The sequence below is a fragment of the Agromyces sp. NBRC 114283 genome, assembly GCF_030268405.1.
Classification (GTDB): Bacteria; Actinomycetota; Actinomycetes; order Actinomycetales; family Microbacteriaceae; genus Agromyces; species Agromyces mediolanus.
On sequence record NZ_BSQP01000001.1, the window covers coordinates 1,950,834 to 2,005,929 of the forward strand.

The following is a 55,096-nucleotide window of genomic DNA, read 5'->3' on the forward strand; positions in this document are numbered from 1 at the left end:
GCCGTCGCCGAGGGCTCCGTTCGATCGGCTTCGCCTCCGCGGCGCTCGGATGAGCCCGCCGGTTCCCTGAGCTCGTCGAAGGGAGTGTTGGTTCCCTGAGCTCGTCGAAGGGGTGTTGGTTCCCTGAGCTCGTCGAAGGGGTGTTGGTTCCCTGAGCTCGTCGAAGGGGTGTCCCCCTTCGACGGGCTCAGGGGACCAGGCCGCCCCCTTCGATGGGCTCAGGGGGCCATGCCGCCCCCTTCGACGGGCTCAGGGGGCCACCCAGCGGGCCGTCGGGTGTTGCGGCGGGCTGCGATCGATGCGAGCCTGGCCGCTCGTCCGTGAACGGCACACCGAGGAGCGCAGATGAGCGTCACCGACCAGTCCGCAGGCATCCCCGCCTCGCGTCGAGCGGGCCTGCGACTCGCTCCGGCGGTCGTCGCGGTGGCGCTCGCGCTCGCCTCGGGCATCGCCACCGCCGCGATGCTGCCCGAGCTCGCCATCCGCGTCCTGAGCTTCGCGACCATGCTCGCGGCGCTCGTGTCCGGCATCGCCGCAGTGCGCCGCGGTCCGGCGTGGGTGCGGGCGGTCAGCGCGATCGTGGGGGTCATCGCGCTCATGCTCGGGTCGACGTTCTTCGGGCTGACGTACTCGTAGGACGGCGACCGCGCTTCGACGGGCTCAGGGAACCATCCCTTCGACGGGCTCAGGGAACCATCCCTTCGACAGGCTCAGGGAACCGGGGTCGGTCGGGCTCAGGGTGCCACGAGCGGTCGAGCGCAAGCCCCCGTGGCCGACGACGGGCGACTGTTAGCCTGGGCAGGAGCCCGAGGAGGGATCTCCATCACCATGCCGGACGCCCAGACGCCCACCACCACCCGCGGTGTTCGCGCCGCCTACGAGATGATCGTCGTGTCGAACCGGCTGCCGGTCGACTACGTCGAATCCGCCGACGGCACGCCGGGCTGGCGCAGCTCGCCGGGCGGGCTCGTCACGGCCCTCGAGCCGGTGATGCGCGCCGAGGACGGCGCCTGGATCGGCTGGGCCGGCGTCGCCGACCGGGAGTTCGAGCCCTTCGCCCACGACGGCATCGAGATCATCCCCGTTCCGCTCACCGCCGACGAGCTTGAGGACTACTACGAGGGCTTCTCCAACGACACCCTCTGGCCCCTCTATCACGACGTCATCGCCCCGCCCTCGTTCCACCGCGAGTGGTGGGACGCCTACGTCCGCGTCAACCGCCGCTTCGCCGACGCCGCGATCGAGGCGGCCGCCGAGGGCGCCGTCGTCTGGGTGCACGACTACCAGTTGCAGCTCGTGCCGAAGATGCTCCGCGAGGCACGTCCCGACCTCGTGATCGGCTTCTTCAACCACATTCCGTTCCCCGCATACGGCATCTACTCGCAGCTGCCCTGGCGGCGCCAGGTCATCGAGGGACTCCTCGGCGCCGATGTCGTCGGCTTCCAGCGAGCGGCGGATGCCGGCAACTTCACCCGCGCAGTGCGCCGACTCTTCGGCTACGCGACGCGCGGATCGATCATCGAGGTGCCCGAGGAGGACGGCGAGCTGCGTCGCGTCGTCGCGCGGCACTTCCCGATCTCGATCGACGCCGCGGGCTTCGAGGAGATCGCGCGCCGGCCCGAGGTGCAGGAGCGCGCCGCCGAGATCCGCCGCAACCTCGGCGACCCCGAGACGATCATGCTCGGCGTCGACCGGCTCGACTACACGAAGGGCATCCGGCACCGGATGAAGGCCTTCGGCGAGCTGCTGCGCGACGGCCGGCTCTCGGTCGAGGACGCCACCCTCGTGCAGGTGGCGAGCCCCTCCCGCGAACGCGTCGAGACGTACCGCCAGTTGCGCGACGAGATCGAGCTCATGGTCGGCCGGCTGAACGGCGACCACGGCGAGCTCGGCCATCCCGCCATCTCCTACCTCCACCACGGCTACCCCCGCGAAGAGATGGTGGCCCTCTACCTCGCGGCCGACGTCATGCTCGTCACCGCGCTCCGCGACGGCATGAACCTCGTCGCCAAGGAGTACGTGGCCTGCCGCTTCGACGACGACGGCGTCCTGCTGCTCAGCGAGTTCACCGGCGCGTCCGACGAGCTCCGTCAGGCGGTGCTCGTGAACCCGCACGACATCGAGGGCCTGAAGGACGCGATGATCGCCGCCGTCGAGATGCCGAAGGGGGAGCGCGCCCGCCGCATGCGGGCGCTGCGGCGCCGGGTGCAGTCGAACGACGTCGCGAACTGGTCGGCGACGTTCCTCGAGGCGCTCACCGGCGCCGGCAAGATCCCCGCCGGCGTCTCCGATTCCCTCTCGGCCGCCGTCTCGCGGCTCGCCGGCACCGAGCGCCTGCTCGTCGCGCTCGACTTCGACGGCACACTCGCGCCGCTCGTCGACCGCCCGGAGGATGCTCGGGCGAGCGCTCGGGCCCGCGCGGCCGTCGAACGGCTGATCGCGAGCGACGACACCCGGGTCGCGTTCGTGTCCGGCCGCTCGCTCGAGAGTCTGCGCGAGGTGGCCGATCCGCCGGAGGGCGTGCTGCTGAGCGGTTCGCACGGCGTCGAGCTGCAACTCGACGACGGGGGCGTGACCATCGAGCTGCGCGACGTCGAGCACGCCAGGCTCGCGCGGCTCACCGAGCTGCTGGAAGATGCCGCGTCGGAGGCCGACGGCGCCTGGGTCGAGCACAAGCCGGCCGGGCTCGCGCTGCACACGCGGCGCCTGCCGGTCACGGTCGGGGCCGCGTTGCAGCACTCCGCGCGTGAGCGTATCGAGGACGAGCTGCCCGGCATCACGGTGCGCAGCGGCAAGGCCGTCATCGAGTTCGCCGTGCGCTCGAGCGACAAGGGCGAGTCGCTCACCCGGGTACGCCAGTACCTCGGCTCGACGGCGGTGCTCTACGTCGGCGACGACGTCACCGACGAGGACGCCTTCGCGGTGCTCGACGTCGACGACGTGGGCGTAAAGGTCGGGCAGGGCAAGTCGCTCGCCGGCCATCGCGTGCGCGGCACGGAGGACGTCGCGCTGCTGCTGGAGACCCTTGCGGATGCCCGGGAGGCGGCGCGCGAACACACCTCGCGGTAGCCATAGACTCGATGCATGTCGGAGTTCGATCCCAAACCGCGTAGCCGCACCGTCACCGACGGCATCGAAGCCATGACCAGCCGGGGCATGCTCCGGGCCGTGGGCATGGGGGATGCCGATTGGGACAAGCCCCAGATCGGCATCGCGAGCTCCTGGAACGAGATCACGCCCTGCAACCTCTCGCTGAGCCGCCTCGCGCAGGCCGCGAAGGAGGGCGTGCACTCCGGCGGCGGCTACCCGCTGCAGTTCGGCACGGTCTCGGTCTCCGACGGCATCTCCATGGGCCACGAGGGCATGCACTTCTCGCTCGTCTCGCGCGAGGTCATCGCCGACTCGGTCGAGGTCGTCATGGAGGCCGAGCGCCTCGACGGCTCCGTGCTGCTCGCCGGCTGCGACAAGTCGATCCCGGGCATGCTGATGGCCGCCGCCCGGCTCGACCTCTCCTCGGTCTTCCTCTACGCGGGCTCGATCGCGCCCGGCTGGGTGCGCCTGTCCGACGGCACCGAGAAGGACATCACGATCATCGACTCCTTCGAGGCGGTCGGCGCGGTCAAGGCCGGCACGATGAGCGCCGCCGACGCGAAGCGCATCGAGTGCGCCTTCGCTCCGGGCGAGGGTGCCTGCGGCGGCATGTACACCGCGAACACGATGGCCTCGGTCGCCGAGGCGCTCGGCCTCTCGCTGCCGGGCTCGGCGTCGCCGGCCTCGGCCGACCGCCGCCGCGACTACTACGCGCACCGCTCCGGCGAGGCCGTCGTCAACCTGCTGAAGCGCGGCATCACCGCGCGGCAGATCCTCACCAAGAAGGCGTTCGAGAACGCGATCGCCGTGGGCATGGCCCTCGGCGGCTCGACGAACATCGTGCTGCACCTCCTCGCGATCGCGCGTGAGGCCGAGGTCGACCTCACGCTCGAGGACTTCAACCGCATCGGCTCGAAGGTGCCGCACATCGGCGACCTCAAGCCCTTCGGCAAGTACGTCATGAACGACGTCGACCGCCGCGGCGGCGTCCCGGTGCTGATGAAGGCCCTGCTCGACGCCGGGCTGCTGCACGGCGACGTGCTCACCGTCACGGGCAAGACCATGGCCGAGAACCTCGCCGAGATGGACCTCCCGCCGCTCGACGGCGAGGTGCTGCACGCGCTCGACGACCCGATCCACGAGACCGGCGGCCTCACGATCCTGCACGGCAGCCTCGCCCCCGAGGGCGCGGTCGTGAAGACGGCGGGCTTCGACGCGGCCGTCTTCGAGGGCCCCGCGCGCGTGTTCGAGCGCGAGCGCGGCGCCATGGACGCCCTCACCAACGGCGAGATCAAGCACGGCGACGTGGTCGTCATCCGCTACGAGGGCCCCAAGGGCGGCCCCGGCATGCGCGAGATGCTCGCCATCACGGCGGCCATCAAGGGCGCCGGGCTCGGCAAAGATGTACTACTCTTGACGGACGGTCGATTCTCAGGCGGCACAACCGGCCTGTGCATCGGCCATCTGGCACCCGAAGCAGTCGACGCAGGTCCGATTGCCTTGGTGCGCGATGGTGATCTGATTCGGGTCGATATCGCGGCCCGGTCCATCGACCTACTGGTCGACGAGGCCGAGCTGGCCGCCCGCCGTGAAGGCTGGGCGCCGCTTCCTCCGCGCTACACCCGAGGCGTTCTCGCGAAGTACTCCAAGCTCGTGCGCTCCGCTGCCGAAGGCGCGACCACTGGCTGAGTGCTGCGCTCATTCGCACACCCGTTCACCCAGATAGGAATCGCATGCCCACGGAATCCCACCCCGTGCCGTCGCCTGCCCCAGCATCGCCAGGTGCGTCCGAGATCATCACGGGCGCCGAGGCGGTCGTCCGCTCGCTGGAGAATCTCGGCATCACCGACGTGTTCGGTCTGCCCGGCGGCGCCATCCTCCCCGTCTACGACCCCCTGTTCGAGAGCCGCAAGCTCCGGCACATCCTCGTCCGGCACGAGCAGGGCGCCGGCCACGCCGCCCAGGGCTACGCCTCCTCGTCCGGCAAGCTCGGCGTCGCGATCGCGACCTCGGGCCCCGGCGCGACGAACCTCGTGACGGCGATCGCCGACGCCCACATGGACTCGGTGCCGCTGCTCGCGATCACCGGCCAGGTCTTCTCCAACCTGATGGGTACCGACGCGTTCCAGGAGGCCGACATCGTCGGCATCACCATGCCGATCACGAAGCACTCCTTCCTCGTGAAGCGAGCCGAAGAGATCCCGGCGACGATCGCGGCGGCGTACCACATCGCCACGACCGGCCGCCCGGGCCCCGTGCTCGTCGACATCACGAAGGACGCGCAGCAGAACACCTTCGCGTTCCGCTGGCCGCCGAAGGTCGATCTGCCGGGCTACCGGCCGATCACCAAGGCGCACGGCAAGCAGGTGCTCGCCGCGGCCCAGCTCATCGCCGAGGCCGAGCGCCCGGTGCTCTACGTCGGCGGCGGCGTCATCCGCTCCGGTGCCTCCGCCGAGCTCCTCGAGCTCGCCGAGGCGACGAAGACGCCCGTGGTGACCACGCTGATGGCCCGCGGCGCCTTCCCCGACTCGCACCCGCAGCACCTCGGCATGCCGGGCATGCACGGCACGGTGCCCGCGGTGCTCGCGCTGCAGGAGTCCGACCTCGTCGTCTCCCTCGGCGCGCGCTTCGACGATCGGGTCACCGGCAAGGCCGCACTCTTCGCCCCGAACGCGAAGGTCGTGCATGTCGACATCGACCCGGCCGAGATCTCGAAGATCCGCACGGCCGACGTGCCGATCGTGGGCGACCTGAAGGAGGTGCTCGTCGACCTGCTCGCGGCCTACCGCGACGTGGCCGCTCGCGGCACCGCCGACACCGCCGAGTGGTGGGCGACGCTCGAGGGGCTCCGCAACGAGTACCCGCTCGGCTTCGCGCCGACCTCCGATGGGCTGCTCTCGCCGCAGTACGTCATCAAGCGCATCGGCGAGCTCACCGGCCCCGAGGCGGTCTACGCGGCGGGCGTCGGCCAGCACCAGATGTGGGCGGCGCAGTTCATCAAGTACGAGCGCCCCAACGCCTGGCTGAACTCGGGCGGCGCGGGCACGATGGGCTACGCGGTGCCTGCGGCGATGGGGGCGAAGGTCGCCCAGCCCGACCGCCACGTGTGGGCGATCGACGGCGACGGCTGCTTCCAGATGACGAATCAGGAGCTCGCCACGTGCACCCTGAACGACATCCCGATCAAGGTCGCCATCATCAACAACTCCTCGCTGGGCATGGTGCGCCAGTGGCAGACGCTGTTCTACGACGGCCGCTACTCGAACACCGACCTGAACACCGGGCACGACTCGGTGCGGGTGCCCGACTTCGTGAAGCTCGCCGAGGCGTACGGCGCCCTCGGCATCCGCGTCACGAAGGAAGAAGAGGTCGACGAGGCGATCAAGCTCGCGCTCGAGACGAACGACCGCCCGGTCGTCATCGACTTCGTCGTCTCCGCCGACGCCATGGTGTGGCCGATGGTGCCGCAGGGCGTCTCGAACAGCTACATCCAGTACGCCCGCGATCACTCGCCGGCCTTCAGCGAGGAGGACTGACCATGTCGACCCACGTGCTCTCCCTCCTCGTCGAGGACAAGCCGGGTCTGCTGACCCGCGTGGCGGGCCTGTTCGCCCGTCGCGGCTTCAACATCGAGTCCCTCGCGGTCGGTCACTCCGAGATCGACGGGCTGTCCCGCATCACCGTCGTGGTGGACGTCGAGGAGCTGCCGCTCGAGCAGGTCACGAAGCAGCTGAACAAGCTGATCAACGTGATCAAGATCGTCGAGCTCGATCCCGCGCAGTCGGTGCAGCGCGAGCACCTGCTGATCAAGGTGCGCGTCGACAACACGACCCGCTCGCAGGTGCTCGAGGCGGTGAACCTCTTCCGCGCCCGCGTGGTCGACGTGTCGACCGATGCGCTCGTGATCGAGGTCACCGGCGACTCGGGCAAGACCCAGGCGCTGCTCAAGGTGCTCGAGCCCTACGGCATCAAGGAGATCGCCCAGTCGGGTCTCCTCGCGATCGGCCGCGGCGGCAAGTCCATCACCGAACGCGTCTTCAAGAACTAAGCACTCGGCTCCCCGAGCTCGTCGAGGGGAGCGTCGACCCCGTGGTCCCTCCGACAGGCTCAGGGGACCGGATCAAAGGAAAAGGAACAGCAATGGCTGAGATGTACTACGACCAGGACGCCGATCTCTCGATCGTCCAGGGCAAGAAGGTCGCCGTCATCGGCTACGGCTCGCAGGGGCACGCGCACGCGCAGAACCTCCGCGACTCGGGCGTCGAGGTCGTCATCGGCCTGAAGGACGGCTCGAAGTCGATCGCCAAGGCGCAGGAGGCGGGCTTCGAGGTGAAGAACGTCGCCGACGCCGCCGCGTGGGCCGACGTCATCGTCATCCTCGCGCCGGACCAGTACCAGCGTCACATCTACGCCGAGTCGGTGAAGGACAACCTGAAGGAGGGCGACGCGCTCGTCTTCGGCCACGGCTTCAACATCCGCTTCGGCTACATCGAGGCGCCCGAGGGCGTCGACGTCATCCTCGTCGCCCCGAAGGCCCCGGGCCACACCGTGCGCCGCGAGTTCGTCGCCGGCCGCGGCATCCCGGACATCATCGCGGTCGAGCAGGACGCGACCGGCACCGCCTGGGACCTCGCGAAGTCGTACGCGAAGGCGATCGGCGGCACCCGCGCCGGCGTCATCAAGACGACCTTCACCGAGGAGACCGAGACCGACCTGTTCGGCGAGCAGGCCGTGCTCTGCGGCGGCACCTCGCAGCTCGTGCAGTACGGCTTCGAGACCCTCGTCGAGGCCGGTTACCAGCCGGAGATCGCCTACTTCGAGGTGCTCCACGAGCTGAAGCTGATCGTCGACCTCATGTGGGAGGGCGGCATCGCCAAGCAGCGCTGGTCGGTCTCCGACACGGCCGAGTACGGCGACTACGTCTCGGGCCCGCGCGTCATCGACCCTTCGGTGAAGGAGCGCATGAAGGAGGTCCTCGGCGACATTCAGAGCGGCGCCTTCGCGACCCGCTTCATCGCCGACCAGGACAACGGCCAGAAGGAGTTCCTGGAGCTCCGCGCCAAGGGCGAGCAGCACCCGATCGAGACCACCGGGCGCGAGCTGCGCAAGCTCTTCGCCTGGAACTCCTCGGACGACGACGACTACGTCGACGGCGAGGTCGCGCGCTGATCAGGCGCTGAGCCTCGGGGGAGCGCCGCTCCCACCGCCACGAACGGCCCGTCCCGGTTCTCCGGGGCGGGCCGTTCCGGCGTGGTCGGGAGCGCCTGCGGGCAGGGTGCGGGGGAGCGATGGAACCGGTGGAACGGCTCCATCTCGAAACATCGGATGTTCCGTGACAGGATGGACGGCGATCGCGGATCGGAAGGACGAGATGACCCCGGATTGGTTCACCGAGGCCCGCTTCGGCCTCTTCGTGCACTTCGGCGCCTACAGCGTCGCGGCCCGGCACGAGTGGGTGCAGAACTACGAGCGGCTGAGCGACGAGGAGTACCGGGAGTACGTCGAGTTCTTCGACCCCGACCGCTTCGACGCGCGCGAGCTCGCGCGCTCGGCGAAGGCGGCGGGCGCCGGCTACGTCGTGCTCACGACGAAGCACCACGACGGCTTCGCGCTCTGGGACTCCAAGCTCAGCGACTTCACCTCGATGCGCAGCTGCGGTCGCGACCTCGTGCGCGAGACGGTCGACGCGCTCCGCGAGGAGGGGCTCCGGGTCGGGCTCTACCACTCGCTGATCGACTGGCACCATCCGGACTTCACGGTCGACTGGAACCATCCGCTCCGCGACGACCCCGCGGGCGCCGCGCTGAACGAGGGCCGCGACATGGCCCGGTACCGGGCGTTCCTGCACGGCCAGGTGGAGGAGCTCCTCACCGGCTACGGGCCGATCGACTCCCTCTTCTTCGACTTCACCTACCCCGAGACGAAGCAGGGCTGGGCGGGCAAGCGCGCCGAGGACTGGGATGCCGAGCGGCTGCTCGCCCGCTGCCGCGAACTGCAGCCGCAGATGCTCGTGAACGACCGGCTCGGCATCGAGGGCGACTTCGTGACGCCCGAGCAGTACCAGCCGACGAGTCCGATCCTGCGCGACGGCGAGCCGGTGCGCTGGGAGGCCTGCCAGACGACGAACGGCTCGTGGGGCTATCACCGCGACAACGACGACTACAAGAGCGCGCCGCTGCTGCTGCGCATGCTCGTCGACTCGGTCTCGATGGACGGCAACATGCTGCTGAACATCGGACCGGACGGCCGGGGCGCGATCCCCCCGCGCGACCGCGAGATCCTCGAGGGGATCGGCGAGTGGATGGCCCTGCACGACCGTGCGGTCGTGGGCGCCGGGCACGCCGGCCTCGTCCCGCCCCGCGAGGGCGTGTACACGCGGCGCGGCGACCGCCTCTACCTGCACCTGTTCACCTGGCCGCTCGGCTTCGTGCACCTGCCGGGGCTCGCCGGGCGGGTGCGGCACGCGCGGCTGCTCCACGACGGCTCCTGGCTGCGGCGGAGCGTCACGGACCCGGACCAGGAGGCGCTGCTCACGCAGCCGGCGGGGCAGGCCGACGGCACGCTGACGATCTCGCTGCCGGTGCGGCGGCCCGACGTCGCGATCCCGGTGATCGAGCTCGTGCTCGACGAGACGGACGGAGCGAGGCAGGCGGACTGAGCGAGGCATCCGATGTTTCCGCATTCAAACATCGGATGAAAGTTGGCAAACCGCCGATTCGAATGCCATGATTGTGCTCGCACCACCGGTGAACCGGAGCTTTGAGCGAGGAAACACCGGATGAATACTGTTCACTGCCTAGGAGGCGACATTCAATGAAGAAGATCCACGTCGGCGCGGTCGCGGCCGCCGCCGCCGCGGCCCTCGTCATGACGGGCTGCAGCACCGGCGGGGGCGACGCGTCGTCCGACACCGTCGTCATCGACATGTGGGCCGGCAGCCAGTCCGACACGGACGCGCTGAACGCCCAGCTCGAGATCGCGCGCAAGCAGAACCCCGACCTCAAGATCGAACTGCGCACGGCACCGTGGGGCGACTTCTTCACGAAGCTCACCACGAACATGGCCTCGGGCAACATGGCCTGCGTGACCGGGATGAACTCGGGCATGCTGTCGAGCTACACGGACGGCTTCCTCGAGCTGAGCGACGCCGACCTGAAGACCGCCGGCATCGACCTGGCCGACTTCTCGGCCGGCGCCGACGAGATCCTCAGCAACAAGGGCACCATGTACGGCGTCCCCTTCGACATCGCGACGATGCTCGTCTACTACAACGCCGACCTGCTCGACGCCGCGGGCGTCGCGCACCCCGAGGCCGGCTGGAGCTTCGACGACTTCGAGGCCACCGCCAAGGCGGCGACCAAGGACGGCAAGTACGGCTTCGCCGTGGGCATGGGCGACTTCCAGTGGCAGGCGCTGCCGATCGCGAAGGCCGGCACGCAGCCCGTCGAGCAGGACGGCACCCTCGCCCTCACCGACCCCGCCTTCGTCGACGCAGCGAGCTGGTACTCGGGCCTCGTCACCGAGCAGAAGGTCGCGGCGCCCGTCGCGAGCGCCTCGGACACCGGCTGGGGCGAGAACCAGTACACCGGCCAGAACGCCGCGATGGCGGTCGACGGCACCTGGAACGCGGTCAGCTACCTGAACAACGACGCCGGCTTCACCGCGGGCATGACGACGCTCCCCAGCGGTGAGAACGGCTCGCTCGGCCTCATCCTCGGTTCGGGCTTCGGCATCGCGAAGAGCTGCAAGAACCCGGACGCCGCGCTCAAGGTGCTCGGCTCCATGCTGAGCCCCGAGGCGCAGGACTACATCGCCTCGTCCGGTCGGAGCTACCCGGCGCGCACCGCCTCACAGCCGCTCTACTTCGAGTCGATCGACGAGCAGTTCCGCCCGCAGGTCGAGGAGGTCTTCACCAAGGCCTTCGAGCAGGTGCAGGGCCAGTACGTCAGCGACAACTGGTCGAAGGTCGGCACCTACATCCAGCCGCAGCTCGTGAGCGTCTACAACGGTCAGGAGACCATGGAGAACGTGCTCGAGAGCGCGCAGCAGCAGTTCGGCGAATAACAGGAACCCCCACGAGATGTCGACCACCACGTACACGCCTCGCAGGGGGACGCTCGTCAGGACCGAGTCCCGTCAGGCGCTGGGCTTCGTCAGCCCGGCCCTGGCGGGCCTCGCCCTGTTCACGATCGTCCCCGTCGTCCTGTCCATCGTGATGGGCTTCTTCAACTGGCCCACCTTCGGTGACAAGGAGTTCGTGGGGTTCGACAACTACGTGCGGCTGTTCACGCAGAGCCCGGACTTCTGGCCCGCGCTGCGCAACACCTTCGTGTTCGCACTGCTCTACGTGCCGATCAGCGTCATCCTCTCGCTGCTGCTCGCGCTCTCGCTCAGCTCCCGCATCCGCGGCCGCGGCGCGCTGCGGGTGCTGTTCTTCATCCCCGTCGTGACCCCGATGGTCGCGAATGTGCTCGTCTGGAAGATGCTGCTGCAGCCGCAGGGCCTCTTCAACGGGCTCGCGCAGAGCTGGTTCGGGGTGCAGCTGCCGAACTTCCTCGCCGACCCGCAGTGGGCGATGATCATGGTCGTCGTGATGAGCGTCTGGCAGGGCCTCGGCTACAACATGCTGATCTTCTCGGCGGCGCTCGAGCAGCTGCCCGAGTCGGTCGTCGAGGCGGCCCGCATCGACGGGGCGAAGGGCTTCCGGATGATCTGGAGCGTCATGCTGCCGATGATCTCGCCCTCGATCTTCTTCGCGAGCATCATGACGATGATCACCTCGCTGCAGGTCTTCGCCCAGCCGCAGCTGCTCACCGGCGGCGGCCCCGGCAACGCGACCCAGCCGCTCGTGCAGTTCATCTACAACCAGGGCTTCAAGTTCCAGGAGCTCGGCCTGGCCGCGGCCGCCGCGTGGATCCTCTTCGCCATCATCATCGTCCTGACCGCGCTGCAGTTCCGCGCGCAGAAGAAGTGGGTGCACTATGAGCACTGAGCTGATCTCCCCGGTGACCGCGATCGCCGACGCGGAGCACGACGCCGCCCCCGTCGAGCCCGCCGAGCGCCGCGGGCGCGCCCCGCTCACCACCGGCGGACGCATCCGCCTCGTCTTCGCCCACCTCGGCGTCTACCTCGCCGCCCTGATCTTCGTCTCGCCGCTCGTCTACGCCTTCTTCTCAGCGCTGAAGCCGAACTCGGAGATGTTCTCCATGCCGCCGACGCTCGTCGGCTCCGAGCTGCGCTGGTCGAACTTCGCCGACGTCTTCGCGTACGGCCCGTTCCTCACCTACATCGGCAACTCCTTCTTCGTCGCGATCGCGGGCACCCTCGTCGTGCTCACCGTCTCGACGATGGCGGGCTACGCCTTCGGCCGGCTGCGCTGGAAGGGCCGCGACCTCGTCTTCGTGCTCTTCCTCGGCACCCTGATGGTGCCGCAGGAGGTGCTCGTCATCCCGATGTTCCAGGTCATGCAGTGGCTCGGCTGGGTCGACAGCTACCCGGCCCTGATCTTCCCGTTCGCGTTCACCGCGTTCGGGACCTTCCTCATGCGGCAGTTCTTCCGCGGCATCCCCTTCGAGCTCGAGGAGGCCGCCCGCGTCGACGGCGCCGGCCCCATCCGCTCGTTCCTGCAGATCATCCTGCCGCTCGCGAAGTCCGCGGTCGCCGTGCTCGCGGTCTTCACCTTCCTGTCCTTCTGGAACAGCTACCTCTGGCCGCTCATCGTCACGGTCGACTACGCCTCGCACGGCACGCTGCCGATCGGTCTCGCCTCGTTCTCGGGGCTGCAGGGCACCCGCTGGGACCTGCAGATGGCCGCGGCGATCATCTCGATGGTGCCGACCACCGTGCTCGTCATCGCCCTCCAGAAGCACCTGGTCAAGGGCATCGCGATGGCGGGGCTCGGCGGCCGCTGAGCCGCCGTCCCGGCCTTCAGCCTCCGCACCGCCTCCGCCGACCGACCCTCAGACGCAGACGGGACACCCCATGCCTCGCACTCCGCTCGCCGCCGGCATCGACATCGGCGGCACGAAGATCTCCGCGGTCATCACCGACGACGACGGTCGTCGCCTCGCATTCGATCACGTGCCGGCGCCCGCCGCGTCGGGCGGGCCGGCGATGGCGGATGCCGCAACGGCCCTCGTGCGCCGGCTCGAAGCCGAGGCCGGCGTCGCCGTCGGGATCGCCGGGGTCGGCGCCGCGGGCGTCATCGACCAGCGCAGCGGCACCGTCGTCGCCGCGTCCGCGACCTTCGCCGAGTGGGCCGGCTTCCCGCTGGGCGCCGCCCTGGCCGATCGGCTCGGCGTGCCCGTCGCGGTCGACAACGACGTGAACGCCTTCCTCGTGGGGGAGCTGCGCTGGGGTGCGGCCCGCGGCCAGGCCGACGTGCTCGGCATCATGCTCGGCACCGGGGTCGGCGGGGCGATCGCGCTCGACGGCCGGCTGTTCGCCGGGCACCGCGGCGCGGCCGGCGAGATCGGGCACACGCCGGGCTACGGCGAACTCGTCTGCACGTGCGGCCGCGTCGGGCACCTCGAGACCCTCGCCTCCGGCCGCTCGATCGAGGCGCGCTACGCGGAGCGCACGGGCGCCGCGGCGCCGATCGTCCGGGGGAGCGAGATCGCGGACCGCGCGCGTGCGGGCGAGCCGGAGGCCCTCGCCGTCTTCGACGCCGCCGGGCGCGCGGTCGGCCTCGCCGCCTCCTCGGCCGCCAGCATGTTCGACCTCTCCTTCGTCGTCATCGGCGGCGGGGTGCGTGCCGCCTGGGACGTGCTCGAGCCCGCCGTCCGCGCCGGCATCGACGGCAACCCGCCGGTCTCCGGCTTCCCGCTCGAGGTGCGCCCCGCCGAACTCGGCGCCGACGGCGTCGTGCTCGGCGCCGCCGCCCTCGCCTACTCCGACGCGCCGCACACGATGCCCGCCGGCGCATCCATCCCGACCGCCCTCGCCGCCCACTGAGAGGACCGACCATGCTGAACTTCGAGACCCGCACCGGCCCCGACTTCGGGGCGCTCGCGCCCACCTACCCCGCGAACGCGGTGCCCGAGTGGTACCGCGACGCCAAGCTCGGCTTCTTCGTGCACTGGGGCCTCTACTCGGTGCCCGCCTGGGGCACCGCCCACGGGCCGGGCGGCGTGCCGACCGAGGACGCCTATGCGCACCACCAGTACGCCGAGTGGTACGGCAACACCGTGCGCATCGCCGGCAGCCCCACGTGGCAGCGCCACCAGGACGTCTACGGCACCGGCACGAGCTACGAGGACCTCGCCGATCTCTGGGACGCGAGCGCCTTCGACCCGAACGCCTTCGTCGGCTCGCTCGTCGACGCGGGAGCCCGCTACGTCGTGCCGACGACGAAGCACCACGAGGGCTTCTGCCTCTGGGACACGGCGACGACGCCGTTCAACTCCGCCCGGCGCGGTCCGAAGCGCGACCTCATCGCCGAGTTCCACGACGCCACGCGCGCAGCCGGCGCCCGCTTCGGCGTGTACTTCTCGGGCGCGCTCGACTGGCACGTGAGCGACTTCCCGCCGATCGAGTCCGACACCGACCTCTTCCGGTACCGCCGCAACGACGAGCGCTTCGCCCGGTACGCCGCCGCGCAGCTCGAGGAGCTCGTCGAGCGCTTCGGCCCCGACGTGCTCTGGAACGACATCGAGTGGCCCGACGGCGGCAAGGGGCGCGAGGACTACGGCGTCGCCGCGCTGCTCGCGCGCTATTTCGCCCGGGTGCCCGACGGCGTCGTGAACGACCGCTGGGGCGTGCCGTACCACGGCTTCCTCACCCGCGAGTACACGCACGTCGAGCACGCGCTGCCGACGCCGTGGGAGTCCACCCGCGGGCTCGGCTTCTCCTTCGGTTACAACCAGGCCGAGGGGCCGGAGCACTCGCTCTCCGGCGAGGCGCTCGTGCGGCTGCTCGTCGACGTCGTCGCGAAGAACGGCAACCTGCTGATCAACGTCGGCCCGCGCGCGGACGGCTCGATCCCGGAGCTCCAGGCCGCGGCGATGGCCGAGATGGGCGCGTGGCTCCGGCGGAACGGCGAGGCCGTCTACGGCACGCGGCCCTGGCTGCGCGCCGCCTCAGAGCACGGTGCACCGCTGCGCTACACGAGCGGCCCGAGCGGTGCCTTCGTGCACGCGCTCGACCCCGCGGTGGGGGAGCTCGCCCTGCCGGCCGAGCTGGCCGCCGCGGCCGCCGGGGCGCACTGGCTGGGCGACGGCGGCGCCGTCGAGTCCACCGTGCGCGACGGCCGCACCTGGGTCACGGTTCCCGAGGCGCTGCGCGGTGCGCCGATCGCGGTGCTCGCGGTGCCGGCCTGAGTCAGAGCGCCGCGGAGCGCAGCCACTGCTCGACGCCGGAGACGTGCACCGTCGTCAGCGCCTGGGCGAGCTCCGCGTCGCCGGCCTCGATCGCCTCGAGGATCGCGTGATGCTCGTGTAGGGTACGGTCGACCGCGTTCTCCTGCGTGATGCCGCGCCAGATCCGCGCGCGGATCGTGTGGCTCGACAGCGAGTCGATGAGGCTCGCCAGGTAGCCGTTGCCGCCCGCCTGGGCGATGCCCGAGTGGAAGTGGAGATCGTGCTCGACGAGCTGCTCGACGTTCGCCTGCCGGTCGACGGCGTCGACGGCCTCGCGGAGCCCCTGGATCGCGTCGGCGTCGGCGTTACGCGCGGCGAGGGCCGAGGCGGCCGGTTCGAGGATGCGGCGCACCGCGAGGATCTCGAGCACCGACTGGTCGTCGTGCAGGTCGACGACGAAGGACATCGCCTCGAGGAGCAGCGAGGGCTCGAGGCTCGTGACATAGGTGCCGTCGCCGCGCCGCACGTCGAGCACCCGGATGACCTCGAGCGCCTTGACCGCCTCGCGCAGCGAGGAGCGGGAGAGGCCGAGCTGCTCGCTGAGCTCCTTCTCGGGCGGGAGGCGATCACCGGGGGCCAGCTGGCCCCCGGTGATCATCTCCTTGATACGGAGGATCGCTTCATCGGTGACGGCCATGGGGCGATGTTAGCGTGCGCCGGCGGGTCGGAGCCGCAGGGCCTGCATGCCGCCGTCGACCGCGAGGGCGACGCCCGTCGTGGAGCCCGCGCGCGGGCTCAGCAGGTACGCCACGGCATCCGCGACCTCGGCCGCGGAGACGAGCCGGCCGTGCGGCTGGCGGGCCTCGAGCGCGGCGCGCTCGGCGGCCGGGTCGTCGGCGGAGTCCAGCAGACGACCGACCCACGGGGTGTCGGCGGTACCGGGGTTCACGGCGTTCACGCGGATGCCTTCGCGGAGGTGGTCCGCGGCCATGGCGAGCGTGAGCGAGAGTACGGCGCCCTTGCTCGCGCTGTAGAGCGCGCGCTGGGGGAGCCCGGCGGTGGCGGCGATGGACGAGGTGTTCACGATCGCGGCGGCGGGGGAGCGACGGAGGTGCGGCAGGGCGGCGCGGCTCGTGCGGGCGATGCCGACGACGTTCACGTCGAGCACGCGGTGCCACTCGGCGTCTTCGTTCGCGGCGACGTCGCCCTGGGCGCCGATGCCGGCATTGTTCACGAGCAGGTCGAGCCGACCGAAGTGCTCGGCGACCTCGGCGACGCCCGCGCGCACACTGTCGTCGTCGGCGACGTCGACGGCGACCGCGAGATCGGCGTGCTCGGCGCCATCGGGGCGCAGATCGAACACGGCGACCTTGGCGCCGTCGGCGCGCAGGCGCTCGGCGATGGCCGCGCCGATGCCGCTGGCGCCGCCGGTGACGACGGCGACGAGCCCCTCGAGCGGAGCGGTCGATGAGACGACGGATGCAGGAGTCATCGTGCGGCCTCCACATAGTGCTGGCGCTGACGGCCGAGGCCGTCGATCTCGAGCTCGACGACGTCGCCGGCGCCGAGGTAGGGGAAACGGCCGGAGAGCGCGACGCCCTCCGGGGTGCCGGTGAGGATGAGGTCGCCGGGCTCGAGCACGAGGAACTGGCTGAGCTCGTGCACGATCCGGTCGATGCCGAAGATGAGGTCGGCGGTGCGCGAGTCCTGTCGCGGTTCGCCGTTCACCCAGCTGCGCAGCCGCACGTCGTCGGCGTCGATCTCGTCGCCAGTCACGAGCCACGGGCCGGTGGGGCAGAAGCCCGGGCCGCTCTTGCCCTTCGACCACTGGCCGCCGGACACGGCGAGCTGCCAGTCGCGCTCGGACAGGTCGTTGGCGAGCACGAAGCCGGCGATGTGCGCCCGCGCGTCGGCGGGGGAGTCGAGGTACGAGGTGCGCCGGCCGATCACGATGCCGAGCTCGACCTCCCAGTCGGTCTTCGTGCTGCCGCGCGGGATGTGCACCTCGTCGTCCGGTCCGATGACCGTGTTCGGCGCCTTCATGAAGAGCACGAGGTGCTCAGGCGGCAGCGAGCCGGACTCCGCCGCGTGCGCCGCGTAGTTCATGCCGACGCAGTACACAGCGGACGGCCGGGCGATCGGCGCGCCGACCCGCAGGGCGGCAGCGTCGGCGAGCTCGGGGAGTTCGCCCGCGGCCACGGCGGCCCGCGCGCGCTCCACGCCGTCCGCGGCGAGGAAGGCCCCGTCGAGCTCGGCGGTCAGCGGGCGCAGGTCGAGGTGGCGCCCCTCGTCGACGACGACGGGGATCTCGGCTCCTGGGGCTCCGAGGCGGGCGAATCTCATCGGGATCCTTTCGACGGAAGGTCAGCTCTCTCGACCGCGAAATCCGGGCCGGTTCCGGCATTCTCGCACAATTCGCTCCGCTTGACGCGCCAAACATCGGATGTCTATGCTCGGAGCGCCAGAAAGGACGCCATGACCACGATCGCCGACGTCGTCACCCGCGACATCCGCTTCCCGACCTCTCGCACGCTCGACGGGTCCGACGCCATGAACCCCGACCCCGACTACTCGGCCGCGTACCTCGCGATCCGCACCGACGCCGGCGACGGGCTCGAGGGCCACGCCTTCGTGTTCACGATCGGGCGCGGCAACGACGTGCAGGTCGCGGCGATCGACACCCTCCGGGAGCACCTCGTCGGCCGCGACGTCGACGCGCTCCTCGGGGACATGGGGGCCGCCTCGCGGCTGCTCATGACCGACTCGCAGCTGCGCTGGCTCGGGCCCGAGAAGGGCGTCATGCACATGGCGATCGGCGCGGTCGTCAACGCGCTCTGGGACCTGCGGGCCAAGCGCGCGGGCGAGCCGCTCTGGCTGCACCTCGCCCGGCTCTCGCCCGAGGAACTCGTCTCCCTCGTCGACTTCCGCTACCTCAGCGACGCGCTCACGCCCGCCGAGGCGCTCGCGATCCTCCGCGCCGCCGAGCCCGGCCGCGAGGAGCGCATCGCGACGCTGCTCAAGCTCGGCTACCCGGCGTACACGACGAGCCCTGGGTGGCTCGGCTACTCCGACGAGAAGCTCGAGCGGCTCTGCCGCGAGGCCGTCGCGGACGGCTTCCCGCAGATCAAGCTCAAGGTCGGCGCGAGCCTCGAGGACGACCGCCGCCGCATGGCGATCGCCCGTCGCACCGTCGGTCCCGGCTACCCGATCGCGATCGACGCGAACCAGCGCTGGGACGTCGCCGACGCGATCGCCTGGGTCTCCGCCCTCGCCGAGTTCGACCCGGCCTGGGTCGAGGAGCCGACGAGCCCCGACGACGTGCTCGGGCACGCCGCCATCGCCCGCGGGATCGCCCCCGTGCGGGTCGCGACCGGCGAGCACGTGCAGAACCGCATCGTGTTCAAGCAGCTCCTCCAGGCCGGCGGGATGGACGTCATGCAGATCGACGCGGCCCGGGTCGGCGGCGTCAACGAGAACATCGCGAACCTCCTGCTCGCCGCGAAGTTCGGCGTACCGGTCTGCCCGCACGCCGGCGGCGTCGGGCTCTGCGAGGCGGTGCAGCACCTGTCGATGTTCGACTTCGTCGCGGTGTCGGGCACGATGGAGGGGCGCATGATCGAGTACGTCGACCACCTCCACGAGCACTTCGTCACCCCCGTCGTCATCGAGCGGGGGCGCTACCTCGCGCCCACGGCCGCCGGTGCGGGCACCGAGATGCTCGCCGCCTCGATCGAGACCCACACCTGGCGCGGCGCGCACGCCGAGGCCACCGCATGAGCCTCGCCCCCGCGCTCGCCGCCTGCATGGGCCGGCTCGGCTACGGCGCCGCCTCGATCGGCAACCTCTATCGCGAGGTGAGCGACGAGGCGGCCGAGGCCGCGCTCGAAGCGGCGTGGGCCGGGGGCATCCGGTACTTCGACACGGCCCCGCACTACGGGCTCGGACTCTCGGAGCGGCGCCTCGGCGCCTTCCTGCAGCGGATGCCTCGGGCGGAGTACGTCGTCTCGACGAAGGTCGGCCGGCTGCTCGATCCGAACCCCGACTTCGCCGGCGGCGACGACCGGGCGAACGAGTTCGCCGTGCCCGACCGCACCGTGCGCCGATTCGACCCGAGTGAGGCGGGCGTCCGCCGGAGCATCGAGGACTCCCTCGAGCGCCTCGGCCTCGACCGCATCGACGTCGCCTACCTGCACGACCCCGACGTCTACGACCTCGACCGCGGACTCGCCGAGGGGCTGCCCGCGCTGCAGCGGCTCCGCGAGGAGGGGATCGTCGGGGCGATCGGCATCGGCACGAACGACGCCGCTGCCGCGACCCGGGCGGTGCGCGAGGGCGAGCTCGACGTCGTCATGATCGCCGGTCGCTACACGCTCCTCGAGCAGCCCGCGCTCGCCGAGCTGCTGCCGGCCTGCGCGGAGCGCGGCGTCGCGGTCGTCGCCGCCGCGGCCTACAACTCCGGCCTCCTCGCCACCGACGAGCCCTCGGCCGCCGCGCACTATGACTACGCGCCGCCGTCCGCGGCGATCCTCGAGCGGGCGCAGCGGCTCGCCGCGGCCTGCCGGGCCGCGGGCGTGCGGCTCCCGGTCGCCGCACTGCACTTCCCGCTGCAGCATCCGGCCGTGCAGGCCGTCGTCGTCGGCTCCGCGCGCGCCGCCGAGGTGCAGGAGAACCTCGCTCGATTCGACACCCCTGTGCCTGAGGGGTTCTGGGCCGAGCTGCGGGAGGCCGGACTCATCCCGTGACCGTCATCGACGCCCACCTGCACCTCTGGGACCTCGACGCCGTCGAGATCCCGTGGCTCACGCCGTCCCTCGGCCCGCTGCACCGCAGCTTCGGCGCCGAGGAGGCCGCGGCGGAGCTGCGCGGGGCGGGCGTCGACGCGGCGGTGCTCGTGCAGGCGGCGGACTCGCTCGCCGAGACCCGGTGGATGCTCCGCACCGCCGACGCGCACCCGTGGATCGCCGGCGTCGTCGGCTGGGTGCCGCTCGACGACGAGGCCGCCGCGCGGACCGCGCTCGACGGGGAGCTCGCGGGGGAGAGCCGGCTGCGCGGCATCCGCCACCTCGTGCACGACGACCCGCGCGACGAGTTCTTCGCGCTGCCCGCCGTGCGCGCCTCCCTGATCGAGCTCGCCCGCCGCGGGCTCGTGCTCGACGTGCCCGACGCGTGGCCGCGCCACCTCGGCACGGCGACCGCCGCCGCCCGCGCGACCTCCGAGCTGACCGTCGTCATCGACCACCTCGGCAAACCGCCGCTCGGGCGGGCGGGCCTCGACGCCTGGCGCACCGCCCTCGCGGAGGCCGCCGCGCTGCCGAACACCGTCGCGAAGTTCTCCGGCCTGCACCTGCCGGGCACGGTGCTCGACGTGGCGCTCGCCTCCGGGCTGCTGGAGCTCGCGCTCGAGCTCTTCGGCGCCGACCGCGTCATGTACGGCGGCGACTGGCCGATGTCGGTGCCGCACGGCGGCTACGCCCCCACGTACGCCGCGATGCGCGCGGCCGTCGACCGGTTGAGCCCCGACGAGGCGGCCGCCGTTCTGGGCGGCACGGCCGCCCGGGTGTACGGTCTGGGCGACGTCGCGTCCCTGCGCACCGCGAGCTGAACGCGACCCACGAGAGGATCCCCATGCTGCACGGCATCCACCCGCTGCTCACCGGCGAGCTGCTCGCCGCCCTCGACCGGCTCGGCCACGGCGACGAGCTCGTCGTCGCCGACGCGAACTTCCCCGCGTACTCCGTGGGGGCGCCCGTCGTCGAGGCGGCGGGCATCGCCTCGCCTGAGCTGGTCGCGGCGATCCGCACCGTACTGCCGGTGGACGCCTACGAGGGGCCGGCGGTGCTGCTGATGACCTCCGAGGACCCGGAGCCGCCCGCCGTGCAGCGCGAACTTGTGACGGCCGCCGCTGCGGCGCCCGGCCGGGTCGACTCGCTCGAGCGCTTCGCGTTCTACGAGCGCGCCGCGCGGGCCCGCCTCGTCGTGCGCAGCGGGGAGCTGCGCGCGTACGGCAACCTCATCCTGCGCAAGGGCGTCGTGCGGGCGTCAGCGCCGAATGCGCCGGCCGACTAGGCGAGATCCCTGCTAGTTCGCCGCCGGCGTCTCGGCCGGCTCCTCCTCGGCGGGCGTCTCGGCCGGCGCGTCGCTCGCCGGGGCATCCGTGCCGGCCTTGACGGCCTCGACCTCGGCCTCGGTGTAGCCGCAGTAGTTCACGGCCTCGCTCTCCCAGCGCTTGGTGAGCCGGTCCTTGCCCGCGGCGTGCGCCTCGGCGACCGTGCCCTCGTAGATCTGGTTGTCCTGCGACTCCTTGTTCACGTCGGGCACGTCGGCGCAGACGTGGAACACCGAGCCGGACTTCGTCCAGTAGACGAGGTCCTCGCCCGTGAGCTGGGCGACGATGTTCGACTCCTCGGTGTACTGCTCGACCGACGGGGGGTTGTAGTCGACGCCGAGCGCGACGGCGCCGCCGCCGATGACGATCGCGATGATGCCCGCGATCGCCTTCTGCTTGCCGTCCATGTCCTTGTTCGTGAAGATCAGCACGATCAGCGGCAGGAAGGCGATGACCGCGATGATCGCGCCGAGCTGGTTCTGCACGAAGAAGCGCACCGTGTCCTGCTTCGACGCCGGGTCGAGGCGGTTCGCCTTCTTCCACAGCACCGAGCCGGTGATGGCGAGGGCGCCGATGACGACGGTCAGCCCGATCAGCAGCCAGAGGTTGACCGGGGTCTGCCGGAGCACCCAGAAGATCGCGACGGCCTCGCCCGCGATCGCGAGCAGCCACAGCACGCCCGCGATGATGCGGAAGCGGGTGGCCTGCTGCTTCGCCTCGGGCGTCGGCGTCCAGCCGGGGGCCGGCTCGGTGGCGTCGCCGGACCCGCCCGCGGCGCTCGTGCGTCCGGAGGCGCCCTTCGACGCCGCCGTCTCGACGCGGACGACCTTCTTCTTCCGCTGCTCAGCCACGCGATTTCCCTCCAGGCGCTCGGATGTCGCGATGAGCCTATTGGACGAGCGGGGCGTGCGAGTAGCCCCCGTGGCACGCGCCGCATTGCCGGTCGAATCGGCATCCCGGCCGTTCGGTACCCTGGCCCGATGAGCCAGGAGCCCCGTCGCCCGCTTCCCGTCGAGATCGCCGTGCAGGATGCGGGCGGCGCCAGGATCGCCCTCGACGGCGGCGCCGCCCGCGTCGAGCTGTGCCTCGCACTCGGCCTCGGCGGGCTGACCCCGTCAGCCGGACTCATCGAGGCGAGCGCCGAGCTCGCCGCCGAGCGGGGGGTCGCCGGCTTCACGCACGCGCTCATCCGCCCGCGCGGCGGCGGCTTCGTCTACGACGCCGAGGAGCGCCGCGAGATCGTGCGCGACATCCGCCTGGCCGTGCGGCTCGGCGCCGACGGCGTGGTCGTCGGTGCGCTCGACGAGACGGGCCGGCTCGATCTCGACGCGATCGCCGAGTTCCGGGATGCCGCGGGCGACGCCGACGTCACCGTCCACCGCGCGGTGGACGCCGCCGCCGACCAGCTCGCCGCCGTCGCCGCGCTCGCGGAGCTCGGCGTGCGCCGTGTGCTGACCTCGGGCGGCGGCGCCGACTGCCGCGCCGGCCTGCCGACGCTCGAGCGGATGGTCGGTGCCGTCGAGGGGCGGCTCGAGATCATGGCGGGTGGCGGCGTGCGGATCGACGACATCCCGGCGCTCGCCGCCGCCGGGGTGGACGCCGTGCACCTCTCGGCCCGCGGCCGCGCCCTCCGCGGCGGGGCGAGCGGCCCCGGAGGCGGCGTCGACGGATTCGACGAGACCGATGCGGCGCTCGTCGGCGCCGCGGTGGCGGCGGCCGGCTGGGCTGCGACGGACGCCACCGCCTAGGCTGGGAGCCATGGCCCACCCCGATTCCGACGACGAGGCCCTCAGCTGGGCGGGTGACGACGACGCGACGCTCGCCCCGGGCTGGAAGCGCGTCGGCACGCCGACGCCGGCGAGCGGCGAGCGCGCATCGGATGCTCCCTCAGCCGCCGCGCCGGACGCCCCCGCGGGCGACGCCGCGACGGCCGTCGACCAGGCGTCCGACGACCGGCCCGACGAGGCGGACCGCACCGGGCAGACCGGCTCGGTCGAGCTCGTCGTGCTCGGCATCCTCGGCGGGGTCTACCTGCTCTACGCCGTGGGCTGGCTGATCGTCGCGACGACCCCGGCCCCCGAGCTCGCCGACCCGGTGGCGACCTTCATGTACGGCCTCGGCCGCTGGTTCGCGGTGCTCGCGCCGGCGCTCTGGTTCGGCGTCACGATGTGGCTCTGCGCCGAGCGGCATCGCGCCCGGCTGCTCTGGCTCGTCGCCGGGGCCATCCTGCTCGTCCCGATCCCGTTCCTGCTGCGAGGCTGACATGACCGACGCATCCGCTCCCGCCGAGCAGCCGGAGACCTCGACCGCGCCCCGCACCGACGTCGCGGGCGCCGACGCAGCCGAGGCGTCCGCCCGTCCGGCCACGCCGCTCTGGCTCGCCGTCGTCATCGCCGCCGTGACGGGCCTCTTCTACGCCTACGACGTGTGGGAGGCGGTCGGCAACCTCGTCGGCCTGAACCTCTACGCCGACAGCCTCGGCGTCGGGCTCACCGCCTACGGCGTCGTCGTGCTGATCATCGGCGTCGTGCTGCCGTTCCTGGTCTACGCGATCGCCTTCTGGCTCGGCCGGCGACGTGGACCGCTCGGCCAGCTCGCCCTGTTCGTCGTCGGCTACGCGCTCGTGCAGGTGCTGAGCGCCGACGTCGCCGTGCTGTTCGGGCTCAACGGCCTCGACCTGGGCTGAGACCGGCCGCCGGCCGCCGGCCTGGCGTCACAGAACGAGACGCTTCGTCACACTCCAGTAGCATTGGCGCAAGGCGCCCCCACGGCGTGTGGCGCATGCACCCCCACCGCAACCCGCGCTTCGCTGCGCGCATGCCCCGAAGGAACCGTTCGTGTCAAAGCCGGTCGTGCTGATCGCCGAAGAACTCTCGCCCGCCACCGTCGACGCCCTCGGGCCCGACTTCGACGTCCGCAACGTCGACGGCACCGACCGGGCGGCGCTGCTGTCCGCGCTCGCCGACGCCGATGCGATCCTCATCCGCTCGGCCACCCAGGTCGACGCCGAGGCGATCGCCGCGGCGAAGAAGCTGAAGGTCGTGGCCCGCGCGGGCGTCGGCCTCGACAACGTCGACGTCAAGGCCGCGACGACCGCGGGCGTCATGGTCGTGAACGCGCCGACCTCGAACATCATCTCGGCGGCCGAGCTCACCATCGGCCACATCCTGAGCCTCGCCCGGCACATCCCCGCCGGCCACGTCTCGCTCTCGGCGGGGGAGTGGAAGCGCTCGGCCTACACCGGCACCGAGCTCTACGAGAAGACCGTCGGCATCATCGGCCTCGGCCGCATCGGCGCGCTCATCACCGCCCGCCTGCAGGCCTTCGGCATGGAGGTCATCGCCTACGACCCGTACATCACGGCCGCCCGGGCGCAGCAGCTCGGCGTGCAGACCGTCTCGCTCGACGAGCTGCTCGAGCGCAGCGACTTCGTGACGATCCACATGCCGCGCACGCCCGAGACGCTCGGCATGATCGGCACCGAGCAGCTGCAGAAGATGAAGAAGACCGCGTACGTGGTGAACGTCGCGCGCGGCGGCCTCATCGACGAGGCGGCGCTGCACGACGCGCTCGTCTCGGGCGAGATCGCCGGCGCCGCGCTCGACGTCTTCGTGCAGGAGCCGCCGAAGGAGTCGCCGCTGCTCGGCCTGCCGAACCTCATCGTCACGCCGCACCTCGGCGCCTCGACCGACGACGCCCAGGAGAAGGCGGGCATCTCGGTCGCCAAGTCGGTGCGGCTCGCCCTCGCCGGCGAGCTCGTGCCCGACGCGGTCAACGTCGCCGGCGGCGTCATCGACCCATACGTGCGTCCGGGCATCCCGCTCGTCGAGAAGCTCGGCCAGCTGTTCTCGGGTCTCGCGCACGGCGCGCTCACGAGCCTCGACGTCGAGGTGCGCGGCGAGCTCGTCGACTACGACGTGAGCGTGCTGAAGCTCGCGGCGCTGAAGGGCGTGTTCACGAACGTCGTCTCGGAGAGCGTCTCCTACGTCAACGCCCCGCTCCTCGCCGAGCAGCGCGGCGTGCAGGTGCGCCTCATCACCGAGTCCGACAGCCCCGAGTACCGCAACGTCATCACCCTGCGCGGCGCGCTCGCCGACGGCACCCAGGTGTCGGTCTCGGGCACGCTGACCGGGCCGAAGCAGTCCGAGAAGCTCGTCGGCATCGACGGCTACGACCTCGAGGTGCCGATCGCGAAGCACCACATCGTCATGACGTACGCCGACCGCCCGGGCATCGTGGCGATCTACGGCCAGGAGTTCGGCGAGGCGGGCATCAACATCGCGGGCATGCAGATCGCGCGCCGCGAGGCCGGCGGCACCGCGCTCAGCGTGCTGACGGTGGACTCGCCGGTGCCGACCGAGGTGCTCGACCGCGTGCGCGAGGCGATCGACGCGCAGGTCTTCGTCGAGATCGACATCACCGAGTAGGCGTCCGCGCCTCCTGCTCTCGACTTGCCCGACTTTCATGAAAGTCGGGCAAGTCGCCGTTTCGGGGATGGCGCGCGCCGGCGCTCGCAGCAGTGGCATGCACAGCCGGGGGAGCGGCGGATCAGTCGCGCGCGGCGAGCCGCTCGAGCAGGGCGACGAGCTCGTCCATCTGCTTGGGCGTGAAGTCGCCCGTCGACACCGGACGGTCGACCGCTTCGGCGCGGGTGGCCGCGTGGTAGTAGAGCCCGTCGCCGATGAGCGCGATGGCGATGGCGAGCGAGGGGTCGGCGACGTACTGGCCGAGCACGTCGAGCCAGCGCTGGCGCACCTCGTCGATGGCTCGCCCGGCCTCGCGGTCGCCGCCCTGGGCGAGCCGGACGACGGCGATGAAACTGCGGTCGAGCGGGGTCTCGATCTGCACCGAGGAGCGCACGAAGTAGGAGATCGGCCCGTCGGGGGCCGTGTCGATGCGCTCGATGTCCTCTTCGATGAGGCGGTGGAGCCGTTCGATGAGCCCTTCGATGAGGGCCTGGCGGGTGCCGAAGTGGTAGAGCAGGCCGCCCTTGGAGACGCCGGCCTCGCGCGCGGTCGCCTCGATCGTGGCGGCGCGCTCGCCTTCGCTCGCGATCAGCTGCTCGAAGGCGTCGAGCACCGCCTCTCGGGCGGCTGGGGGACGGCTCATCGGCACAATCCTAGGTGCGAAGCGGGGCGCATATCTGTTACTATACCAGCCGGACGGTACAGAAACTGAGATGGAAATGAACGAGAACACCAGCACGTCGTCGACCGAACGCCTCGGCCACTCGACGGATCCGACGCCCCGGACGGCCGCCCGGCCGAACGCCGTCGGCGATCCCGCGAGCACGGGCCGTGCGCCCCGCCGCGCCTGGTTCGCGCTGGTGGTGCTGATGCTGCCCACCCTGCTCGTCTCCGTGGACAACACGGTGCTGAGCTTCGCGCTGCCCGAGATCTCGCGCGACCTCGCGCCGACCGCGGCCGAACAGCTCTGGATCATCGACGCCTACCCGCTCGTGCTCGCGGCGCTCCTCGTCGCGATGGGCAGCGCCGGCGACCGCTGGGGCCGCCGCCGCATGCTGATCATCGGTTCGATCGGCTTCGCCGTCGTGTCGGTGCTCGCGGCCTTCGCCCCGACGGCCGCCGCGCTCATCGCGGCTCGCGCCGCGCTCGGCTTCTTCGGCGCGATGCTGATGCCCTCGACGCTCTCGCTGCTGCGCTCGCTGTTCACCGACCGTGAGCAGCGCCGGCTCGCGATCGCGGTCTGGGCCTCCGGCTTCGCGGCCGGCAGCGCCCTCGGCCCGCTCGTCGGCGGTGTGCTGCTCGAGCACTTCCCCTGGGGTTCGGTGTTCCTGCTCGCGGTGCCGGTGCTCGTGCCGCTGCTCGTGCTCGTGCCCATCCTGATCACCGAGAGCCGCGACCCGGCGCCCGGCCGCATCGACGTGTGGAGCATCCTGCTCTCGCTCGCGACGATGGCGCCCATCGTCTACGGCATCAAGCACATCGCGACCGAGGGCGTCGACCTCGTGTCGATCGTGGCGCTCGTCGTCGGGCTCGTGGCCGGCTACGTCTTCGTGCGCCGCCAGCTCGCGAGCGCGACGCCGATGCTCGACGTGCGGCTGTTCACCACCGGGCCGTTCGGCGGCGCGGTGCTCGTGAACCTGCTGAGCGTCGTCTCGCTCGTCGGCTTCCTCTACTTCGTGTCGCAGCACCTGCAGATCATCGCGGGCCTGTCGCCGGTGAACGCGGGTCTCGCGCTACTGCCCGGACTCGTCGTGATGATCATCGCCGGCCTCGTGGTCGTGCCGATCTCGCGCCGCGTGCGTGCGCGCATCCTCGTGCCCGTCGCACTCACCCTGTCGGCCGGCGGGTACCTCGTGGTCGCCTTCGGCGCCTCCGAGGGCTCGATGTCGGCGGTCATCATCGCCTTCGTGATGCTCGGCATCGGCATCGGCATGGCCGAGACGGTGTCGAACGAGCTCATCCTGACGAGCGCGCCGCCGGCGAAGGCCGGTGCCGCCTCTGCGGTGTCCGAGACGGCCTACGAGCTCGGCGCGGTGCTCGGTACCGCGGTGCTCGGCAGCATCATCGCCGCGCACTACGCGAGCTCGATGCTCGTGCCGTCCTCGCTCACGGCCGAGCAGGCGGATGCCGCCCGCGAGACCCTGGCGGGTGCCGCGGCGGTTGCGGCGGAGCTGCCGGCGAGCCAGGCGCAGCAGCTCATGGATGCGGCCGCGGTCGCCTTCGACGGCGGCGTGCTCGTCACCTCGCTGATCGGCTTCGGCCTGATGCTCGTGGCGGCGACGATCGCGGCGCTCACGCTGCGCAACCCTGACCCGTCGCGGGAGCCCGCCGAGCACTGAGTCCGGCTGGCGCTGAGCCCGGCATCCCTGAAAGGCGAACGGCCGCCGCCCGAATGGGCGGCGGCCGTTCCTCGATCCGCGGCGATGTGCGCGCGGAACGCGGCTCAGTAGACCTCGTCGTCGGGCGCGCTGCGCTCGGTGCGCGTGACGCGGTCGCCGGTGGCCGGGTCGATGCTCGTCTGCGAGGTCGCGACCGAGCGACGACGGCGGGCGAGCAGCACGATGCCGATGATCACGATGACCACGCCGGCGCCCATCAGGATGTAGCCGACGAGCTGCAGGTCGATCCAGTCGACCGTGAGGTTCAGCGCGAACGCGAGGATGGCCCCGATGACGAACAGCAGGATGCCGAATCCGATACTCATGACGGACCCCTTTCTCTTCCCGGGGCGGATCGCGCCCCGGTTCGATGAGGCGGATGCCTCGTTCGGGCCCGAGCGTAGCGCGCACGGCGGCACGCGGGACACTACGCTGGAGGGGCTGGCGCTCGAAGGAGAATTCATGGTAACGACGGTCAAACTCGCGGTCATCCCTGGTGACGGCATCGGTCCCGAGGTCGTGGCGGAGGCGCTGAAGGCGCTCGACGCGGCGACGGCCGACAGTGGGATCGAGTTCGACCGGACCGAGTTCCAGCTCGGCGCCGCCCGCTATCTCGAGACGGGCGATGTGCTCACCGACGACGACCTCGCGGCCATCAAGTCGCACGACGCGATCCTGCTCGGCGCGGTCGGCGGCGTGCCCGGCGACCCGCGCCTCGTCGGCGCGAACATCGAGCGCGGCTTGCTGCTGAAGCTCCGCTTCGACCTCGACCACTACGTGAACCTGCGCCCCTCGGTGCTGTACGAGGGCGTCCGGAGCCCGCTCGCCGAGCCCGGCGACGTCGACTTCGTCGTCGTCCGCGAGGGCACTGAGGGCCCGTACGTCGGCAACGGCGGCGCCATCCGCACCGGCACGCCGGCCGAGGTGGCCAACGAGGTCTCCGTGAACACGGCCTACGGCGTCGAGCGGGTCGTGCGCTACGCCTTCGCGCTCGCGGCGAGCCGTCCGCGGCAGAAGCTCACCCTCGTGCACAAGACGAACGTGCTCGTGTTCGCCGGCTCGCTGTGGAAGCGCACCGTCGACCGGGTCGCCGAGGAGTTCCCCGAGGTGACGGTCGACTATCTGCACGTCGACGCCGCGACGATCTTCCTCGTCACGGATCCTGGTAGATTCGACGTCATCGTCACGGACAACCTCTTCGGCGACATCCTCACCGATCTGGCCGGCGCAATCAGCGGCGGCATCGGACTCGCGGCCTCGGGCAACATCAACCCCGACGGCACGTTCCCGAGCATGTTCGAGCCGGTGCACGGTTCCGCGCCGGACATCGCCGGGAAGGGCATCGCCGACCCGACCGCGGCCATCGGCTCCGTCGCGCTTCTGCTCCGCCACCTCGGCGAGGCGGAGGCAGCTGAGCGGGTGGATCGGGCGATCGCCGCCGACGTCGCCGAGCGCGGTGACCGGCCCCGATCGACCTCCGAGATCGGCGACCAGATCGCGGCACGCATCCAGGCCCTGCAGCCCGCGCACTCGTAGCATCCGAAGCATCCGAAAGAAGACGACCATGACCATCGACCTTCCCCTTCAGGCCCCCACCGCCGCCGGTCTCATCTGGCAGACCGTGCGCAACCCCGACGCGAAGTCCGACGCCGAGCGCGAGGCGATCCTCGCCGACCCGGGCTTCGGTCAGCACTTCACCGACCACATGGTCGACGTCTGCTGGAGCGAGAAGGGCGGCTGGCACCGCCCGCGCGTCTCGCCGTACGGCCCGATCCAGCTCGACCCGGCCGCCGCGGTGCTGCACTACGCGCAGGAGATCTTCGAGGGCCTCAAGGCCTACCGCCACGCCGACGGCTCGATCTGGACGTTCCGCCCGCAGGCGAACGCCGCACGGATGCAGCGCTCGGCGAAGCGCATGGCGCTGCCGGAGCTGCCCGAGTCGATCTTCCTCGACTCGCTCCGCCAGCTCATCGGCGTTGACGGCGCCTGGGTGCCGAGCGCCGCCGAGACGAGCCTGTACCTGCGTCCCTTCATGTTCGCGAAGGAGGCGTTCCTCGGGGTGCGCCCGGCGAAGAAGGTCGCGTACTACCTCATCGCGAGCCCGGCCGCCGCCTACTTCCCGGGCGGGGTGAAGCCCGTGAACATCTGGCTCTCGACCGAGTACGCGCGTGCCGGCAAGGGCGGCACGGGCGCGGCGAAGACCGGCGGCAACTACGCGTCGAGCCTGCTGCCGCAGGCCGAGGCCGCTGAGCGCGGCTGCCAGCAGGTGCTGTTCCTCGACGACGACCGCAACCTCGAGGAGCTCGGCGGCATGAACGTCGTGCTCGTCACGAAGGACGGCCGCCTCATCACACCCGAGTCGGACTCGATCCTCGAGGGCATCACCCGCGACTCGATCCTCGAGCTCGCCCGCGACCGCGGCCTCACGGTCGAGCACCGCAAGGTCTCGATCGACGAATGGCGCGAGGGCGCGGCGTCCGGTGAGATCGTCGGCGCGTTCGCCTGCGGCACCGCCGCGGTGGTCGTGCCGATCGGCCGCCTCCTCGCCGAGGACTTCGAGATCGTGCACGAGGGCGACGCCGCGGCCGAGCTCGCGCTGTCGCTGCGCGACGAGCTCACGGGCATCCAGTACGGCCGAGTCGAGGACCGCCACGGCTGGATGGTCCGGCTCGACGCATGACGACGGCTCCCACGGAGCGCGCGACGGCCGGGTCCTTTCGGATCCGGCCGTTCGCCGTCTCGGACACCGAAGCGGTCGTCGCGCTCTGGCGCACGGCCGGGCTCGTGAAGCCCTGGAACGACCCCTACCTCGACATCGAGCGCAAGCTGACGGTGCAGCCGGAGCTCTTCCTCGTGGCGGAGGCGACCGGCCCGGCAGGGGTGGTGGGCTCCGCGATGGCGGGCTACGACGGGCACCGCGGCTGGGTGAACTACCTCGCGGTCGCCGACCCCGAGCGGGGCACCGGGCTCGGGCGGGCGCTCATGGCGGAGGTCGAGCGGCTGCTGCTCGAGCGCGGCTGCCCGAAGCTCAACCTTCAGGTGCGCACATCGAACACCGCGGTGATCGCGTTCTACGAGCGGCTCGGCTACCGGCTCGACGACGCGGTGAGCCTCGGCAAACGGCTCATCCCGGACGGGCCGGACGCCTCGACGAGCCGCGGCTAGGCTTGACGCATGAAGATCGCGCGGTTCAGCCATGACGACACCATCTCCTACGGCATCGTCGACGAGGACGAGCACGAGCTCGTCGTGCTGAAGGCCGACCCGCTGTTCGCGGGCTTCGACCCGACGGGGGAGCGCGTGCCGCTCTCCGCCGTGAAGCTGCTCGCACCGGTGATCCCCCGCTCGAAGGTCGTCGCCGTCGGCAAGAACTACCACGAGCACGCCGCCGAGATGGGCGGGGAAGCACCGGCCGAGCCGTTGCTGTTCCTGAAGCCGAACACCTCGGTCATCGGCCCGGGCGACGCGATCGTGCTGCCGCCGCAGAGCGAGCAGGTCGAGCACGAGGGCGAGCTCGCCGTCGTCATCGGCCGCATCGCCCGCAACGTGCGCGAGGAGGACGCCGAGGACGTGATCTTCGGCTACACGATCGCGAACGACGTCACCGCGCGGGATCTCCAGCGGCGCGACGGGCAGTGGACCCGAGCGAAGGGCTTCGACACCTTCTGCCCGCTCGGCCCGGTCATCGAAACCGACGTCGACTTCGCGGCCGGCACGATCGAGACCCGCGTGGGCGAGGAGGTGCGTCAGCAGGGCAAGCTTGCCGACCTCGTGCACTCGGTGCCGGCGATCGTGGCGTACGCCTCGAGCGTGTTCACGCTGCTGCCGGGCGACGTGATCCTCACGGGCACGCCGGCCGGGGTCGGCCCGCTCGTCGACGGCGACTCCGTCGAGGTGACCGTGTCGGGCATCGGCACCCTGCAGAACCCGGTGCGCGCCGCCGTGCAGTAGGCGTACGCGCCGCGCGGCTGCTACCGCGAGGCGACGGCGGCGCCGCGGAGGGCGCGGGCGGCGAGCTCGACATCCTCCTCGTCGTTCCAGAGGTGGAACGCGACCCGCGCGCGTCCGGCGCGCCCGGAGGCGACGATCCCGGCGGCGGTGAGCGCGGCGAGGTCGCAGCCGGTCTCGTCGGGCCAGCTCACGATCGCGCTGTCGGATGCCTCGAGCCCGATCGCCGCGCGGAACGCGTTCGCGAGCGAGAGGTCGTAGTCGCGCACGCCGGCGAGATCGAGCGAGGCGGCGAAACCGAGGGCGGCCTCGGCGCCGGCCCAGGCGTTCCAGGCGGGGGAGACCTCGAAGCGGCGCGCGCCCTCGGCGAGGTAGAGCTCCGGGCCGTAGCAGGACGCCCAGGGGTCGCCGCCCGAGTACCAGCCCGCCGTCGTGTGCGAGGCGAACTCGGCGATGGCCCGCTCGGAGAATGCGGCGAACGCGGCCCCGCGCGGGGCGCCGAGCCACTTGTACGCATGGCACACGACGAGGTCGGCGTCGATGCCGGTCGTCGGCATCCAGCCGGTCGCCTGCGTCGTGTCGACGAGCAGCAGCGCGCCGTTCGCGCGGGCGGCGGCGGAGATCTCCGCCATCCGCGCCACTTCGCCGGTCGCGGACTGCACGAGCGAGCAGGAGACGAGCCAGGTGCGCTCGCTGATCGCGTCGGCGAGGGCGTCGAGCGGCACGTGCCGCACGCGGAGATCGCCGCGGGCGAGGAACGGCGCGACGACGGAGGAGAAGTCGCCGTCGACGCAGAGCACTTCGGCGCCTGCCGGGGCGGAGGCCGCGGCGATGCCGGTGAAGACGGAGACCTGGGATCCGGTGGCGATGCGCTCGGCGGCGGTGCCGAGGAGCGTCGCGGCATGCCCGCGGGCGCGTTCGAGTGCGGCGGAGTAGCCGGGGGCGGTGGCCCGGCCGGCGCTCCAGCGCTCGAGGTCGGCGCGCACGGCGTCGCGGGTCGCGGCGGCCGGCAGGCCGAGGGTGCAGGCGGCGAGGTAGCCGCGCCCCGCCTGGAATGCTGATCGAACCGGATGCATGCCACGAGTCTCCGCCGCGAGCGATTCATTCGACAAGACCAGGTATTCGATCAATCACATGCCATCTGCTTATGATTTATGCATGTCGGATGCCTCCACCGAAGCCCTCGCCGACGCGATCGAGCTGCAGACCGTGCGGGTCGTGCGCGCCATCGCCGAGCACCGCACGCTCACGGCGGCCGCCGCGGCGCTCGGCTACAGCCAGCCCGCGGTGAGCCAGCAGCTGCGCCGCTTCGAGCAGCGCACCGGAGTCGCCCTCGTGGAGCGGGTGGGCCGAGGCATCCGCCTCACCGAAGCCGGACGCGCCCTCGCCCGGCACGCGCACGCCGTCGCGACGAGCCTCGAGGCCGCGGCGGGGGAGCTCGCAGCGCTCCGGGGGCTCCGGGCGGGGCGGGTGCGGCTCGTCGCGTTCCCCTCGGCGTCGCCGAGCCTCGTGCCGCGGCTCATCGCGGCGCTCACGGCGAGCCATCCCGGTGTCGAGGTCACCTACGTCGAGGCGGAGCCGCCCGAGGCGGTCGCCGCCGTGCGCGAGGACCGCGCCGACCTCGCGATCACCTTCAGCTACCCGGGCGACCGCAACGATCCGCACCGTGAGAGCGCCCGCGGACTCGAGGTGCGCTCGTACACGCACGAGCCGATGCGGCTCGTGCTGCCCGGCGACCACCCCGCCGCCGGATCCGATGTCGTCTCCCTCGCCGAACTCGGCGACGAGCCGTGGATCGCCGGCTGTCCGCGCTGCCGCGGGCACCTGCTCGAACTCTGCGCCGAGGCGGGCTTCTCGCCGCGCATCGCCTTCGAGACCGACAACTTCGTCGCCGTGGAGGGCATGGTCGCCCAGGGCCTCGGGGTGGCGCTGCTGCCGGCGCTCGCGCTCGCGGCCGCGCCGAGGCATCCGGCCGTCGTCACCCGGCCCACGGATCACGGCGACGAGCGCTCCCTGCACCTCGTCACCGCCCGCGGCGCGGAGCGGGTCCCCGCGATCGCCGCAGCCCTCGCGGCGCTCGCCGTGCTGCGGGAGGGCGCCGCCACTACGATTGACGGTGATGTCTGACACGGCCCACCCCACGACCACGGCGAGCGGAAGCGACATCCGCGTCCGCTTCTGCCCCTCACCCACCGGCACCCCGCACGTCGGGCTCGTGCGCACCGCCCTGTTCAACTGGGCGTACGCACGGCACACCGGCGGCACCTTCGTCTTCCGCATCGAGGACACCGACGCCGCGCGCGACAGCGAGGAGAGCTACCAGCAGATCCTCGAAGCGCTCGGATGGCTCGGCCTGAACTGGGACGAGGGCATCGGCGTCGGCGGTCCGCACGAGCCGTACCGGCAGTCGCAGCGCGGCGGGATCTACGCCGAGGTGATCGAGAAGCTGAAGGCGTCCGGGCACCTCTACGAGTCGTTCTCGACCGCGGAGGAGATCGACGCCCGCAACGAGGCCGCCGGCCGTCCCAAGCAGCTCGGCTACGACAACTACGACCGTGAGCTCACCGAGGAGCAGAAGGCCGCGTTCCGCGCCGAGGGCCGCGAGCCCGCGCTGCGCCTGCGCGTGCCCGAGGCCGACCTCGGTTTCGACGACCTCGTGCGCGGCCGCATCGACTTCCCGGTCGGCTCCACCACCGACTTCGTCGTCGTGCGCCCGAACGGCGCGCCGTTGTACACGCTCGTGAACCCGGTCGACGACGCGCTGATGGGCATCACTCACGTGCTGCGCGGCGAGGACCTGCTGAGCTCCACGCCGCGTCAGATCGCGCTGTACCGCGCGCTCATCGACGTGGGCGTGGCGAGCTTCATCCCGCGCTTCGGGCACCTGCCGTACGTGATGGGGGAGGGCAACAAGAAGCTCTCCAAGCGCGACCCCGAGTCGAACCTGTTCCACCACCGCGACCGGGGCTTCATCCCCGAGGGGCTCGTGAACTACCTGGCGCTGCTCGGCTGGGGCTTCTCGGCCGACCGCGACGTGTTCAGCCGCGAGGAGCTCGTCGAGAAGTTCGACGTCGTCGACGTGAACCCGAACCCCGCGCGCTTCGACCAGAAGAAGGCCGACGCGATCAACGGCGACCACATCCGCCTGCTCGAGCTCGCCGACTTCACCGCTCGCACGGTGCCCTACCTGCAGGCCGCCGGCGTCGTCGAGACGCCGATCACGCCCGCGCAGGAAGCCGTGCTCGTCGAGGTCGCCCCGCTCGTGCAGGAGCGCATCACGGTGCTCGGGGAGGTGCCCGGGCTCGTGTCGTTCCTGTTCACGGATGCCTCGGCGCTCGTGTACGACGCCGACGCCGTGTCGGGTCTGCCCGCGAACGCCGCCGAGGTGCTCGACGCGGCCCGTGCCGCCCTCGGTGCGCTGCCGGCGGAGTCGTGGACGCACCTCGAGATCGAGGAGGCCCTGCGCGGCGCCCTCATCGACGGGCTCGGTCTGAAGCCGCGCGTGGCCTTCGGTCCGGTGCGCGTCGCCGTCTCCGGACGCCGGGTGTCGCCGCCGCTCTTCGAGTCGATGCAGATCCTCGGCAAGATCGACTCGCTCGCGCGGATCGACCGCCTCGCGGGGGAGATCGCCGGGGCGTAATCGGTCCCGTCTGCTGTCCCGCGGCCCCGGCCCGCTGAGCCCCGCTCAGTTTGGCCGGGGCCGCGGCGTAGGCTACAGTTGACTCTCGGCCCGGTACTCCGGTTTCGGGCCATTGGGGTATGGTGTAATTGGCAACACGGCTGATTCTGGTTCAGTTGTTCTTGGTTCGAGTCCAGGTACCCCAGCCATAAGGCCCGGAAATCTGCGGGAGAGCAGATCATCCCGTGGCTATCATCCAAGCGGTACGTCGCCAGAGTCACTTTTTGGGCAACTTTTTGCCCCGGAACAGCTTGTTTCGCTGACTCGCCCCCTGTCATCCCGGTCTGCCCCGTGCGGGCCACGTTGGCTCCGTGCAGAGGGGTCGCACCTTGCTGTCATGAGCGAGCACGACAGCGAAATCCTCACCCCGGAGCAGGTCGCCGAGCTCCTACACGTGTCCCCGCGGACGATGGAGGAGTGGCGTCGCACCCGCACCGGCCCTCCGTGGCGTCGGATGGGCAGGCACGTCCGCTACCTGCGTCGCGAGGTGCTGGTCTGGTTCGAGGAGCTGGACTCCGATGGCTAGACAGAAGCTCCGCGCCGGCCAGCTCGGCACCGTCCGGACCATCACCCTTCCCAGCGGCCGCATCCAGGCCCGCGCCCGCCTGTGCGACGAGGTGGGCAAGCTGCATCAGCTCAAAGCCAGCGGCACCACCGAAGCTCTCGCCGAGACGGCGCTGCGGGAGAAGGCCGATGCGATTCTGAACGACACCGGCGGACCCACCCTGACGAAAGATGTGACCATCACCGAGGTCGCCGCCGTGTTCCTCTATGACAAGGGACGCTCAGGCACGGTGGAGGACTCCACGATGGAGTCCTACGAGGCATCCGTCCGGAACGTCATCACGCCGACATGCGGTGACCTGCTGTTGCGGGACTTCACCGTCAGACGGTGCAACCGCATCCTCGCCGACATCCGGGAACAGCGATCGTTGGCGGCGGCACGGAAGGCTCGCAGTGTGCTGTCGATGATCTGCCAGACCGGGATCGAGTACGACATCCTTGCCTTCAACCCCGTCCGGGACGCCAGGCGCCTGCCGCTGCCGGAGAAGAAGACCGCGGTGCTGACACCGGAGCAGCTTCTGCTCGTGCAGCGGCTCATCCGCACCTGGCGCAAGGACTCCAGGTACGGGCCACGTCCGAACGTGGAGACGTTGGAGAACGCGATGTGGATCATGGTCGGCACCAGCGTCCGCGTTGGGGAAGTGCTCGCGCTGCGCCGCTGCGATGTCGATGTGGCGTCGAGCCCGCCGAGCGCGCTGGTGAACGCGACGATCAAGCAGACCAAGAAGCAGGGCATCTACCGCAAGCCCTCGCCGAAGCGGACGCGGCAGAAGCGGCGGATCGCGTTGCCGAGTTTCGCGGCGGCCGCGGTGCGCAGCCAGCTCGCCCGGACAGGGAAAGGTGCGGAGGCGTATCTGTTCGCGACGAAGTCCGGCAAGCCGCTCAGCGTCAGCAACTACGAACGTCTCCTGCGCACGTTCGTGGACGACAACAAGCCGGCATTGCAGTCGACGGGGATCGAGACGGAGCGGTTCAGCACGCACATCTTCCGCCGCTCGACCGCGACCCTCGTGGAGGCCGTCGCCGGGATCACTCTCGCGTCCCGCCTTCTCGGACACGCGAACGAGCAGATCACCCGCGCCAGCTACGTCGTCAGCGCCGAACTGGTCGATCCGGTGACGGCAGAGATCATCGACGAGGCGTTCGCCGAACTGTTCTGACACCCGCGGGGCCCGCGCTCCGACCGGACAGCCGATGGCGTCGAGGTCAGGACCGCACCGAGAACGGTGCGGTCCTGACCTCTGCATTCACTCCGCTGGCCGCGGAAGGCGCAAATCGGCAAGTCGCGCTCAGGATTCGGGCGGTGTCCACACCGGCAACCCGTCACCGCCGAGGGCGCCCTGCGGAAACCCGCCTAACTTGGACATCGCACATGGACTCGCATCGACCTTGAAGCTATCGTGCTGGACTCTCATGGGGTGTCTGAAACAGAAATCCATGACTGGCCCGAATCGTAACCCAAGTTCGAATCCGCGGTAATCTCAACGTCATGAACACAGCGACCCGCCCAGATGTTGGGGTGAAAGCCGCCCCGACGGGCCGGCCGCCTCGACGTGACCTTCTGATCCCGATGCTCGAAGGCACCAAGCGTGCCTTCGCGCCGATCCGTCGAGGTTTCATCCAGAAGCCTCGCGGAACCGACGGAAGCCGTGGAGCCAGTCTCGCACTTCTCGCGCGCGACAGCTTCGCACTCGACGCCTACCTCCTCATCCACGCGCTCGCCTCCAGCAGCGAGCCCTACATCGCGGCGTATCCCGCGGCGACCTGGGTTCAACTGGTTCGACTGGATGAAGCCGCCACGTTCGAGGCCGGGAAGTCCCGGTGGTCGAAGGTCGTCACCAAGCTCGTGTCACTCCACCTCATCGAGCGGGAACGCAAGGGCAACGAGATGCAGTACCGGCTCCTCCACGAGGCCGGCACAGGCGACGAGTACACCCGCCCCAAGAAGGCGAGCGACGGGCACTGGTTGCGCCTGCCCTACTCGTACTGGCTGGAAGACTTCGACGCGACGCTCAGCCACCCCGAGAAACTGATGCTGCTGATCGCGCTCGATCAGCCAGACGGCTTCCCCCTGCCCTTCAACCAGTCCGCCAACTGGTACGGGGTCTCGGAGTCCACAGCACGCCGCGGGCTTCGCGGACTGGAAGTCCGAGACCTTCTGACGAAGACCAGCTCGTTCGTCCCTTCACCCCGGTCGCCCAACGGCTGGGCGGAAGAGTTCCGCTACACGCTGCAAGGCCCCTTCTCGAAGAAGGCCGTCGAGGACGCGCAAGCAGCAAGCCGGAAGAAAGTCCGATTCACGGAAGCAGGTGCATCATGAGCATCCTGTTCGTGGACGAATCCAAGACCAAGGGATACACGATGGTCGCCGCCCTCGTCGTCCCCGGTGACGTGGCGAGTCTGCGCCGTGACGTGAGATCGCTGGTGCTTCCAGGGCAGCGGCGTATCCACTTCACCAAGGAACAGCCGGAACGCAAACGGCTGATCCTCTCGCGGCTCACCGCATTCGGCGCCCAGGCACACGTGTTCCACTGCGCGACGAAGAACCAGGTCGTCGGTCGCGACGCCTGCCTCACGGGAATCGTCGCCCACGCCGCAGAGCATGCGCACACCAAGATCGTGATCGAACGCGACGAGTCCATCCAGAAGTCCGACCGTCAGATCCTCTTCCGCGAGGTCAGACGCCACGGTCTCGGGGACGCGCTCAGCTACGCTCTCGAAGCTCCGCACCAGGAACCGCTCCTCTGGGTAGCGGACGCGATCGCGTGGAGCTATACCAGGGGCGGCGAATGGAAGCAGCGCGTCGATCCGCTGATCGCGGGGATCACCAAACTGGCAGCGTAAAGCGCGAAGCTCGGCTCACCGACCGTCCGGAAGGCTGCCGAGCTCACTTCGCACCGCTACTGCAGTGCGCTACACCATTCTAGCCCCCACGAACCCACAGAGGCCAACGCCGGGCTTCGCAATGCGGACTCGCGAACCGCGGAAGCCGGGCATCGTGAGAGCCGAGGACAGCGCCTTCTCTAGACGAGCTCAGCATAGAACGCATCCTCGACGGCGCGTCGGGCTTGGTGATGTCCTCGACCGGCTCTGGGTCTGTTTCGCCGGGCCAGGCGATCTGGCGGGTGGGGCGGTCGGTCTTCAGTCGGGTGCCGCAGGCGGCGGTCCAGTGCCGGAGGCGTTCTTGGGCTTCGGTGAACTCGTGGTGCCAGGCGAGGGGTGCGGTGCCTTTGGCTTCGGGGTCGTAGGCGCACAGCCAGTGCAGGTGCAGGGCGCTGAGCTCCCAGACGAGTTCGGGGTGGCGGTGCCAGAACGGTGGGATGACGGCGACGGGCAGCCCGTAGGTGCGGCGCAGCCAGTGGACCCATTTGTTCAGGGCGAGCCATTCCTCTTCGGCGGCGTCGGCGGTGAGGAGGTTCCAGTTGATTGGGTGCGGGGGTCCGTCTGGTTCGTTGTTCTCGGTGACCTCGCCGGTGTCGGGGTCGTAGCTCTCATCGAACTCGTCCTCGACATCTTCGATCTCCGGCTCGGGCACGTCCTGGTTGTCGTCGCTCATGGCAGGGGTCACCTTCCGATCGCGGTCGCACCCGCGGTGCGGCGTGAGCTTGTGGACAGCGGCTCGTCTTCGAGGCCGTCCGCGGGTGCCACGGTGGCGGTACGTGCCTGGCGGTTGACGGTGTAGCGGGTGCGGGCGAGGTCGTGGCCGATCTTCTTGGCGACGAACTCCTCGGCCTGCACCGTCTGCCCGTTCTCCTCGGTGCGGTCGTACCGGTGGGTGTATCCCTCGGCGAGGAACTTGTCGCCTTTGGCGAGGCGCTGGTGGGCACGTTCGGCTGTTTTCCTGAACGCGACGAGGTCGTGGAAGGTGGTCTCGGTCTGCGTGAACGTGCCGTCGTCTTCGCGGCGGTAGTGTTCCTGCCCGATCTTCACGAACAGGCGCGCATCGCCCTTCTCTGTGAACGACAGGTGCGGGTCGGAGGCGATGAATCCCGACAGGGACTCTTGGGTGTGGATGGCCATTGGACGCTCCTCGTGGTGACGGCACCCCAGGGCGGGGTGGCTCTGTCACTTAGGTGCGCCCGTGGCTTCCGGCGGGGGCTGCTGCAGCACCGTCTCGATCTCGGTCCGCTGGTCGCGCAGGGTCTTCGCGTCGGGACGGCTGGTCCAGGGCCGGAGGCGGGTGACGATGGGTGGGGCGGCGCGGAGCAGGATCAGGTCGGTGTCGAACGGGAGCGTGCGGATCACGTCGGGCGGCATGATCGGGACCCGGCGGATGGAGCGTTGCGCGGAGCGGGAGCCGTGGTCGCCGACGGTGGTGGAGTCGGTGATCTCGTCGCGTTCCCCGATGAGGGTGGTCAGGTCGTGATACCGACTCGCCGTGCCCGATCTGACAGGCTGAGAGCACTGAACCGAGCGAATAATGACCGTGGCGAACCTGTGCGCCACGCCAACTCTGACGAAATTGCGAGTGAGACTAAAGTAACGTGCTAGGGTCCTTCATAGGGATGAAGGAGGGCCACGTGGCTCAGCAGCACGACAGCGACGACTGGCGCAGCGAGTTCCAGCCAACAGAGCTCGCGGCGCTCCGCGAACGTATCCCGACCGCGATCCAGCGCAGCCAGGATCGCTCGGCCCGCGCTCAGGCCGCGTATGACGACCCCGACGGGGACCAGGACGTGTACGGCGCTGGCATGGCCCGTGGTGTGCAGAAGGAGCTCCGTGCACTTCTGTCCGACCTGCCCTCTTACCGGGAAGCAAAGGTCCCGACCACCCGACGGATGCTGACCTTCGTCGGCAACACGCTCATCTTCGCGCAACGGGTGGGCAAGCAGATGCCGCGCAACTATCGCCGTGTTCGACTCAGCTACTTGCCCGATTCGCGCCGTGAAATCCTCTCGAAGACAAGCAACGTCAAGTACACGGATCCCGGACTCTTCGACATCAATGACGTTCTCGAAGGAGAACAGCCCGCATCGATTGAGGATGCGCTCAGCCACGTCGAGTTGGCGGTGCCCCGGACTACACTCTTCGTTCCGTACTACAGCAGTACGCCGCAAGGCGTGGGAACGGTCTACTTTGCACCTGCGCGACTGAACGGCCGGTACCTGGAGTTTGCAGACCCCGAGCGGCTCACCTATGAGCGCACGCCTTCCTTGGCCGACACTCCGCGCACCATGTTGAAGCCTGTCGCCGGGTTCAACAGCGGCGAGCGTCCGCGAACCTCGGTGAAGCTGCGCCAGCCGCGGTCCGAGCAAGAAGGTAGCTGACCCATGCCGACGGAATACGTGGGCGACGCTGACCTTGCGGCAGTTGCCAGGATGTTTGACCCGGCGCGGCTAGCCCAGGCTCGTCGGATCAGCAAGATGTCCAAGGCTGACCTTCATCGCAAGGTTGGCGTATCGGCCGCCGCGATCGGGCAGTACGAGCGAGGAGAGGTGCGTCCCCGCGCAGAGACGGTCGCTGCACTGGCTACAGCGCTCGGTGTGCCGCCGGGCTTCTTCGCGCTCGGGCGTCCACGCGTCCAGGTGGACATCGCTGAAGCCTCGTTCCGTCGACTCCGTTCAACGAGTGTCACGCAACAGCAGCAAGCGACTGCATATGTCGAACAAGCCTGGGAACTCAGCTGCTACCTCGAAGAAGGGGTGGAATTCCCGGAGCTGGACCTTCCGGCCTGGGCGCACGCTGACTCACATGATGTGCCGGACCCTGCGACCGCAGCCCGAGCCATGCGGCAACACTGGCTGCTCGGGAGCGGTCCGATCGAGCACCTCGTCTATCAGCTTGAGCAGCACGGCATCCTGACGGTCTTTTTCTCCATGAAGGAAGACGCCGCTCTCGATGAGAAGAGCCGGATCGACGCCTTCTCAACCATCGCACTGCCACGTCCCATGATCGTGCTGACGCCAGACAAGGCCAATGATGTGATGCGGCACCGGTTCTCCGCCGCTCACGAATTGGGGCACATCGTTCTCCACCACGGTCGGCAGGGAACGGACAGTCAACTAGAGCGACAGGCGGACATGTTCGCGGCCGAGTTCCTCACTCCCCGAGATGTGATCCGCGACCAGTTGCCTCGACGCATCAACTTCAACCGGTACGAGGAACTTAGCCAGCTGTGGGGAGTCTCCATCAACTCGCTGATCTTCCGGTCCCGGGAGCTTGATCTCATCTCGGAATCCACGGCCCGTCGCGCGTACATCACGCTGAATGGGATTGCTCGGCGACCTATGCCGGTTCACGACTATCCCGGCGAGCGGCCCGAACTCCTGAAGTCCGCGCTTGAGCTGCTTGACCAGGCAGGTGTGCCGCTGACTCAGGTCGCGGAGGACCTCCAGATGACGCCTCGTCACATACGACGGCTAGCTGACATCGAAGATCCCCAGCCCAAGCTGACGCTGGTGAAAGACCACCCAGTCAATGGGAAATAGTGGGCAGCAGTCCCATCCGAGAAAGGAAAGATCATGACAGAACCCAACAAGCGAGTAGTCCAGCGCCGAAGCGACGGTGACTGGGAGGTGCGGAAGCCCGGAGCTGATCGTGCCAGCGCCGTGACCTCCACGCAGGCCGAAGGCATTCAGCGCGCCCGCACGATCCTCGGCAACGACGGAGGCGGCGAGCTACAGGTCCGTTCGCTTAAGGGGACGATTCGCGCGCAAGACACGATCGTACCCGGGAATGACCCGAGGTCATCCAAGGGCTGATCGCAGCGCGCTTGTTGGCAGTCGCGTTCTTTGGACAGGCGAAGAAGAGAGAGGCTCGACGTGGAATACCGGACCGAGGATGTCTGGGCGACGCCGCACGTCGCGGGCAAGAACGTAGTTCGTCAGTTGCTGGTTCCGGCGTACGACAACGTCGAGGTACTTGAGGCTAAGTCGGGCCTCGAATTGGTGAGCACACCCTTCGGACAGTGGCCCGTAACTCGCGCCGCTGAACTCTCAACCGAGGGGCCGCTTGCGGCGAGGCTTCCGGTTCGCCGGTCAAAGAACGCCCAGATCAAATGGGCAGGAGGTCGAGAGTCAGTTCAAGCGAGCGATGTCATCCGATCCTTCGGTGGCGCGATTGGATTCACCGCTCATGACCAGCCCCACAGCCTGAGACGCCCGCAGATCGCCGCACTACATTCCATCGTCGGATATCAGTCCTCCGGCCTATCCGAGCCTGGGATCGTCGTCATGCCGACCGGCACTGGGAAGACAGAGACCATGCTGGCGTGGCTGGTTGCGCAACGCCCCGAACGCGTGCTTGTGGTAGTCCCCTCAACCGCGCTTCGCGATCAGATCGCCGCCAAGTTTGAGACGCTGGGAATTCTTCAACGCGAAGGCATTGTCGACCGCTCTGCGCTACGCCCCAGGGTCGGACGGCTAGAGGGACGGCTCGCCGACGTTGCCGAAGCGAGAGCCTTCGTCGATGCGGCGAACGTCGTCGTTGCGACTCCAAACGCCATACACGCCAACGAGCCGAATGTACGCGAAGTCTTCTTCCAAGGCTTCACGCACCTACTCGTTGACGAGGCGCACCATGCTCCTGCTCGAACATGGACAGAGATCATCCGCGTCTTCGCGAACAGGCCCACGCTTCTCTTCACGGCAACACCGTTCCGTCGCGACGGATTGACGCTGCCCGGCCGAGTCATCTTCCGCTTCCCTCTACGGGAAGCTCAAAAGGAGGGCTACTTCAGCACCATCGACTTCAGTGCAGTGCTCGATCTGGACGATGAAGATGAGGCATTGGCGGTGGCCGCAGTTGCGCGGCTGCGAGAAGACTTGGCTGCTGGTCACGAACACCTGCTGCTGGCACGGGTGGGGTCGAAGGTGAGGGCAGATGAGGTCCACGCGCTCTACACGCGCATCGCCCCCGAGTTAGCACCCAAGGTCATATATGACTCGATGTCGGCCCGCCGCAGAGCAGAGACGCTGAAGGCGATGCGAGACCGGACCAGCCGAGTGATCGTCTGTGTTGACATGCTCGGCGAAGGGTTCGATCTACCAACTCTGAAAGTAGGGGCATTCCACGACGCGCACAGATCGCTGAGTCCAATGGTGCAACTCATCGGTCGTCTCGCTCGAACATCTTCTCCACTCCCAATTGGCAGGGCGAGCGTCTTCGTACGTCAAGACCCACGCCACGCGCTCTCGCCGATGCGGTTCCTTCTTCGCGAAGACCCAGACTGGGACAAAGTGCTCAGCGATATCACCGAGCGTGCTACTGAGCGTGCGAACGAGGTTAGCGACTTCGAGGCGTCATTCGTTGACAACCCTCCGGATGTGCCCGTCGGACTCCTGGAACCCAAGATGAGCGCCAAGGCCTTCGCGACATCCACGACCGACTGGAACCCGCTCGCAGCGCGGGAAATCTACGGGGACTCCGTGTTGGACGACCTCATCAGCCTCAACGCCGAGAACACCATTGCCTGGTTCGTGATCGAGACCGTTGCAGACCTGCGATGGGGAGATGTCCCGTCACTTCGCGCCACCGACTACACGCTGCTCGCGTTGTACCTCAATCGCAGTCAAGGCATCCTCTACGTCCACTGTTCCGACACAAAGCACAGTCTCGATGACCTCGTCGAGGCGGTACTCGGTCACGAACCGAGACCAGTCAGCGGATACGACACCTTCAAAGTCTTCTCGAAGCTGGACAGGCTCATCCCGACCAACATCGGCCTTCTTGACGCCCGTGATCGCGACAAGCGCTTCTCGATGCACGTCGGCAGCGACGTGGAGACGGCACTCACGGAGGCTGAGCGCACGCACAAGTCCAACACGCATGTCGCGGCGAAAGCCTTCGAGGAAGGTGAGCGTGTCACCATCGCAGCGTCGCTCTCGGGGAGATTTTGGTCCATGCGCACCGCGCCGAACCTCGCTGAGTGGCGCACCTGGTGCCGACAGCAAGGTGCGAAGCTGAGCGACGGCAGCATCGACGTTCACTCGCTCTTCCGCTCCATGATCATCCCGATCGACGTAAGAGAGAGACCAGCTTTCCCAATCCTCGCGATGGAATGGCCTTGGGACCTGTACCTGGGAAACGGCACATCCTCCAGGCTCAGTTACAAGGACTCAAGCGTGCTTCTAACCGATGCTGAGTTCAGGATCGACGATTACGGCACCAGCGGACCACTCTGCTTCTCGATCATGACTCCCGCCTGGGAACTCGCCTATGAGGGACATTTCGGCTCGCAGGGCTTGCACTACCGTCCAAAGGGCGACGACGCCGAAGTTATCGGCTGGCGGGACGTGAGAACGCCCTTCTCAACCTGGCTCAACAACCACAAGCCAACCCTCTTCCTATCGGGAGATCGAATGGTGACAGGAGACGATCGACTCCTGGCGCCACGGACAGAGTTACCTCCATACCCGCGCGAGCAACTCCGAGCGCTCGACTGGTCGAGCAATGGGGTCGACATCACAGTGGAGTCGCAGGGGACCGAACGTAAGGCGGACTCTATTCAGGCGTACATGGCCCGATTCCTTTCGCAAGAGCAGACCTTCGACGTCCTCATTGATGACGACCGTGCTGGCGAAGCCGCCGACCTTGTTGGTATTCGCGTCGATAAGGGTGACCTGTTTATCACCCTGGTGCACTGTAAGTACTCATCGAAGCCAACCGCCGGCTCACGCCTAAGCGACCTGTACGAAGTATGTGGCCAAGCGATGCGTGGCGCACGATGGCGCGACAATGGGGCACTTCCGCTGCTGGAGCACCTTGACCGCCGCGCAAAGGCATACACGAGAAGGACTGGTTCGAGTCCCTTCGAGATTGGGGACAGGGAGGCCCTGTTCCGAATTCGACAGAAAGCTCCCCAGCTGTTCCCCCGCATCTCGACCGTCATCGCCCAACCGGGCCTCAGTATCACGGCATCCTCGGACGAACAACTCAGGCTGATTGCGGGTGCTGCGTCGTACGTGCAGAGCGTTACGAAAGGCAGCTTCGATGTCTTTGCCTCCACATGACGGGCGCGCCTACCCGATGGGGGAGGCGGAGCACTCTTTGGGCAACTTTTTGCTCCCCGAGGGGCGCTTTTTCACCACGGGCTGACACGGGTTCGATGTAGACTGGGGGAGTCAGAAACCCCGAGATTACGCGGATTTCTGGCCTGATGCAGGGGTAGACCGTTGGCTCAGATCCATTCAGTTGTTCTTGGTTCGAGTCCAGGTACCCCAGCAAGTTGCGAAGTGTAGAAGCCCCGGTTTTCCGGGGCTTTTTTCGTTGGTGCCGTCAGTTTCCTTGGTACGCCAACGCGATCCACGCCAGGGCGACGAATGCCGCGCCGCTTGCCGCCTCCGCGGCGGCGAAGGCGAGGATGTCTGCCTCGCGCACGTGGAACCAGGCGACGTCGAGAGCTGGGACGTTCTCGGTCAGCCAGTCGGCGATCGGCCGCCGAGCGAAGAACACCACCGGTACGAGCGCGAGCTGCACGATTCCGGTGATGAGCACTGCGAGCGTTGGCACGATCCCGAGCCTAGAGGCTCAGCCTCGACTGCGTCGCGTGTCGGGCTGGCCTGACACTTCGCCGGGCTCCGTCGTCGAAGAGGTGACCCGCGAACACCTGACGAGGAGCCCCATGCCGACGCCCGCGACCACCACGCCCCCAACCCGCACCACCGCCCACCAGTACGCGGCCCTCGCCGGCACCGTCGTCCTCTCGGCCGTGCTCGGCGTGTGGGCGTACTTCCTGCCGCAGGCGTTCTTCGACCACTTCCCGATCGTGCTGGGGGAGTGGGTGTCGACCGATGGCCCGTTCAATGAGCACCTGGTGCGCGACCACGGGGCGATGTACCTCGCGCTCGGGGCGGCCGGGGCGTACGGACTCGTTCGCCCCTCGCTCCCCATGTATCGGGTGCTCGGTATCGTGTGGTCGGTGTTCGGCGTGCTGCACTTCGCGTACCACGTCGGGCACCTCGATCATCTCGGACAGTTGGAGGCGACGGCGCAACTCATTGCGCTCGTCGTGGCGCTCGGGCTCGGCATCGCGATGCTGATCCCCGGACGGCGGCAGCGATAGGCGCAGCGAGCGCCGTCGCTCATCCCTCCGATTCGAGCACCGCCGAGTTCCGGATGCCGAGCAGCGACACCAAGGCCCCGGCTGCCATCAGCGCCGCCGTGAAGATCGCGATCCGATGGAACCCTTCCAGGTCGAGCACGCCGCCCACGACGACGCCGAGGAGGGCGACGCCGATGAGGCCGGCGACCCTCGCGACGGCGTTGTTCACGGCCGAGGCGATGCCGGAGCGGGCGGGCTCGATCGAGCCGAGGATCGCCGAGGTGAGCGGGGCGACCGTGATGACGAGGCCGAAGCCGGTGAGCACGACCGAGGGCAGCACCTGCGTCCAGTAGTTGAACTCGGGCGTCACGGTGAGCAGCAGCAGGTAGCCGACGGCCATGATCGCGGGGCCAACGGTCATGAACAGGCGCGGGCCCCATTTGCCGCTGAGCGTGCCGATCGGCGAGCTCAGCGCCATCATGATGAGCGTCGTCGGCAGGCTCGCGAGCCCCGCGAGCGTCGCCGACAGACCGGCGCCCTGCTGGAGGTACAGCGCGACGACGAGACCGTTCAGCGAGAGCGCCCCGTAGATGAAGATCGTCGCGATGTTGCCCGACCAGAAGTTGCGCACCTTGAACAGTGACAGCGGCAGCATCGGCTGCGTCGCGGTCGCCTGGCGCACGACGAAGCCGATGAGCGCGAGGATGCCGAGCGTGAGCGTGCCCCAGATCGCCGGGTTCGACCAGCCGAGGTTCTGCTGCTCGATGAGTGCGAACACGGTGCCACCGAGGCCGACGGTGCAGAGCACGGCGCCCGCCCAGTCGATCGTCGCACCGGGCTGGCGCACGTCGCGCTGACGCAGCACGACGAGGAGCCACAGCGTCACCGCGATCGGCACGACGTTGATGAGGAACACGAAGCGCCACGACAGGTAGTCGACGAACAGCCCGCCCATCACCGGGCCGACGAGCATGGCCGCGGTCGTCGACGCCGTCCAGATGCCGATCGCGCGGGCCTGCGCGGGCCCGCGGAAGTTCGAGGTGATGAGCGCGAGCGAGCTCGGCACGAGCAGCGCTCCGGCGATGCCCTGCAGCCCGCGCGCGATCACCAGGAACAGGGGATCGGGGGCGGCGGCGATCGCGATCGAGGTGAGGCCGAAGCCGATCAACCCGACCCGCAGGATCACGATGCGGCCGAACACATCGCTGAGTGAGCCGGCGACGAGGATGAGCGCGCCGAGCGTGATGAGGTACGCGTCGACGACCCACTGCTGCGTGATGAGCCCGCCGCCGAGCTCCCGCTGGATGGCGGGCAGCGCGACGTTCACGACGGTGCCGTCGAGGAACGAGACGAACGACGCCAGGATCGCGATCAGCAGCACGAGCCGCTGCGCCCGCGAGGGCGGCGGCAGTGCGGCATCCTTGCCACCGGAGGCCGAGGTCGAGGCGGCAGCGCCGCCGCCGGGAAGGTCGGCGCCAGGGGGCTCCGCGCCCGTCACTTCTGCAGCTCCTCGGCGAGCATCACGATGATGCCGCTCGGGCCGCGCAGATAGGTGAGCCGGTAGATGTCCTGGTAGGTGCCGACGCCGCGCAGCGGGAAGCAGCCGTGCTTCGCGGCGATCTCGAGCGCCGCGTCGAGGTCGTCGACCGAGAACGCGACGCGGTGCATGCCGATCTCGTTCGGCAGCGTCGGCTCGGTCTCGATCGCGTCGGGGTGCAGGTACTCGAAGAGCTCGAGCCGGCCGTGGCCGTCGGGCGTCTGCAGCATCGCGATCTTCGCGTGGTTGCCGTCGAGGCCGACCGCGGTGTCGGTCCACTCGCCGCTGACGGTGTCGCGGCCGATCACGCTCAGCCCGAGGTCGGTGAAGAACGCGATCGTCTCTTCGAGGTCGCGCACGGCGATGGCGACGTTCTCCAGCTTGATGGCCATACTGCGCATGCTACTCAGCACGGCCGACGGCGGGCGGATCATCGCCGACGGACGGCGGATCAGCCAGACCGACGGTGGCGCGGGTCATCCGACCGCCGTGCGGATGCGCACCTCGCGCTCCATCCGCTTCTCGTGACGCTCGCGGCCCTTCAGCGCCTCGGTCTCGCGGTTCTTCGGCGGCGCGTTCGTCGTGAGCCCGTCGAGCAGCCGCCGGGTCGCGACGGCGATCTCCTCGATCGCCAGTTCGAAGGCCTCGGCGTTCGCCCGGGAGGGATGCGTCGAACCGCTCACCTTGCGCACGAACTGCAGGGCGGCCTCGCGCACCTCGTCGTCGGTCGTGGGCGGTTCGAAATTGTGGAGCACGCGAATGTTCCGGCACATGCGCGCCACGATACGCCCCGCCTGCGCCGGCGGCGAGGGGGTGGACGGGAGCGCGCGGGCGGACGCGACACGGATGCCGCGTCCACCCGGAGCCGGGCCTAGATGATGCTGCGGCCCTCGCGCTTCGCCTGCCGCCATTCCTTCACGAAGGCGCGCACGATGACGGCGAGCACGCCGAGCACGATCACAGGCCAGATCAGCACGTACAGGGTGAGCAGGGCGGTCATGCGCGGTCCTTTCCGTCGTTCGCGAGTTCGAGCCGGTCATCCAGCTCGGAAGAGCCGGCGACGCCGGCGTCGGCCGAGGCATCCGCCCCGCCATCCCTCGTGTCGAAGTCGCCCGTGCGCTCCTTGATGAGCGCGAAATCAAAGCGCCGCGTCGTGTTCGCCATCGTCAGCACCACGCAGACGATCGTCGACGCCGCGTAGGCCACGAGCGATCCCGACAGCACCGGGTAGGTGTGCAGGAAGCCGATCGCGAACGGCGCCGCGGCGAGCGTCGCGACCGTGCCGACGACGAGCGCCACCCGGCGCCCGAAGAAACCGAACGCCATGAGCCCGAGCACCACGCCGATGCCGATCGTCGCGAGCACGTCGCTCGCGATGCCGAGCCCGCCGGAGAGGTCGATCCACTCGAAGCGCACCGGCAGGAAGCACGCGAGCCCGGCGATCACCGCGGCGGTGAAGGCGAGGTTCGTCACCCGGTTCCAGTAGAAGCTCGAGATCACCGGGAACACGAGCGCACCCCAGAGCGCGCCCACGAACACCAGCAGGTCGAGGATGTTGAACTGCGAGCTCGCGAAGAACAATCCGGCGGCGGTCGCGATGATCATCGTGATGCGGCCGACCCAGATCATCGTCTGCGGGTTCGCCCGCTTCTTGCCGGCGATGTTCTGCCCGTAGATGTCGGCCATCATGATCGAGGCCAGGGCGGTGAGGTCGGCATCCGCCGTCGACGACAGCGAACCGATGATCATCACGAAGAACACGCACAGCAGCACCGGCGGCAGGTAGTTCGCCGCGAGCTGGGGGATGAGGTTGTTCACGTCGTCGTTCAGCGGCTGGATGCCGGCGTACAGCGCGAGCACGCCGAGCATGCCGACGCCGATGATCGTCGCCCCGTAGCCGACCGTCGCGGTCACGAAGGTCTTCTTGATCAGGTCCTCGCGTACGGCGAAGAGGCGTTGCGCGATCGTCTGGTTGCCGATCGCGTACGCCAGCACGGCCGCGATGTACGGCGCGCCCTGGTTGAAGAACGCGTCGGAGGAGAAGAAGTCCTGCTGCTGCGGCGTCAGGTTGTGCGCGCCCGTCTCGAACAGCGACGGCCCGCCCGCGGCGAAGAACACCACCGGGATGATGATGACCACGGCGCCGAGCATCGCCACGACCTGCGCGAAGTCGGTCAGGACCGAGGCGCGGAAGCCCGACCACAGCGTGTACAGCAGCACGCCCGCGGCGATCGCGATGATGCCCTGCGTGAAGCTGAACGGCGACAGCATGTCGATGAGCGCGCCGCCCGCGATGAGGTTCGAGGTGAGGCTGATCACGCTGCCGAGCACGTTCGAGCCGGCGAGCATGAGCTGGCTCGAACGGCCGTGCCGGGCGAACATGACCTCGGCGATGGTGTGCGCACGCGGCGCGACCTGCCGGATCCGCCGCCCGAAGGGGTAGATCAAGAGGATCATCAGCGCACCCCAGAGCCCGTAGTGGATGGGCCCGGAGATGCCGTAGGTGAAGCCGGAGGTCGCCGAGGCGTACATCGACGACGCCCAGATCCAGGTGGCGGTCATCGAGGCGGCCGAGATGCCGTAGCCGATCTTGCCGCCGCCGGTCATGTAGCCGTCGGCGTTCTCGCGCTTCCGGCTGATCCGGATGGACATGTAGAGGCTGCCGCCGAAGAACAGCAGCATGAGGGTGACCACGATGGGTCCGGACAGCTGTTGGAGCTGGTCCATGTCGACTCGCTTTCGTCAGGGCGTCCCGCGTCGGTGCGGGACGCGGGAGGCAGGGACGAAGAGCGGTCAGTCGGGAGGGATGCGGGTCGCTGCGGCGTGTTCGTGGTGCCGCCCGGTGGTGCCGAGGCGGGTCCCGCAGGGCGGGAAGAACGTTTGCGCAGCTACGAGCACGCGGTCCCTTTCGTCGGTGGTCGGGAAGGTGCGGGCGCGGGCAACGCGCGGGCGATCCAGGGGATCGCTGACGCACCGGCTGGCGAGACGGGGGGAATCGGGATGCCGGAAACGGGGTTCCTGGGCTCCGCCATGACGAGGCCGGACTCCCGTGGAAGTCCGGCGCAGCCTCGTTCGACCGTAGCGGACCCGGGGCCGGGTAGCCAGTCGAGCAGCAATGCGGGATCCGCGCTGCGACGCCGGGCGGGCCGCACATCGCGGTCCGCCCGGCGTCGTCAGAGCCCCGGCTGACGGAGGGGCTACCCGGCGCCCTCGGCGGGTCGCTCGGCGGCGAGATCGTGCAGAAACACGACGCTGCTGCGTTCCACCCACTCGCCCCAGGCGGCTGCCGCCGCCGCCCCCGTCGCGGATTCGTTGTCTCTGCGGAAGGCCTCCACCGAGCTCACCTCGATCAGCTCGACCAGCTCCCACTCGGCCGCGGCCGGGAGGTACCCCAGCACGTCGAAATCCAGGAAGCGCACGACCGAGGGGAAGCCCGTCATCTCGGCGCGGAGCCAGCCCAGACTGAACTCGCGGTACGCCGACGCGGTCCGCCCCGGCTTCAGGGTGAACTGGGTCAGCACGAGCGTCGAGCCCTGAGCGCCGCCGCTACTCGTCATAGCGCTGCGCCCTCGCGTCGATCAGCGCGTCGTTGAGCTCCTCGCGGATCCGGTCCCGCAGCTCTTCCGGCATCCACGCCGCCTCGAGCCCGGCGGAGTTCTGCCGCACGAGGGTGGCATCGCTCAGCGCGAAGGCGTCGGCCACGGTCTCGAGATCCGCCATCAGCGTGCTGAGCGCCATCGAGCGGTCGTCGGTCGAGATCGAGAGGTCGAGGCCGAGCGCGAGCATGTCGGACAACGGGTTCTCCTCCCTCTTCGGCGCGTAGTGCGAGATGCTCGACAGCCACGTCGTCGCGAAGTGGATGCCGCGGTCCTTCGCCTCCCGGACGAGCCCGTGGTCGTAGACGATGCCGTAGCCGTGATCGATGCGGTCCACGCCGAGCACGTCGAGCGCGTGACGGACCTCGCGCGACCCGTTCCGTTCGCCGGCGTGCGCGGTCGTCTTCAACCCGCCCTCGCGGGCGAGGCGATAGGCGGCCTCGAAGTCGGGGGCGGGGCCGAGGTTCTCGTCCCCGTCCATGCCGATGCCGACGACGTAGGGGTGCGGGTGCTCGAGCACGGTGCGGACGAGCTCGAGACCGACGCCGCCACCCTGGTTCCGGTAGATGCTCGGGATGAGCCGCGCGTCGACGCCGAAGTCGGCGCGGGCTCGATCGATGCCGTCCGCGAGGCCGGCGATCTGGTCCGCGTACGGCAGCGTCGTGCCCGCGGTCGGCGTGATGAAGGTCTCCCGGTAGCGGAGGTTGCTCGCCTCGTGCTCCTCGCGCAGCGAACGGTAGATCACCTCGCTCCAGTCCTCGGGCGTGCGGATGAACGAGGAGATGCGTTCGTAGATCGCCAGGAACGACGGCATCGAGTGGTAGGCGTACAGCCGCTCGGGGTCCTCGCTCTCGAACTCGGCGCCGTACCTGCGGCCGAGCTCGACGTAGGTGGCGGGGGAGACCGAGCCGATGAGGTGGGCGTGCAGTTCGATCTTCGGAATCGACCGCGTCAGGGGGAGGTTCGTCATGGTGTCGTTCAGCATGACGGCTCGTAGACGTACTCGTCGAGGTCGTCGCTGTCCTTCGTGAGCAGCACCATCGGCACCGCGGTCGTCTGCTCGACCGTCTCGCCCGCGTTCAGCGCGATCATCTGCTCGACGACGAGCTCGCCGATCTTCTCCGGCTGCTGGGCGACGAGCGCGTACACGTCGCCCGCGTTCAACGCGTCGACCTCCGCCTGCGAGGCGTCGACGCCGATCGCTTTCACCGTGCCGTTCAGCTGCGCGGTCTTCAGAGCGCTGACGGCGCCGAGCAGGGTGTACTCGTTCGTGGCGTAGACGGCGGCGAGGTCCGGGTTCGCGGAGAGGCTCGCGCTCACGGCTGCTGCGGCGGCAGTCTGGTCCGCCGCGTACTGCGTGTCGACGAGGGTCAGGCCGCCGGCCTCGGCGACGTCGACGAAGCCGTCGACGCGGGCGTCCTCGCCCGAGGCGCCGGGCGGCGGCGCGATGACGAGCACTTTGCCCTGGCCGGCGAGCGCCTCGACGGCGGCCTCGCCCGCGAGCTGTCCGCCCTGCAGGTTGTCGGAGACGATCGTCGCCTGCGAGGTGATCGACGGATCGAGTGACTGGTCGGCGGCGATCACCTTGATGCCCTGCGCGGTCGCCTGGCCGAGCGGGGCGGCGAGCCCGTTGGGGTCGACCGGCACGATCGCGACGGTGTTCGGGCCGCGGGAGAGCGCGGCGTTCAGCACGGTGGTCTGCGCCTCGACGGCCCACTGGTTCGCGGCCGAGACGTTCACCACGACGTCGGTGCCGGCGGCGGCCTCCTTCGCGCCGCAGGCGAGGGTCTCGTAGTAGGACATGCCGTTCAGGCCGAGGATGAGCTCGAGCTTCTGGGCGTCGCCGGAGCCCTCGCCGGACGGCGCGGCCGTGGCGCAGCCGGCGAGCCCGGCGCCGAGCAGCGCGAGCACGGCGGGCAGGACTGCGATCTTCGTCGTTCGCATGATGGTTCCTCTTCTTCTCTTCGGGGGATGGGTGGTGCGGGATGCGGTGCGGGGTGGTGCCGGCTACATCGAGTTCCGCCGGCGACGGCGGAGCTGGTCGATGAAGACGGCGGCGATCAGGACGACGCCGATGGCGACGCCCTGCCAGAAGGGCTGCAGGCCGACGATGATGAGGCCGTTCTTCAGCACCGTGGGGATCAGGACGCCGACGATGGTGCCGCCGATCCCGCCGACGCCGCCGAACAGGCTCGTGCCGCCGAGGATCGTGCCGGCGATCGACTCGAGGCTGTCGGTCGTGTGCCCGCCGATCGCGGTCGTGCCGTACTGCGCGACCGACATGAACGCGGCGAGCCCGGCGAGGCCGCTCGTCAGGGCGAAGACCGCGATCTCGTGGCGGCGCACCTTGATGCCGACGCGCCTCGCGGCCTCGGCGTTCGAGCCGATGGCGTAGCTGTAGCGGCCGAACTTCGTCGTGCTGAGCAGCCAGATGCCCACGACGGCGATTGCGACG

The 55,096-nt window shown here is 69.6% G+C and carries 56 protein-coding genes, 1 tRNA gene and 1 pseudogene (2 of these 58 only partly in view); 38 read left to right on the forward strand and 20 right to left on the reverse strand.

Features of this window, described 5'->3' with window-relative positions:
• From QSJ60_RS09415 to QSJ60_RS09475, 13 genes are all read left to right on the forward strand, one after another.
• A protein-coding gene (locus tag QSJ60_RS09415; RefSeq protein ID WP_285463435.1) for a YhgE/Pip family protein crosses the window boundary here: on the forward strand, positions 1-53 show its end. 1,903 nt of this gene lie to the left of the window's left edge; 53 of the gene's 1,956 nt are visible here — the last part of the coding sequence; its start codon lies off the left edge, out of view; its stop codon occupies positions 51-53.
• A gap of 292 nt (positions 54-345) precedes the next feature.
• Entirely contained in the window at positions 346-636 is a 291-nt protein-coding gene (locus tag QSJ60_RS09420; protein ID WP_285463436.1) for a hypothetical protein, read from the forward strand.
• A gap of 192 nt (positions 637-828) precedes the next feature.
• Positions 829-3,069, forward strand: a complete 2,241-nt coding sequence (locus QSJ60_RS09425; RefSeq protein WP_189084686.1) for a bifunctional alpha,alpha-trehalose-phosphate synthase (UDP-forming)/trehalose-phosphatase — start codon at positions 829-831, stop codon at positions 3,067-3,069.
• A gap of 15 nt (positions 3,070-3,084) precedes the next feature.
• On the forward strand, positions 3,085-4,779 hold the full coding sequence (gene ilvD / locus QSJ60_RS09430; RefSeq protein ID WP_285463437.1) for a dihydroxy-acid dehydratase: 1,695 nt from the start codon (positions 3,085-3,087) through the stop codon (positions 4,777-4,779).
• Between the two features lie 44 nt (positions 4,780-4,823).
• Positions 4,824-6,626, forward strand: coding sequence for an acetolactate synthase large subunit (locus QSJ60_RS09435; protein WP_189084688.1), 1,803 nt, complete (start codon positions 4,824-4,826; stop codon positions 6,624-6,626).
• 2 nt (positions 6,627-6,628) lie between these two features.
• Positions 6,629-7,138 carry an acetolactate synthase small subunit gene (gene ilvN, locus QSJ60_RS09440; RefSeq protein WP_189084689.1) on the forward strand — a complete coding sequence of 170 codons (510 nt, stop codon included), beginning with the start codon at positions 6,629-6,631 and terminating at the stop codon, positions 7,136-7,138.
• Positions 7,139-7,230: 92 nt separating this feature from the next.
• Positions 7,231-8,259 (forward strand): ketol-acid reductoisomerase, encoded by a 1,029-nt coding sequence (gene ilvC, locus QSJ60_RS09445; protein ID WP_230762973.1) that lies wholly within the window; start codon positions 7,231-7,233, stop codon positions 8,257-8,259.
• A gap of 202 nt (positions 8,260-8,461) precedes the next feature.
• On the forward strand, positions 8,462-9,748 hold the full coding sequence (locus tag QSJ60_RS09450) for an alpha-L-fucosidase (RefSeq protein ID WP_285463438.1): 1,287 nt from the start codon (positions 8,462-8,464) through the stop codon (positions 9,746-9,748).
• A gap of 155 nt (positions 9,749-9,903) precedes the next feature.
• On the forward strand, positions 9,904-11,154 hold the full coding sequence (locus QSJ60_RS09455) for an ABC transporter substrate-binding protein (RefSeq protein ID WP_285463439.1): 1,251 nt from the start codon (positions 9,904-9,906) through the stop codon (positions 11,152-11,154).
• A 16-nt stretch (positions 11,155-11,170) separates the two neighbouring features.
• Positions 11,171-12,082: a carbohydrate ABC transporter permease gene (locus QSJ60_RS09460; protein ID WP_285463440.1), complete on the forward strand. Its 912-nt coding sequence runs from the start codon at positions 11,171-11,173 to the stop codon at positions 12,080-12,082.
• On the forward strand, positions 12,072-13,001 hold the full coding sequence (locus QSJ60_RS09465) for a carbohydrate ABC transporter permease (RefSeq protein ID WP_189084694.1): 930 nt from the start codon (positions 12,072-12,074) through the stop codon (positions 12,999-13,001). The genes QSJ60_RS09460 and QSJ60_RS09465 overlap by 11 nt, the downstream gene beginning before the upstream one ends.
• 70 nt (positions 13,002-13,071) lie before the next feature.
• Positions 13,072-14,043, forward strand: coding sequence for an ROK family protein (locus QSJ60_RS09470; protein ID WP_285463441.1), 972 nt, complete (start codon positions 13,072-13,074; stop codon positions 14,041-14,043).
• An 11-nt stretch (positions 14,044-14,054) separates the two neighbouring features.
• Positions 14,055-15,407: an alpha-L-fucosidase gene (locus QSJ60_RS09475; RefSeq protein WP_285463442.1), complete on the forward strand. Its 1,353-nt coding sequence runs from the start codon at positions 14,055-14,057 to the stop codon at positions 15,405-15,407.
• A 1-nt stretch (position 15,408) separates the two neighbouring features.
• Here QSJ60_RS09475 and QSJ60_RS09480 read toward each other — a convergent pair whose 3' ends face one another.
• Genes QSJ60_RS09480 through QSJ60_RS09490 form a run of 3 tightly spaced genes read right to left on the reverse strand, consistent with a single transcriptional unit; the run spans position 15,409 to position 17,729 of the window.
• A complete protein-coding gene (locus tag QSJ60_RS09480) occupies positions 15,409-16,083 on the reverse strand; it encodes a FadR/GntR family transcriptional regulator (RefSeq protein ID WP_285463443.1) in 675 nt (224 codons plus the stop codon).
• A gap of 9 nt (positions 16,084-16,092) precedes the next feature.
• Positions 16,093-16,878 (reverse strand): SDR family NAD(P)-dependent oxidoreductase, encoded by a 786-nt coding sequence (locus QSJ60_RS09485; RefSeq protein WP_285463444.1) that lies wholly within the window; start codon positions 16,876-16,878, stop codon positions 16,093-16,095.
• On the reverse strand, positions 16,875-17,729 hold the full coding sequence (locus QSJ60_RS09490) for a fumarylacetoacetate hydrolase family protein (protein ID WP_285463445.1): 855 nt from the start codon (positions 17,727-17,729) through the stop codon (positions 16,875-16,877). The genes QSJ60_RS09485 and QSJ60_RS09490 overlap by 4 nt, the downstream gene beginning before the upstream one ends.
• Before the next feature lie 132 nt (positions 17,730-17,861).
• Between QSJ60_RS09490 and QSJ60_RS09495 the strand changes: the two genes are divergently transcribed.
• The 4 genes from QSJ60_RS09495 to QSJ60_RS09510 are packed head-to-tail and all read left to right on the forward strand — an operon-like array spanning position 17,862 to position 21,452.
• Positions 17,862-19,163, forward strand: coding sequence for an L-fuconate dehydratase (locus QSJ60_RS09495; RefSeq protein ID WP_285463446.1), 1,302 nt, complete (start codon positions 17,862-17,864; stop codon positions 19,161-19,163).
• Positions 19,160-20,128 (forward strand): aldo/keto reductase, encoded by a 969-nt coding sequence (locus QSJ60_RS09500; RefSeq protein ID WP_230762994.1) that lies wholly within the window; start codon positions 19,160-19,162, stop codon positions 20,126-20,128. The genes QSJ60_RS09495 and QSJ60_RS09500 overlap by 4 nt, the downstream gene beginning before the upstream one ends.
• A complete protein-coding gene (locus QSJ60_RS09505) occupies positions 20,125-20,988 on the forward strand; it encodes an amidohydrolase family protein (protein ID WP_285463447.1) in 864 nt (287 codons plus the stop codon). Before QSJ60_RS09500 ends, QSJ60_RS09505 begins: the two co-directional genes overlap by 4 nt.
• Positions 20,989-21,011: 23 nt before the next feature.
• On the forward strand, positions 21,012-21,452 hold the full coding sequence (locus tag QSJ60_RS09510; protein ID WP_230762998.1) for an RbsD/FucU family protein: 441 nt from the start codon (positions 21,012-21,014) through the stop codon (positions 21,450-21,452).
• 12 nt (positions 21,453-21,464) lie between these two features.
• Here the strand turns inward: QSJ60_RS09510 and QSJ60_RS09515 are convergent, their stop codons facing one another.
• The gene (locus QSJ60_RS09515) at positions 21,465-22,343 is read right to left on the reverse strand and encodes a hypothetical protein (RefSeq protein ID WP_230763000.1); all 879 of its coding nucleotides are present in this window, start codon (positions 22,341-22,343) and stop codon (positions 21,465-21,467) included.
• 129 nt (positions 22,344-22,472) lie between these two features.
• Between QSJ60_RS09515 and QSJ60_RS09520 the strand changes: the two genes are divergently transcribed.
• From QSJ60_RS09520 to serA, 4 genes are all read left to right on the forward strand, one after another.
• Positions 22,473-23,240 carry a copper homeostasis protein CutC gene (locus QSJ60_RS09520; RefSeq protein WP_230763002.1) on the forward strand — a complete coding sequence of 256 codons (768 nt, stop codon included), beginning with the start codon at positions 22,473-22,475 and terminating at the stop codon, positions 23,238-23,240.
• A gap of 10 nt (positions 23,241-23,250) precedes the next feature.
• Positions 23,251-23,754: a DNA polymerase III subunit gamma/tau gene (locus tag QSJ60_RS09525; protein WP_230763004.1), complete on the forward strand. Its 504-nt coding sequence runs from the start codon at positions 23,251-23,253 to the stop codon at positions 23,752-23,754.
• Position 23,755: 1 nt separating this feature from the next.
• On the forward strand, positions 23,756-24,178 hold the full coding sequence (locus QSJ60_RS09530) for a hypothetical protein (protein ID WP_230763006.1): 423 nt from the start codon (positions 23,756-23,758) through the stop codon (positions 24,176-24,178).
• Between the two features lie 151 nt (positions 24,179-24,329).
• Entirely contained in the window at positions 24,330-25,919 is a 1,590-nt protein-coding gene (gene serA / locus QSJ60_RS09535) for a phosphoglycerate dehydrogenase (RefSeq protein ID WP_189084708.1), read from the forward strand.
• A gap of 121 nt (positions 25,920-26,040) precedes the next feature.
• Here serA and QSJ60_RS09540 read toward each other — a convergent pair whose 3' ends face one another.
• Positions 26,041-26,601 (reverse strand): TetR/AcrR family transcriptional regulator, encoded by a 561-nt coding sequence (locus tag QSJ60_RS09540; RefSeq protein WP_189084709.1) that lies wholly within the window; start codon positions 26,599-26,601, stop codon positions 26,041-26,043.
• A 76-nt stretch (positions 26,602-26,677) separates the two neighbouring features.
• Between QSJ60_RS09540 and QSJ60_RS09545 the strand changes: the two genes are divergently transcribed.
• Positions 26,678-28,297, forward strand: coding sequence for an MFS transporter (locus QSJ60_RS09545; RefSeq protein ID WP_285463448.1), 1,620 nt, complete (start codon positions 26,678-26,680; stop codon positions 28,295-28,297).
• A 104-nt stretch (positions 28,298-28,401) separates the two neighbouring features.
• On the opposite strand, the gene QSJ60_RS09550 is transcribed toward QSJ60_RS09545, so the two are convergent.
• Positions 28,402-28,662, reverse strand: a complete 261-nt coding sequence (locus tag QSJ60_RS09550) for a DUF6458 family protein (RefSeq protein WP_230763012.1) — start codon at positions 28,660-28,662, stop codon at positions 28,402-28,404.
• Positions 28,663-28,798: 136 nt separating this feature from the next.
• Here QSJ60_RS09550 and QSJ60_RS09555 point away from each other — a divergent pair, with 136 nt between their 5' ends.
• Genes QSJ60_RS09555 through QSJ60_RS09570 form a run of 4 tightly spaced genes read left to right on the forward strand, consistent with a single transcriptional unit; the run spans position 28,799 to position 32,287 of the window.
• On the forward strand, positions 28,799-29,872 hold the full coding sequence (locus QSJ60_RS09555; RefSeq protein ID WP_285463449.1) for a 3-isopropylmalate dehydrogenase: 1,074 nt from the start codon (positions 28,799-28,801) through the stop codon (positions 29,870-29,872).
• Between the two features lie 28 nt (positions 29,873-29,900).
• The gene (locus QSJ60_RS09560; RefSeq protein WP_285463450.1) at positions 29,901-31,016 is read left to right on the forward strand and encodes a branched-chain amino acid aminotransferase; all 1,116 of its coding nucleotides are present in this window, start codon (positions 29,901-29,903) and stop codon (positions 31,014-31,016) included.
• Positions 31,013-31,501 (forward strand): GNAT family acetyltransferase, encoded by a 489-nt coding sequence (locus QSJ60_RS09565; RefSeq protein ID WP_285463451.1) that lies wholly within the window; start codon positions 31,013-31,015, stop codon positions 31,499-31,501. Before QSJ60_RS09560 ends, QSJ60_RS09565 begins: the two co-directional genes overlap by 4 nt.
• 9 nt (positions 31,502-31,510) lie before the next feature.
• Positions 31,511-32,287 carry a fumarylacetoacetate hydrolase family protein gene (locus tag QSJ60_RS09570; RefSeq protein ID WP_285463452.1) on the forward strand — a complete coding sequence of 259 codons (777 nt, stop codon included), beginning with the start codon at positions 31,511-31,513 and terminating at the stop codon, positions 32,285-32,287.
• A gap of 20 nt (positions 32,288-32,307) precedes the next feature.
• Here the strand turns inward: QSJ60_RS09570 and QSJ60_RS09575 are convergent, their stop codons facing one another.
• Positions 32,308-33,360 carry an aminotransferase class V-fold PLP-dependent enzyme gene (locus QSJ60_RS09575; protein WP_285463453.1) on the reverse strand — a complete coding sequence of 351 codons (1,053 nt, stop codon included), beginning with the start codon at positions 33,358-33,360 and terminating at the stop codon, positions 32,308-32,310.
• Between the two features lie 82 nt (positions 33,361-33,442).
• Here QSJ60_RS09575 and QSJ60_RS09580 point away from each other — a divergent pair, with 82 nt between their 5' ends.
• The 7 genes from QSJ60_RS09580 to QSJ60_RS09610 all read left to right on the forward strand — a co-directional run bounded on the left by QSJ60_RS09580 (position 33,443) and on the right by QSJ60_RS09610 (position 39,371).
• Entirely contained in the window at positions 33,443-34,411 is a 969-nt protein-coding gene (locus QSJ60_RS09580) for a LysR family transcriptional regulator (protein ID WP_229781581.1), read from the forward strand.
• Complete coding sequence (gene gltX / locus QSJ60_RS09585; protein WP_285463454.1) at positions 34,404-35,924, forward strand: glutamate--tRNA ligase; 1,521 nt, start codon at positions 34,404-34,406, stop codon at positions 35,922-35,924. The genes QSJ60_RS09580 and gltX overlap by 8 nt, the downstream gene beginning before the upstream one ends.
• Before the next feature lie 113 nt (positions 35,925-36,037).
• Positions 36,038-36,112: transfer RNA gene (locus QSJ60_RS09590), tRNA-Gln, on the forward strand.
• Positions 36,113-36,300: 188 nt separating this feature from the next.
• Positions 36,301-36,489 carry a helix-turn-helix domain-containing protein gene (locus tag QSJ60_RS09595; protein ID WP_285463455.1) on the forward strand — a complete coding sequence of 63 codons (189 nt, stop codon included), beginning with the start codon at positions 36,301-36,303 and terminating at the stop codon, positions 36,487-36,489.
• Positions 36,482-37,687 (forward strand): tyrosine-type recombinase/integrase, encoded by a 1,206-nt coding sequence (locus QSJ60_RS09600; protein WP_285463456.1) that lies wholly within the window; start codon positions 36,482-36,484, stop codon positions 37,685-37,687. Before QSJ60_RS09595 ends, QSJ60_RS09600 begins: the two co-directional genes overlap by 8 nt.
• A gap of 329 nt (positions 37,688-38,016) precedes the next feature.
• Complete coding sequence (locus QSJ60_RS09605) at positions 38,017-38,847, forward strand: hypothetical protein (RefSeq protein ID WP_285463457.1); 831 nt, start codon at positions 38,017-38,019, stop codon at positions 38,845-38,847.
• Complete coding sequence (locus QSJ60_RS09610) at positions 38,844-39,371, forward strand: DUF3800 domain-containing protein (protein ID WP_285463458.1); 528 nt, start codon at positions 38,844-38,846, stop codon at positions 39,369-39,371. Before QSJ60_RS09605 ends, QSJ60_RS09610 begins: the two co-directional genes overlap by 4 nt.
• 79 nt (positions 39,372-39,450) lie before the next feature.
• On the opposite strand, the gene QSJ60_RS09615 is transcribed toward QSJ60_RS09610, so the two are convergent.
• The 3 genes and pseudogenes from QSJ60_RS09615 to QSJ60_RS09625 all read right to left on the reverse strand — a co-directional run.
• Positions 39,451-40,083 carry a hypothetical protein gene (locus QSJ60_RS09615; RefSeq protein ID WP_285463459.1) on the reverse strand — a complete coding sequence of 211 codons (633 nt, stop codon included), beginning with the start codon at positions 40,081-40,083 and terminating at the stop codon, positions 39,451-39,453.
• A gap of 8 nt (positions 40,084-40,091) precedes the next feature.
• Positions 40,092-40,547 carry a single-stranded DNA-binding protein gene (locus tag QSJ60_RS09620; protein WP_285463460.1) on the reverse strand — a complete coding sequence of 152 codons (456 nt, stop codon included), beginning with the start codon at positions 40,545-40,547 and terminating at the stop codon, positions 40,092-40,094.
• A gap of 45 nt (positions 40,548-40,592) precedes the next feature.
• Positions 40,593-40,889, reverse strand: a pseudogene (locus tag QSJ60_RS09625) (type VI secretion protein); the annotation flags it as partial.
• A 158-nt stretch (positions 40,890-41,047) separates the two neighbouring features.
• Between QSJ60_RS09625 and QSJ60_RS09630 the strand changes: the two are divergent.
• From QSJ60_RS09630 to QSJ60_RS09640, 4 genes are read left to right on the forward strand one after another with little or no spacing between them, the layout of a single operon-like run.
• Positions 41,048-41,794 carry a hypothetical protein gene (locus QSJ60_RS09630; RefSeq protein ID WP_285463461.1) on the forward strand — a complete coding sequence of 249 codons (747 nt, stop codon included), beginning with the start codon at positions 41,048-41,050 and terminating at the stop codon, positions 41,792-41,794.
• Between the two features lie 3 nt (positions 41,795-41,797).
• Positions 41,798-42,955, forward strand: coding sequence for a helix-turn-helix domain-containing protein (locus QSJ60_RS09635; RefSeq protein WP_285463462.1), 1,158 nt, complete (start codon positions 41,798-41,800; stop codon positions 42,953-42,955).
• A 33-nt stretch (positions 42,956-42,988) separates the two neighbouring features.
• Positions 42,989-43,228 carry a DUF2188 domain-containing protein gene (locus QSJ60_RS19090; protein WP_352230686.1) on the forward strand — a complete coding sequence of 80 codons (240 nt, stop codon included), beginning with the start codon at positions 42,989-42,991 and terminating at the stop codon, positions 43,226-43,228.
• 60 nt (positions 43,229-43,288) lie between these two features.
• Positions 43,289-46,477 carry a DEAD/DEAH box helicase gene (locus tag QSJ60_RS09640; protein ID WP_285463463.1) on the forward strand — a complete coding sequence of 1,063 codons (3,189 nt, stop codon included), beginning with the start codon at positions 43,289-43,291 and terminating at the stop codon, positions 46,475-46,477.
• Positions 46,478-46,742: 265 nt separating this feature from the next.
• Here QSJ60_RS09640 and QSJ60_RS09645 read toward each other — a convergent pair whose 3' ends face one another.
• On the reverse strand, positions 46,743-46,976 hold the full coding sequence (locus QSJ60_RS09645; protein WP_285463464.1) for a hypothetical protein: 234 nt from the start codon (positions 46,974-46,976) through the stop codon (positions 46,743-46,745).
• Positions 46,977-47,088: 112 nt separating this feature from the next.
• Between QSJ60_RS09645 and QSJ60_RS09650 the strand changes: the two genes are divergently transcribed.
• Entirely contained in the window at positions 47,089-47,529 is a 441-nt protein-coding gene (locus QSJ60_RS09650) for a hypothetical protein (RefSeq protein ID WP_285463465.1), read from the forward strand.
• A gap of 19 nt (positions 47,530-47,548) precedes the next feature.
• On the opposite strand, the gene QSJ60_RS09655 is transcribed toward QSJ60_RS09650, so the two are convergent.
• The 9 genes from QSJ60_RS09655 to QSJ60_RS09695 all read right to left on the reverse strand — a co-directional run.
• Positions 47,549-48,919: an MFS transporter gene (locus tag QSJ60_RS09655; RefSeq protein WP_285465294.1), complete on the reverse strand. Its 1,371-nt coding sequence runs from the start codon at positions 48,917-48,919 to the stop codon at positions 47,549-47,551.
• Positions 48,920-49,002: 83 nt separating this feature from the next.
• On the reverse strand, positions 49,003-49,437 hold the full coding sequence (locus QSJ60_RS09660) for a VOC family protein (RefSeq protein ID WP_230763051.1): 435 nt from the start codon (positions 49,435-49,437) through the stop codon (positions 49,003-49,005).
• Between the two features lie 84 nt (positions 49,438-49,521).
• On the reverse strand, positions 49,522-49,818 hold the full coding sequence (locus tag QSJ60_RS09665; protein WP_285463466.1) for a DUF2277 domain-containing protein: 297 nt from the start codon (positions 49,816-49,818) through the stop codon (positions 49,522-49,524).
• Positions 49,819-49,916: 98 nt separating this feature from the next.
• Positions 49,917-50,045 (reverse strand): putative transporter small subunit, encoded by a 129-nt coding sequence (locus QSJ60_RS09670; RefSeq protein ID WP_229781582.1) that lies wholly within the window; start codon positions 50,043-50,045, stop codon positions 49,917-49,919.
• Complete coding sequence (locus QSJ60_RS09675) at positions 50,042-51,772, reverse strand: sodium:solute symporter family protein (protein ID WP_285463467.1); 1,731 nt, start codon at positions 51,770-51,772, stop codon at positions 50,042-50,044. Before QSJ60_RS09675 ends, QSJ60_RS09670 begins: the two co-directional genes overlap by 4 nt.
• 470 nt (positions 51,773-52,242) lie before the next feature.
• Positions 52,243-52,602, reverse strand: coding sequence for a RedY/HapK family protein (locus QSJ60_RS09680; protein WP_285463468.1), 360 nt, complete (start codon positions 52,600-52,602; stop codon positions 52,243-52,245).
• On the reverse strand, positions 52,592-53,626 hold the full coding sequence (locus QSJ60_RS09685; protein WP_285463469.1) for an adenosine deaminase family protein: 1,035 nt from the start codon (positions 53,624-53,626) through the stop codon (positions 52,592-52,594). The genes QSJ60_RS09680 and QSJ60_RS09685 overlap by 11 nt, the downstream gene beginning before the upstream one ends.
• Positions 53,620-54,585 (reverse strand): substrate-binding domain-containing protein, encoded by a 966-nt coding sequence (locus tag QSJ60_RS09690; protein ID WP_285463470.1) that lies wholly within the window; start codon positions 54,583-54,585, stop codon positions 53,620-53,622. The genes QSJ60_RS09685 and QSJ60_RS09690 overlap by 7 nt, the downstream gene beginning before the upstream one ends.
• A 63-nt stretch (positions 54,586-54,648) precedes the next feature.
• Positions 54,649-55,096 carry the 3' end of an ABC transporter permease gene (locus QSJ60_RS09695; protein ID WP_285463471.1) on the reverse strand. 578 nt of this gene lie beyond the right edge of the window, so 448 of the gene's 1,026 nt are visible here — the last part of the coding sequence; the start codon falls outside the window, past its right edge — the gene reads right to left on this strand; its stop codon occupies positions 54,649-54,651.

Bases quoted from the DNA above. Each gene is read 5' to 3' on its own strand.
- QSJ60_RS09420 (WP_285463436.1), top strand. From the start codon at position 346: ATGAGCGTCACCGACCAGTCCGCAGGCATCCCCGCCTCGCGTCGAGCG.
- QSJ60_RS09425 (WP_189084686.1), top strand. From the start codon at position 829: ATGCCGGACGCCCAGACGCCCACCACCACCCGCGGTGTTCGCGCCGCC.
- ilvD (WP_285463437.1), top strand. From the start codon at position 3,085: ATGTCGGAGTTCGATCCCAAACCGCGTAGCCGCACCGTCACCGACGGC.
- QSJ60_RS09435 (WP_189084688.1), top strand. From the start codon at position 4,824: ATGCCCACGGAATCCCACCCCGTGCCGTCGCCTGCCCCAGCATCGCCA.
- ilvN (WP_189084689.1), top strand. From the start codon at position 6,629: ATGTCGACCCACGTGCTCTCCCTCCTCGTCGAGGACAAGCCGGGTCTG.
- ilvC (WP_230762973.1), top strand. From the start codon at position 7,231: ATGGCTGAGATGTACTACGACCAGGACGCCGATCTCTCGATCGTCCAG.
- QSJ60_RS09450 (WP_285463438.1), top strand. From the start codon at position 8,462: ATGACCCCGGATTGGTTCACCGAGGCCCGCTTCGGCCTCTTCGTGCAC.
- QSJ60_RS09455 (WP_285463439.1), top strand. From the start codon at position 9,904: ATGAAGAAGATCCACGTCGGCGCGGTCGCGGCCGCCGCCGCCGCGGCC.
- QSJ60_RS09460 (WP_285463440.1), top strand. From the start codon at position 11,171: ATGTCGACCACCACGTACACGCCTCGCAGGGGGACGCTCGTCAGGACC.
- QSJ60_RS09465 (WP_189084694.1), top strand. From the start codon at position 12,072: ATGAGCACTGAGCTGATCTCCCCGGTGACCGCGATCGCCGACGCGGAG.
- QSJ60_RS09470 (WP_285463441.1), top strand. From the start codon at position 13,072: ATGCCTCGCACTCCGCTCGCCGCCGGCATCGACATCGGCGGCACGAAG.
- QSJ60_RS09475 (WP_285463442.1), top strand. From the start codon at position 14,055: ATGCTGAACTTCGAGACCCGCACCGGCCCCGACTTCGGGGCGCTCGCG.
- QSJ60_RS09480 (WP_285463443.1), bottom strand. From the start codon at position 16,083: ATGGCCGTCACCGATGAAGCGATCCTCCGTATCAAGGAGATGATCACC.
- QSJ60_RS09485 (WP_285463444.1), bottom strand. From the start codon at position 16,878: ATGACTCCTGCATCCGTCGTCTCATCGACCGCTCCGCTCGAGGGGCTC.
- QSJ60_RS09490 (WP_285463445.1), bottom strand. From the start codon at position 17,729: ATGAGATTCGCCCGCCTCGGAGCCCCAGGAGCCGAGATCCCCGTCGTC.
- QSJ60_RS09495 (WP_285463446.1), top strand. From the start codon at position 17,862: ATGACCACGATCGCCGACGTCGTCACCCGCGACATCCGCTTCCCGACC.
- QSJ60_RS09500 (WP_230762994.1), top strand. From the start codon at position 19,160: ATGAGCCTCGCCCCCGCGCTCGCCGCCTGCATGGGCCGGCTCGGCTAC.
- QSJ60_RS09510 (WP_230762998.1), top strand. From the start codon at position 21,012: ATGCTGCACGGCATCCACCCGCTGCTCACCGGCGAGCTGCTCGCCGCC.
- QSJ60_RS09520 (WP_230763002.1), top strand. From the start codon at position 22,473: ATGAGCCAGGAGCCCCGTCGCCCGCTTCCCGTCGAGATCGCCGTGCAG.
- QSJ60_RS09525 (WP_230763004.1), top strand. From the start codon at position 23,251: ATGGCCCACCCCGATTCCGACGACGAGGCCCTCAGCTGGGCGGGTGAC.
- QSJ60_RS09530 (WP_230763006.1), top strand. From the start codon at position 23,756: ATGACCGACGCATCCGCTCCCGCCGAGCAGCCGGAGACCTCGACCGCG.
- QSJ60_RS09540 (WP_189084709.1), bottom strand. From the start codon at position 26,601: ATGAGCCGTCCCCCAGCCGCCCGAGAGGCGGTGCTCGACGCCTTCGAG.
- QSJ60_RS09545 (WP_285463448.1), top strand. From the start codon at position 26,678: ATGAACGAGAACACCAGCACGTCGTCGACCGAACGCCTCGGCCACTCG.
- QSJ60_RS09550 (WP_230763012.1), bottom strand. From the start codon at position 28,662: ATGAGTATCGGATTCGGCATCCTGCTGTTCGTCATCGGGGCCATCCTC.
- QSJ60_RS09555 (WP_285463449.1), top strand. From the start codon at position 28,799: ATGGTAACGACGGTCAAACTCGCGGTCATCCCTGGTGACGGCATCGGT.
- QSJ60_RS09560 (WP_285463450.1), top strand. From the start codon at position 29,901: ATGACCATCGACCTTCCCCTTCAGGCCCCCACCGCCGCCGGTCTCATC.
- QSJ60_RS09565 (WP_285463451.1), top strand. From the start codon at position 31,013: ATGACGACGGCTCCCACGGAGCGCGCGACGGCCGGGTCCTTTCGGATC.
- QSJ60_RS09570 (WP_285463452.1), top strand. From the start codon at position 31,511: ATGAAGATCGCGCGGTTCAGCCATGACGACACCATCTCCTACGGCATC.
- QSJ60_RS09575 (WP_285463453.1), bottom strand. From the start codon at position 33,360: ATGCATCCGGTTCGATCAGCATTCCAGGCGGGGCGCGGCTACCTCGCC.
- QSJ60_RS09580 (WP_229781581.1), top strand. From the start codon at position 33,443: ATGTCGGATGCCTCCACCGAAGCCCTCGCCGACGCGATCGAGCTGCAG.
- gltX (WP_285463454.1), top strand. From the start codon at position 34,404: ATGTCTGACACGGCCCACCCCACGACCACGGCGAGCGGAAGCGACATC.
- QSJ60_RS09595 (WP_285463455.1), top strand. From the start codon at position 36,301: ATGAGCGAGCACGACAGCGAAATCCTCACCCCGGAGCAGGTCGCCGAG.
- QSJ60_RS09600 (WP_285463456.1), top strand. From the start codon at position 36,482: ATGGCTAGACAGAAGCTCCGCGCCGGCCAGCTCGGCACCGTCCGGACC.
- QSJ60_RS09605 (WP_285463457.1), top strand. From the start codon at position 38,017: ATGAACACAGCGACCCGCCCAGATGTTGGGGTGAAAGCCGCCCCGACG.
- QSJ60_RS09610 (WP_285463458.1), top strand. From the start codon at position 38,844: ATGAGCATCCTGTTCGTGGACGAATCCAAGACCAAGGGATACACGATG.
- QSJ60_RS09615 (WP_285463459.1), bottom strand. From the start codon at position 40,083: ATGAGCGACGACAACCAGGACGTGCCCGAGCCGGAGATCGAAGATGTC.
- QSJ60_RS09620 (WP_285463460.1), bottom strand. From the start codon at position 40,547: ATGGCCATCCACACCCAAGAGTCCCTGTCGGGATTCATCGCCTCCGAC.
- QSJ60_RS09635 (WP_285463462.1), top strand. From the start codon at position 41,798: ATGCCGACGGAATACGTGGGCGACGCTGACCTTGCGGCAGTTGCCAGG.
- QSJ60_RS19090 (WP_352230686.1), top strand. From the start codon at position 42,989: ATGACAGAACCCAACAAGCGAGTAGTCCAGCGCCGAAGCGACGGTGAC.
- QSJ60_RS09650 (WP_285463465.1), top strand. From the start codon at position 47,089: ATGCCGACGCCCGCGACCACCACGCCCCCAACCCGCACCACCGCCCAC.
- QSJ60_RS09660 (WP_230763051.1), bottom strand. From the start codon at position 49,437: ATGGCCATCAAGCTGGAGAACGTCGCCATCGCCGTGCGCGACCTCGAA.
- QSJ60_RS09665 (WP_285463466.1), bottom strand. From the start codon at position 49,818: ATGTGCCGGAACATTCGCGTGCTCCACAATTTCGAACCGCCCACGACC.
- QSJ60_RS09670 (WP_229781582.1), bottom strand. From the start codon at position 50,045: ATGACCGCCCTGCTCACCCTGTACGTGCTGATCTGGCCTGTGATCGTG.
- QSJ60_RS09675 (WP_285463467.1), bottom strand. From the start codon at position 51,772: ATGGACCAGCTCCAACAGCTGTCCGGACCCATCGTGGTCACCCTCATG.
- QSJ60_RS09680 (WP_285463468.1), bottom strand. From the start codon at position 52,602: ATGACGAGTAGCGGCGGCGCTCAGGGCTCGACGCTCGTGCTGACCCAG.
- QSJ60_RS09685 (WP_285463469.1), bottom strand. From the start codon at position 53,626: ATGCTGAACGACACCATGACGAACCTCCCCCTGACGCGGTCGATTCCG.
- QSJ60_RS09690 (WP_285463470.1), bottom strand. From the start codon at position 54,585: ATGCGAACGACGAAGATCGCAGTCCTGCCCGCCGTGCTCGCGCTGCTC.